Origin of the sequence: Gaetbulibacter sp. NE (assembly GCF_025548475.1) — a bacterium.
GTDB lineage: Bacteria > Bacteroidota > Bacteroidia > Flavobacteriales > Flavobacteriaceae > Gaetbulibacter_B > Gaetbulibacter_B jejuensis.
Window position 1 is genome coordinate 1 of sequence record NZ_JAOQHY010000015.1, and the last position, 57,671, is coordinate 57,671.

At 31.6% G+C, this 57,671-nt stretch carries 49 protein-coding genes and 3 tRNA genes (1 of these 52 running past the window's edge); 34 read left to right on the top strand and 18 right to left on the bottom strand.

All coding sequences use genetic code 11. The annotated features are described in order from the left end of the window. Positions 1 to 209 precede the first annotated feature (209 nt). From OD803_RS13575 to OD803_RS13590, 4 genes are all read right to left on the bottom strand, one after another. Complete coding sequence (locus OD803_RS13575; RefSeq protein WP_134198896.1) at positions 210 to 632, bottom strand: hypothetical protein; 423 nt, start codon at positions 630 to 632, stop codon at positions 210 to 212. A gap of 3 nt (positions 633 to 635) precedes the next feature. Further along, positions 636 to 1,067, bottom strand: a complete 432-nt coding sequence (locus tag OD803_RS13580; protein ID WP_134198895.1) for a helix-turn-helix domain-containing protein — start codon at positions 1,065 to 1,067, stop codon at positions 636 to 638. Further along, positions 1,060 to 1,452 (bottom strand): hypothetical protein, encoded by a 393-nt coding sequence (locus tag OD803_RS13585; RefSeq protein ID WP_208325357.1) that lies wholly within the window; start codon positions 1,450 to 1,452, stop codon positions 1,060 to 1,062. Before OD803_RS13585 ends, OD803_RS13580 begins: the two co-directional genes overlap by 8 nt. A 378-nt stretch (positions 1,453 to 1,830) precedes the next feature. Then, on the bottom strand, positions 1,831 to 2,163 hold the full coding sequence (locus OD803_RS13590; protein ID WP_262733887.1) for a hypothetical protein: 333 nt from the start codon (positions 2,161 to 2,163) through the stop codon (positions 1,831 to 1,833). 150 nt (positions 2,164 to 2,313) lie between these two features. Between OD803_RS13590 and guaC the strand changes: the two genes are divergently transcribed. Then, a complete protein-coding gene (gene guaC, locus OD803_RS13595) occupies positions 2,314 to 3,354 on the top strand; it encodes a GMP reductase (RefSeq protein ID WP_134198892.1) in 1,041 nt (346 codons plus the stop codon). A 31-nt stretch (positions 3,355 to 3,385) separates the two neighbouring features. On the opposite strand, the gene OD803_RS13600 is transcribed toward guaC, so the two are convergent. The 5 genes from OD803_RS13600 to OD803_RS13620 all read right to left on the bottom strand — a co-directional run bounded on the left by OD803_RS13600 (position 3,386) and on the right by OD803_RS13620 (position 11,244). Further along, the gene (locus OD803_RS13600) at positions 3,386 to 3,748 is read right to left on the bottom strand and encodes a methylglyoxal synthase (RefSeq protein WP_131506624.1); all 363 of its coding nucleotides are present in this window, start codon (positions 3,746 to 3,748) and stop codon (positions 3,386 to 3,388) included. A gap of 12 nt (positions 3,749 to 3,760) precedes the next feature. Next, on the bottom strand, positions 3,761 to 4,621 hold the full coding sequence (locus OD803_RS13605) for an N-acetylglucosamine kinase (protein ID WP_262733890.1): 861 nt from the start codon (positions 4,619 to 4,621) through the stop codon (positions 3,761 to 3,763). Between the two features lie 59 nt (positions 4,622 to 4,680). Further along, on the bottom strand, positions 4,681 to 5,682 hold the full coding sequence (gap, locus tag OD803_RS13610; protein ID WP_134198891.1) for a type I glyceraldehyde-3-phosphate dehydrogenase: 1,002 nt from the start codon (positions 5,680 to 5,682) through the stop codon (positions 4,681 to 4,683). 16 nt (positions 5,683 to 5,698) lie between these two features. Then, positions 5,699 to 6,685: a 6-phosphofructokinase gene (pfkA, locus tag OD803_RS13615; protein ID WP_131506622.1), complete on the bottom strand. Its 987-nt coding sequence runs from the start codon at positions 6,683 to 6,685 to the stop codon at positions 5,699 to 5,701. A 140-nt stretch (positions 6,686 to 6,825) separates the two neighbouring features. Beyond that, positions 6,826 to 11,244: a translocation/assembly module TamB domain-containing protein gene (locus tag OD803_RS13620; protein WP_262733891.1), complete on the bottom strand. Its 4,419-nt coding sequence runs from the start codon at positions 11,242 to 11,244 to the stop codon at positions 6,826 to 6,828. Positions 11,245 to 11,337: 93 nt separating this feature from the next. Between OD803_RS13620 and tsaD the strand changes: the two genes are divergently transcribed. The 8 genes from tsaD to OD803_RS13660 all read left to right on the top strand — a co-directional run bounded on the left by tsaD (position 11,338) and on the right by OD803_RS13660 (position 17,870). After that, positions 11,338 to 12,360 carry a tRNA (adenosine(37)-N6)-threonylcarbamoyltransferase complex transferase subunit TsaD gene (gene tsaD / locus OD803_RS13625; protein WP_262733893.1) on the top strand — a complete coding sequence of 341 codons (1,023 nt, stop codon included), beginning with the start codon at positions 11,338 to 11,340 and terminating at the stop codon, positions 12,358 to 12,360. A gap of 174 nt (positions 12,361 to 12,534) precedes the next feature. Continuing rightward, on the top strand, positions 12,535 to 13,173 hold the full coding sequence (locus OD803_RS13630; RefSeq protein ID WP_262733894.1) for a peptidylprolyl isomerase: 639 nt from the start codon (positions 12,535 to 12,537) through the stop codon (positions 13,171 to 13,173). 2 nt (positions 13,174 to 13,175) lie between these two features. Then, the gene (locus OD803_RS13635) at positions 13,176 to 13,880 is read left to right on the top strand and encodes a 16S rRNA (uracil(1498)-N(3))-methyltransferase (protein ID WP_262733896.1); all 705 of its coding nucleotides are present in this window, start codon (positions 13,176 to 13,178) and stop codon (positions 13,878 to 13,880) included. Between the two features lies 1 nt (position 13,881). After that, entirely contained in the window at positions 13,882 to 14,523 is a 642-nt protein-coding gene (locus tag OD803_RS13640) for a DUF4159 domain-containing protein (RefSeq protein WP_262733897.1), read from the top strand. A gap of 12 nt (positions 14,524 to 14,535) precedes the next feature. Next, the gene (locus tag OD803_RS13645) at positions 14,536 to 15,021 is read left to right on the top strand and encodes a hypothetical protein (protein WP_262733898.1); all 486 of its coding nucleotides are present in this window, start codon (positions 14,536 to 14,538) and stop codon (positions 15,019 to 15,021) included. Between the two features lie 49 nt (positions 15,022 to 15,070). Continuing rightward, on the top strand, positions 15,071 to 15,571 hold the full coding sequence (locus OD803_RS13650; protein WP_262733900.1) for a TrmH family RNA methyltransferase: 501 nt from the start codon (positions 15,071 to 15,073) through the stop codon (positions 15,569 to 15,571). Between the two features lie 21 nt (positions 15,572 to 15,592). After that, positions 15,593 to 16,681: an AI-2E family transporter gene (locus tag OD803_RS13655; RefSeq protein WP_131506616.1), complete on the top strand. Its 1,089-nt coding sequence runs from the start codon at positions 15,593 to 15,595 to the stop codon at positions 16,679 to 16,681. A 7-nt stretch (positions 16,682 to 16,688) separates the two neighbouring features. Then, complete coding sequence (locus OD803_RS13660) at positions 16,689 to 17,870, top strand: THUMP-like domain-containing protein (RefSeq protein WP_262733902.1); 1,182 nt, start codon at positions 16,689 to 16,691, stop codon at positions 17,868 to 17,870. Here OD803_RS13660 and OD803_RS13665 read toward each other — a convergent pair. Then, on the bottom strand, positions 17,867 to 18,304 hold the full coding sequence (locus OD803_RS13665) for a hypothetical protein (RefSeq protein WP_134198883.1): 438 nt from the start codon (positions 18,302 to 18,304) through the stop codon (positions 17,867 to 17,869). The two genes, OD803_RS13660 and OD803_RS13665, sit on opposite strands and share 4 nt — an antisense overlap. 268 nt (positions 18,305 to 18,572) lie before the next feature. Between OD803_RS13665 and OD803_RS13670 the strand changes: the two genes are divergently transcribed. The 15 genes from OD803_RS13670 to OD803_RS13740 all read left to right on the top strand — a co-directional run bounded on the left by OD803_RS13670 (position 18,573) and on the right by OD803_RS13740 (position 34,004). Next, positions 18,573 to 19,232, top strand: coding sequence for an HAD family hydrolase (locus OD803_RS13670; RefSeq protein WP_262733904.1), 660 nt, complete (start codon positions 18,573 to 18,575; stop codon positions 19,230 to 19,232). 84 nt (positions 19,233 to 19,316) lie between these two features. Then, positions 19,317 to 19,400 (top strand) — tRNA-Ser (locus tag OD803_RS13675). Between the two features lie 7 nt (positions 19,401 to 19,407). Next, positions 19,408 to 19,482 (top strand) — tRNA-Pro (locus OD803_RS13680). Positions 19,483 to 19,512: 30 nt separating this feature from the next. Then, positions 19,513 to 19,586, top strand: a tRNA-Arg gene (locus OD803_RS13685). A gap of 115 nt (positions 19,587 to 19,701) precedes the next feature. Beyond that, positions 19,702 to 20,589: a hypothetical protein gene (locus OD803_RS13690; RefSeq protein ID WP_262733905.1), complete on the top strand. Its 888-nt coding sequence runs from the start codon at positions 19,702 to 19,704 to the stop codon at positions 20,587 to 20,589. Positions 20,590 to 20,715: 126 nt separating this feature from the next. Next, positions 20,716 to 21,003 (top strand): helix-turn-helix domain-containing protein, encoded by a 288-nt coding sequence (locus tag OD803_RS13695; RefSeq protein ID WP_262733907.1) that lies wholly within the window; start codon positions 20,716 to 20,718, stop codon positions 21,001 to 21,003. After that, positions 20,996 to 22,264 carry a YfjI family protein gene (locus OD803_RS13700; protein WP_262733908.1) on the top strand — a complete coding sequence of 423 codons (1,269 nt, stop codon included), beginning with the start codon at positions 20,996 to 20,998 and terminating at the stop codon, positions 22,262 to 22,264. The genes OD803_RS13695 and OD803_RS13700 overlap by 8 nt, the downstream gene beginning before the upstream one ends. A 66-nt stretch (positions 22,265 to 22,330) precedes the next feature. Then, the gene (locus OD803_RS13705) at positions 22,331 to 23,539 is read left to right on the top strand and encodes a site-specific integrase (RefSeq protein WP_262733909.1); all 1,209 of its coding nucleotides are present in this window, start codon (positions 22,331 to 22,333) and stop codon (positions 23,537 to 23,539) included. Between the two features lie 28 nt (positions 23,540 to 23,567). After that, positions 23,568 to 24,551, top strand: coding sequence for an ATP-binding protein (locus tag OD803_RS13710; RefSeq protein ID WP_262733910.1), 984 nt, complete (start codon positions 23,568 to 23,570; stop codon positions 24,549 to 24,551). Beyond that, positions 24,514 to 25,542 carry a DUF3871 family protein gene (locus OD803_RS13715; protein ID WP_262733912.1) on the top strand — a complete coding sequence of 343 codons (1,029 nt, stop codon included), beginning with the start codon at positions 24,514 to 24,516 and terminating at the stop codon, positions 25,540 to 25,542. Before OD803_RS13710 ends, OD803_RS13715 begins: the two co-directional genes overlap by 38 nt. Positions 25,543 to 25,685: 143 nt before the next feature. Then, a complete protein-coding gene (locus tag OD803_RS13720) occupies positions 25,686 to 27,425 on the top strand; it encodes a type I restriction-modification system subunit M (RefSeq protein ID WP_262733913.1) in 1,740 nt (579 codons plus the stop codon). Position 27,426: 1 nt separating this feature from the next. Beyond that, positions 27,427 to 29,151, top strand: a complete 1,725-nt coding sequence (locus OD803_RS13725; protein WP_262733915.1) for a DUF262 domain-containing protein — start codon at positions 27,427 to 27,429, stop codon at positions 29,149 to 29,151. After that, entirely contained in the window at positions 29,151 to 30,488 is a 1,338-nt protein-coding gene (locus tag OD803_RS13730; RefSeq protein ID WP_262733917.1) for a restriction endonuclease subunit S, read from the top strand. The genes OD803_RS13725 and OD803_RS13730 overlap by 1 nt, the downstream gene beginning before the upstream one ends. Continuing rightward, on the top strand, positions 30,489 to 31,031 hold the full coding sequence (locus OD803_RS13735; RefSeq protein WP_262733919.1) for a hypothetical protein: 543 nt from the start codon (positions 30,489 to 30,491) through the stop codon (positions 31,029 to 31,031). A gap of 6 nt (positions 31,032 to 31,037) precedes the next feature. After that, a complete protein-coding gene (locus OD803_RS13740) occupies positions 31,038 to 34,004 on the top strand; it encodes a type I restriction endonuclease subunit R (protein WP_262733921.1) in 2,967 nt (988 codons plus the stop codon). Here OD803_RS13740 and OD803_RS13745 read toward each other — a convergent pair. Genes OD803_RS13745 through OD803_RS13755 form a run of 3 tightly spaced genes read right to left on the bottom strand, consistent with a single transcriptional unit; the run spans position 33,996 to position 37,754 of the window. Further along, complete coding sequence (locus OD803_RS13745; RefSeq protein WP_262733922.1) at positions 33,996 to 36,020, bottom strand: DUF3732 domain-containing protein; 2,025 nt, start codon at positions 36,018 to 36,020, stop codon at positions 33,996 to 33,998. The genes OD803_RS13740 and OD803_RS13745 overlap by 9 nt on opposite strands. Position 36,021: 1 nt before the next feature. Then, positions 36,022 to 36,534 carry a three component ABC system middle component gene (locus OD803_RS13750; protein ID WP_262733923.1) on the bottom strand — a complete coding sequence of 171 codons (513 nt, stop codon included), beginning with the start codon at positions 36,532 to 36,534 and terminating at the stop codon, positions 36,022 to 36,024. Continuing rightward, positions 36,531 to 37,754 (bottom strand): ABC-three component system protein, encoded by a 1,224-nt coding sequence (locus tag OD803_RS13755; RefSeq protein WP_262733924.1) that lies wholly within the window; start codon positions 37,752 to 37,754, stop codon positions 36,531 to 36,533. The genes OD803_RS13750 and OD803_RS13755 overlap by 4 nt, the downstream gene beginning before the upstream one ends. A gap of 150 nt (positions 37,755 to 37,904) precedes the next feature. Here OD803_RS13755 and OD803_RS13760 point away from each other — a divergent pair, with 150 nt between their 5' ends. From OD803_RS13760 to OD803_RS13770, 3 genes are all read left to right on the top strand, one after another. Next, positions 37,905 to 38,633 (top strand): hypothetical protein, encoded by a 729-nt coding sequence (locus OD803_RS13760; protein WP_262733925.1) that lies wholly within the window; start codon positions 37,905 to 37,907, stop codon positions 38,631 to 38,633. A gap of 225 nt (positions 38,634 to 38,858) precedes the next feature. Continuing rightward, positions 38,859 to 39,251 (top strand): hypothetical protein, encoded by a 393-nt coding sequence (locus OD803_RS13765; RefSeq protein WP_262733926.1) that lies wholly within the window; start codon positions 38,859 to 38,861, stop codon positions 39,249 to 39,251. A gap of 50 nt (positions 39,252 to 39,301) precedes the next feature. Continuing rightward, positions 39,302 to 39,739: a JAB domain-containing protein gene (locus OD803_RS13770; RefSeq protein WP_332006944.1), complete on the top strand. Its 438-nt coding sequence runs from the start codon at positions 39,302 to 39,304 to the stop codon at positions 39,737 to 39,739. 70 nt (positions 39,740 to 39,809) lie between these two features. Here the strand turns inward: OD803_RS13770 and OD803_RS13775 are convergent, their stop codons facing one another. Then, entirely contained in the window at positions 39,810 to 40,043 is a 234-nt protein-coding gene (locus OD803_RS13775; RefSeq protein ID WP_262733928.1) for a helix-turn-helix domain-containing protein, read from the bottom strand. A 104-nt stretch (positions 40,044 to 40,147) separates the two neighbouring features. Between OD803_RS13775 and OD803_RS13780 the strand changes: the two genes are divergently transcribed. The 4 genes from OD803_RS13780 to OD803_RS13795 all read left to right on the top strand — a co-directional run bounded on the left by OD803_RS13780 (position 40,148) and on the right by OD803_RS13795 (position 41,913). Next, positions 40,148 to 40,477 carry a hypothetical protein gene (locus OD803_RS13780; RefSeq protein WP_262733929.1) on the top strand — a complete coding sequence of 110 codons (330 nt, stop codon included), beginning with the start codon at positions 40,148 to 40,150 and terminating at the stop codon, positions 40,475 to 40,477. After that, the gene (locus OD803_RS13785) at positions 40,478 to 40,984 is read left to right on the top strand and encodes a hypothetical protein (protein WP_262733930.1); all 507 of its coding nucleotides are present in this window, start codon (positions 40,478 to 40,480) and stop codon (positions 40,982 to 40,984) included. 18 nt (positions 40,985 to 41,002) lie between these two features. Beyond that, positions 41,003 to 41,494 carry a hypothetical protein gene (locus tag OD803_RS13790; RefSeq protein WP_262733931.1) on the top strand — a complete coding sequence of 164 codons (492 nt, stop codon included), beginning with the start codon at positions 41,003 to 41,005 and terminating at the stop codon, positions 41,492 to 41,494. A 62-nt stretch (positions 41,495 to 41,556) separates the two neighbouring features. Next, complete coding sequence (locus OD803_RS13795) at positions 41,557 to 41,913, top strand: hypothetical protein (protein ID WP_262733933.1); 357 nt, start codon at positions 41,557 to 41,559, stop codon at positions 41,911 to 41,913. Between the two features lie 273 nt (positions 41,914 to 42,186). Here OD803_RS13795 and OD803_RS13800 read toward each other — a convergent pair whose 3' ends face one another. After that, a complete protein-coding gene (locus OD803_RS13800) occupies positions 42,187 to 44,232 on the bottom strand; it encodes an HD family phosphohydrolase (protein WP_262733935.1) in 2,046 nt (681 codons plus the stop codon). 131 nt (positions 44,233 to 44,363) lie between these two features. On the opposite strand from OD803_RS13800, the gene OD803_RS13805 reads away from it, so the two are divergent. Then, positions 44,364 to 45,542, top strand: a complete 1,179-nt coding sequence (locus OD803_RS13805; protein WP_262733937.1) for an acetyl-CoA C-acyltransferase — start codon at positions 44,364 to 44,366, stop codon at positions 45,540 to 45,542. 9 nt (positions 45,543 to 45,551) lie between these two features. After that, positions 45,552 to 46,301 carry a C40 family peptidase gene (locus tag OD803_RS13810; protein ID WP_262733939.1) on the top strand — a complete coding sequence of 250 codons (750 nt, stop codon included), beginning with the start codon at positions 45,552 to 45,554 and terminating at the stop codon, positions 46,299 to 46,301. Positions 46,302 to 46,349: 48 nt separating this feature from the next. Here OD803_RS13810 and OD803_RS13815 read toward each other — a convergent pair whose 3' ends face one another. Both OD803_RS13815 and gyrA read right to left on the bottom strand, forming a co-directional pair. Further along, on the bottom strand, positions 46,350 to 47,627 hold the full coding sequence (locus OD803_RS13815; protein ID WP_262733940.1) for a tetratricopeptide repeat protein: 1,278 nt from the start codon (positions 47,625 to 47,627) through the stop codon (positions 46,350 to 46,352). Positions 47,628 to 47,649: 22 nt separating this feature from the next. Then, a complete protein-coding gene (gyrA, locus tag OD803_RS13820) occupies positions 47,650 to 50,205 on the bottom strand; it encodes a DNA gyrase subunit A (protein WP_129759972.1) in 2,556 nt (851 codons plus the stop codon). A gap of 262 nt (positions 50,206 to 50,467) precedes the next feature. On the opposite strand from gyrA, the gene OD803_RS13825 reads away from it, so the two are divergent. Then, positions 50,468 to 53,020 carry an ATP-dependent Clp protease ATP-binding subunit gene (locus OD803_RS13825; RefSeq protein WP_131506601.1) on the top strand — a complete coding sequence of 851 codons (2,553 nt, stop codon included), beginning with the start codon at positions 50,468 to 50,470 and terminating at the stop codon, positions 53,018 to 53,020. Positions 53,021 to 53,309: 289 nt separating this feature from the next. Here OD803_RS13825 and OD803_RS13830 read toward each other — a convergent pair. Continuing rightward, positions 53,310 to 57,671 carry part of the coding region annotated (locus tag OD803_RS13830; RefSeq protein ID WP_262733942.1) for a T9SS type A sorting domain-containing protein on the bottom strand (this coding region is incomplete at its 5' end). Its footprint extends 864 nt past the window's final position, so 4,362 of the 5,226 annotated nt are shown.

The window sequence follows — 57,671 nt, forward strand, 5'->3', positions numbered from 1 at the left end:
CAAGCACATTTCCAATGGGGCGAGAATTGCGAAGCAATGTAGCAACATTGGTCGGCTTTAGCCGAATGTGCTTGAACGGTCTCGGCTATGAGTAGTTGCGTGGTTTAACACAAAACTTTGCAAGTACGCACCAAACTGAAAATCTGCGAGGATTTTCGTAAGTATGCGATTACTTACAATTACTTATAGCCATTGTTGGCTACCGTTTTTTATTTTTTTATTTGCATATTAGGGTTAACAACAGGTAAAATAGCTCCATTTAAGAATGTTCCCCTAAAAATTCCATACATAACACCTCTAACAGTAGAAATTGAAATAGAATTCAGCATTGTGACAACACCTTGAGGTAAACTTGGTGCGCTTGTTTTCTCGTCAAAATACTGTTTGAAATTCTCAACATAGTATAAGCAACTTGCATTAACGTGACCTAATTTATCCTTAGAATTGTTATCTAACACATCAATATTACAAGTTACTATAACTAATTCTCTTTCTAAATTAAAACTGTGCTGTGCCTGTAAGTCAAATCCAAATACCGTATTACCATCAATTTTATTTTTTGGTCTTATAATACTCGTATCAAGAATTTCGATACCTTTTATTTGAAAATTAAATGGTTTTTCTTCAGACATAATTTAAGCTTGATATTCTGTGCAATTATTATTAAATGAATTTGACAAATTAATTTGATTAGCATTTAAAATATAATCCAGACTGCTGTATGAATCAAATCCACTTGTTTTATTTTTTAATACTGGAAAACTAAATTCTATAGTAATTCCTTGTTCTGCTGGTTCAAAGAAATTAATCCCTAAAACTTCACCAATTTCTACTAAAGTGTCTTGAGTAAAATTATGAGTTCCACTTAGCCATTTAGTTATTATGCTTAGGCTTTTCATATTCAATGCCTCTAATAATTTGGTATTGTTCCAACCTTTGGCATCCATAGCTTTACGGATTTTTTCAGCATTAAGCATACGTTGTTCGATTTTTTTCATTTCTACAGGCGATATTTCTTCCAAAATATCGTCTATAAAGTCAAAATTCTCTTGTGCAGATTTATTCATAATTATAGTTTTCAATTGTTAAGTCACCTTCAAAATCTAAGCCATCTTCGCTAAACCAAATTTCTTTGTCTTGCATTTTTTCAGTAATTAGTTTTGATAAGTCTCTTAGGATAAAATTTTGTTTCTCTAAATTTTCATCTTCTTGGAAAGTTCTAATGGATTTTGGTTTGTGACCTCCACCTCCAAGTATTACAATTTGAGAGCCGTAACGAACACAATACAATCTTAAGTTACTGTCTTCTTTGTCAAACAATGCGCAAACGCCGTCTCCAGGGTTACCTTCGTACAATTTAAAAAAGTCCTCTCTCATACCAGTTTTAAACCCCATAGTTTTTAAACGTCCAACTATATCTTTTATTTCACTTTTAAATGAATTATTCATCATTACGAAATTTTTGAACGCTGTAATTTCTTCATCGTCAATTAATATAGTGTAAACAGAACCCTTTGGTCCACTGAATTGAGGTATTTTAATTAATTGACATTTCGAGAACATACGGCTTGCAAATATATAGTTATTTTACTTATAAGTGAAATATTTATGATTTATTTATATTTTAAAGTATTTTGATTTGCTACAAATGAAATTAATAATCTTCAAAATTTCTTAATGAGTAGAGTGATTTTAAATGGTTGCCAATAATTAGATATGAATTGTTTTAATAATTTATATCGAGAGTTAAACGAAGTTAGTTTTTTTATTTTTAAAATTCAATCTTAAAATTTCATGACATCAAACTTAACATTAATAGCTGTTAATAAATCACTCATAACTCTTTATTTCTTCTTCTAATTCTTTTTTACGCTTTAGTAGTTTACGCATTCTTGTCCTATCTTGAACTTTCCATATGATGTAACTAATAAAACAAATTGAAGCAAATACAATTACAAAAAAGACTACTAAATCATAATACGACACATTTAATTCTGCATAAAGCGGTTTGTCTTTTCCATAATTTGGAGCTACAAAAGAGGCTAAAGTTCCAAAAACAATAAATCTGTTTAAATTTCTTTTAAAAAAATCAGCATCTCGCTTTATGCTATCAATCTTATTTTCGGTTGCCAAAAGTGCTTTTTTCTTATAATGTTTAGTCATGTTAAAAGCTAATCTATTTGTCGATTACAATATTTAACAATGCCTAATATACATTTTATCGGTCTAACTTATTGTATAAATTGTTAATAAGTCAACCAAAAATATACACTTGAGTTTTGTATTTTTGATATTAACCCAATTATATCCATTATGCGCATTGAATATGAAATAAAGCTAGGTTTTAAAGATGTTATGATTCGACCAAAACGCTCTACATTAAAGAGTCGTTCGCAGGTTAATTTAGAAAGAGAATTTACTTTTTTAAACAGTAAAGTCAACTGGAAAGGCATACCTATTATGGCTGCCAATATGGATACAGTTGGTACTTTCGATATGGCTTTGGCCTTATCAAAACATAAACTGTTTACTGCAATACACAAGCACTACTCTATTACCGATTGGAACGTGTTTTCATCTAATGCACCTGAAGGTATTGAAGATTACTTAGCGATTAGCACAGGAACAGGACAACAAGATTCTGAAAAACTAGCTTCAATTTTAAATTTTAATCCGCAGTATAAATTCATTTGCATTGATGTAGCTAATGGTTATTCTGAACATTTTGTTGATTTCGTAAAACGTACCAGAGACCAATATCCTGATAAAGTGATTATTGCTGGTAACGTGGTTACAGGTGAAATGGTTGAAGAACTGTTGCTCTCTGGAGCTGATGTTGTAAAAGTTGGTATTGGACCAGGCAGCGTTTGTACCACAAGAGTAAAAACAGGTGTTGGTTATCCACAGTTATCTGCAATTATTGAATGTGCTGATGCTGCTCATGGTTTAGGTGGACAAATTATTAGTGATGGTGGTTGTACCATTCCTGGTGATATAGCTAAAGCGTTTGGTGCTGCTGCAGATTTTGTGATGCTTGGTGGCATGCTTGCAGGACACAATGAAAGTGGTGGCGAACTTATTGAACGCAATGGTAAACCTTATAAACAGTTTTACGGAATGAGTTCTTCTACTGCTATGGAAAAACATGTTGGTGGTGTTGCCGAATACAGAGCTAGTGAAGGTAAAACTGTTGAAGTCCCTTATAGAGGGAATGTGGAAAACACGCTACAAGATATTTTAGGAGGTTTACGAAGCACATGTACTTATGTTGGTGCTGAACGCTTAAAGGAACTTACTAAACGTACTACATTTATTAGAGTTGCCGAACAGGAAAATCAAGTCTATAATCCTTAATTTCTATACATAAAAAAAGCACTTTATTAATTTAAAGTGCTTTCATTAAAAGTTCTGCTGTTGCTGGATTGGTAGCTAATGGTACATCATGCACATCGCATAAACGCATTAACATAAGCACATCAGGTTCGTGAGGATGTTTTTCAAGAGGATCTCTAAAAAACAATACCATATTACATTGTCCTTCTGCTACTCTAGCAGCAATTTGAGCATCTCCACCTAAAGGACCAGATAGTAGTCTTGTAACTTCAAAACCTGCTTTTTTTACTTTTTTTCCAGTGGTTCCTGTAGAGATTAAATTTATTTTCTTGCTTAATAATATGTCTTTATGCTGATTTAAAAACTGAACCATTTCAGCTTTCTTACCATCATGAGCAATTATTGCTATTTCCATTGTATAACTAAATTATGAAGCGTTTGTGTGGAAGTTAACTAAACCTTCAATAGGTCTTCTTTCAAAGTTTCCTACTTTAAAGTTTAACTCTTCAGCAACTTCTTTAATTTCATCTTGACAGAAAAATGCTATTGAACCTGCAAAATGTACAGGTACAGTTTTCAACTCTTCTTTAAACTGAAGAATCATGTTTTTTGCAAATCTCCTAACACCTTTTTTTATTAATTCTTTTATGTATTCAGAATCTTTATTAAGAATCATAAACTCAGCAAAATTAGCTAAGTATGCATTAGGGTTTGGTTGCTTATATAAATTGTATTTGATATAATCGGCTTCTAAATTATACTTATCTCCAAAAGCCACTTTTATTTGCTCTGGCATATGATTATAATAATAATCTCGTATTAATTCTTTGCCATAATAATTACCAGAAGCATCATCCATTAAGGTGTAACCTAATGATTTAACACGTTGATGTAATTCTTTACCATCGTAATAACTACAATTAGAACCAGTACCCATAATGCAAACAACGGCAGCTTCATCTGGAGTATTAATAGTAGCTCTTACAGCAGCCATGGTATCTTCTTTTACTTCTACATTTGCCTTTAAAAACAAAGAGCGTAACACTTGGGTAAGTAGTAATCTTGGGTTTTCTGTACCACAACCAGCTCCATAAAAATAAATGTCTGTTACTTGATCTTTAACAGTCATTAATTCTTCGCTAGCTTTAATAATCTTAAAAAGCTTTTTTTCTTTTAATATTGCTGGGTTGAGCCCTTTGGTTCTTATCTTTTCTAGTAATTGGTTACCATTGTTATCTACTGCTATCCAATCACATTTGGTAGAACCACTATCAACAATTAATATCATAAATTTTATGTAAAAAAAATTCCGTAAAGCACTATAAACTCTACGGAATTAAATTATTATTATAACGAGTGTACTTTTTGAGCTAAGTCAACAAGTTTGTTGGAATACCCAAATTCGTTATCATACCATGATACAACTTTAAAGAATTTTGAATTTAATTCAATAGCTGCATCAGCATCAAATATACTTGTACGAGCATCACTTACAAAGTCTTGAGATACTACTAATTCATCAGTGTAACCTAACACACCTTTCATGTCTCCTTCAGATGCTTTTTTGAAAACAGCTTTAATTTCTTCTAAAGAGGTTTCTTTTTGAGTACGAACAGTTAAATCTACTACTGAAACATCTGCAGTAGGTACTCTAAATGCCATACCTGTAAGTTTTCCGTTTAGTTTAGGAATTACTTTACCAACAGCTTTAGCTGCTCCAGTAGATGCAGGAATAATGTTTAATAAAGCACTTCTTCCACCTCTATAATCTTTACGTGAAGGCCCATCAACAGTTAATTGAGTTGCTGTTGTTGCATGAACAGTTGTCATTAAAGCTTCTTCAATACCAAAGTTGTCGTCTAATACTTTAGCTAAAGGTGCTAAACAGTTTGTAGTACAAGATGCATTTGAAACAATCTTGTGGTCAGCAGTTAATTCGTTATCATTAACTCCCATTACAAACATTGGAGCGTCTTTACTTGGTGCAGAAATTACTACTTTTTTAGCTCCAGCTTCAATGTGATAGTTAGCTGTTTCTAAAGTTGTGAAAATACCTGTACACTCAGCAACGATATCTACTCCAGCTTCGTCCCATTTTAAGTTTTTAGGGTCTCTTTCAGCAGTAATTCTTACTGTTTTTCCATCTACAACTAAGTTTCCATCTTTAACTTCAATTGTACCATCAAATCTACCATGAACAGAGTCATACTCCAATAAGTACGCTAAGTGTTCTACGTCTAGTAAATCGTTGATTGCTACAACATCTACATCTGGTCTATTAATAGTTGCTCTAAAAACTATTCTTCCTATTCTTCCGAATCCGTTGATTCCTAATTTTAAATTTGACATATTCTTATTTTAAGGTTTAAGTGGTCATGATATCTGACACACGTAGTAATTCTAAATTAATTTTTGATTGTCCTTTTATAGCTTGGTCTAATGGTGTAAGTGCCATTTTATCATTGAGTAATCCAACCATGTAGTTTGATTTTCCTTCTAAAAGGCTTTCTACAGCTTTTACTCCCATTCTACTTGCTAATACTCTGTCAAAGCAAGAAGGCGAACCACCTCTTTGCATATGACCTAAAACAGATACACGCACTTCATATTCGGCTAAGTTTTCGTCAACGTAGTCTTTGAGTTCAAATACGTTTTTACCTATTTTATCACCTTCGGCAACCACAACAATACTCGAAGACTTTCCTGAGCGCTTACTACGACGTAAAGACTCTAGTAAACGTTCTAACCCTAAATCTTCTTCAGGTATTAAAATTTCTTCTGCTCCTGCACCAACTCCAGCGTTTAGCGCTATATGTCCAACATCGCGTCCCATTACTTCAATAAAGAATAAACGGTTGTGTGAACTTGCAGTATCTCTAATTTTATCAATGACATCTACTACAGTGTTTAAAGCAGTGTCATAGCCTAAAGTGTGTGAAGTACCAAAGATATCGTTATCAATAGTTCCTGGAATTCCCATTACTGGAAAATCATATTCACTACTAAAAATCATTGCTCCTGTAAACGTTCCGTCACCTCCAACAGCAACTAGCGCATCAACATTAGCTTCTTTAAGTTTTTCGTAGGCTTTTTTACGACCTTCTACAGTTCTAAATTCGTTTGATCTTGCAGATTTTAATATGGTACCTCCTTTGTTAATAATGCCTTTTACACTACGAGCATCCATTTCTTTAAAATCGCCTTCAATCATACCTTGATATCCTCTATAAATTCCTACACAATTTATATTATGATATGCACAAGTTCTAACTACAGATCGAATTGCTGCATTCATTCCTGGAGAGTCTCCACCTGATGTTAAAACAGCAATTTTTTTTATGTTTTTATTCATTAAATTCGACATTATAAAAAGTAAACTTAACAAAGATATAGCAATAAAAATAAGGTTTCTGCAAATTTTTATCGGTATGTTAAAATTCAAACGATTTCGTTAACAAAAAAATTAAAAATGTGAAAAAGTGAGTTGAAAAATCAGTCGTTATTTTGCGAATCTGACTTCAAATTGATGTAATCTGGGAAGTTGTCGTCTTTCTTTTTTGGGCCATTATCAGATGTCTTTTTTGCATTCTTTTTCTTTTTATTCTTTCCAGAAAAAATAATGTTGATTAACTCTTTAAATGTATCAAATTCGACATTGTATGATAAACCTGCTCCTTGTGTGTATCCAATTTCTTCTCCGAAGTTTCTAATGCTATTTTCTCTATTAAAAAACGTTGCAGATAATGTACCATCATCATTTAATAGCACTTCAATCTCAGCATCACCAGCAATTACTGTTTGGTTAACACCACCTATTGGCACACCAACCTTACCATTAAAGAATACTTTATCATTAATTTTAGTGCTTAATGTAAAGCCTAATCTATCATCTGTTTGATAATCTGGAGTTTGCTCTCCAGGTTGAAGATTGACACCTATTTGTAATTTGCCATCTTCATCTTCAAATAAACTATTGAATAAACTGTTTACTCTATCTGCAATGGTACCATAGGCTTGTTGACCTAAACTGATTTCACTAGCAAATGCACCAAAAGACAATAAGTTTAATGCTTGAAATTCTCTACTTTCTCTTGTTTCTAATCGATATTCTAACTCTGATTTAATTGTAGAGTCTACATTAGGGAAACTAAATGCAAAATTAGGTTCAGGTTGTTCCAATTGTCCTGTTAGGCTTATTTCGACATTTACATCAATACTTCTGTTAATTGGGTTATCTAATAATACTGAAGGATTAGCAGATGTACTATAAATTGCTTTTAGGTCTATTTGTGCTTTCATTGGGTCGCCTTCCCAACGAATACTTCCGTTTGGTTCAACAACAAGTTCTTTTTGTATTAAACCACCATAAGCAAAATTGTAAACCCCTTTGTTTACCACAAAGTCTCCCCACATATTAAACTTACCATTGGTGTTTATTTCAAAAAGTAAGTTTCCGTTTCCTGAACCTTGAATGGTACTACCAGAATTACGGTCTATAACAATTTCAATATCAGCATCAGGAGTTACAAAAAGGTCAAAGTTAAGTTCCAGTCCTTTTATTTCGGTTTCAACATACTCCTCTCCTTTTCTGCGTGCTTCCTTTTCTTCAGGACTTAAAAAGTGAATGTATGAGTTGTCTCCATAAGTTTCTAGGTCGTTAAGTGGTACTTTAAAGACGGTTCCTTTTTCGGTACTTCCGTCAAAGTCAATAACCAACTGGTCTGTTGGCCCAGAAATGCTTGCAACACCTCTTGCAAATGCTGTTCCATAGTAAAGTGCTTCTTCGTCATCATCAGTATTTAAAACTAAGAAACGATTGGTTTCTAAATCTAACCCTAGAGTCCAATCAGAAAAACTATTATGACCAATAAATCCATTAAGTGTTGCTTTAGAGAAATATTCAGAATCAGTTAAAACCACATCATTGAATATAAATTTTTGCTCTTTGAGCTCTACTTCAGAATCAAAATCAAAACTGTAATCTACATTTAAATAAGGAATACTCAATCCTGCATTATCTAATAACAATCGACCATTTATATCAGGATTTTTGAGATTACCAGTTACAGTTGCTTGTCCTGTTGCTAAACCGCGAATATTAGTAATAACACCTTCTCCAAAAGGATCTAGCGGATTAAGTAAAAACTCATCAAAACTTAAGTTTAAATCTATATATGATGAGTCGCCAACATCAATATTACCATTAGCCACAAAGGATTTTACATTATCATTAATAAGTTTAACATCAACCTTATAATTGGTTAGAGATTGATTTCCTGTAATGTTAGCACTTAAAGACCCTAAATCATAATCATTTGCCTTAAGGTTAGTGATATCGAGGTTTGATGTTGGTAAGTACACACCATCTTCTTGTAGAATATTTACCTTTCCATTTACTAAACCTTCAAGGTTTAAACTATCAATTCTTGGTGTTATTTTTAAAAGGTCAACATCAGTAAATCCTAGATTAATATTTTTATATGTTGAGTCTCTAACCACACCTGACAGCTCAATTTGCTCATTGTAATTATTCATTACTAGCTTTTCAATATCAAACTCTTTAAAATCTCTATCAAAAACTATTTTATGCAGGTTGTCTTTTTCGTCATTAATATTCCAAGTGTTGCCTTTAAAAACGACATCTGATTTTCTAAATCCTATAACCGATTTGTTATTCTCATCAACAGTGTAATACATATTAAGGTCAAACTCATCTGTATTGTCCTTACCTCCTTTAAATTCAGATTTTACAAAAAGCGTATCGCGTTGTGTAACGTTAATTAAACTGAATTTAGACACATTATAATACTTTGTGTTGAGCGAATCGATTTCTACATAAGTATTAAATAAAGGGTTACTGTTATCGATACTTAACGAAATGTCGTTAGCAAAATAATCAAACAAACGTATTTGAGGCGACTTGAATGTTAGCTTAAAGCCTTTTTCATCACTCTCTACTCTACCTTTTACAAAAGTGTTCTTACCAAGTTCTAAATCGTGATAAAAGGCTTCAACTACTTTATTGTAGATTTTAAAATTAAAGTCCATGTACTGGTTACCTTCAATTTTATTAGGAACGTAGTTGGTATAAATACTTCCCACTGAATTTTCAACTAGCTTACCAATATCCTTAAACTTGAAATCGCCACTGATAGTACCTTCAATAATATCAGGAGAATTTATAGCTATTGTTCGTTTTTTATTTTGAAATGTAGATGAGATGTCAAAATCTTCAAAATAGTATTCGTCATTTTGATTGATGTAGGTGGTGTTTTTAAAATTTAAACTACCATAAGCATCATCAATCCCTGAACCTTTCATTGACATTTCAACATTTCCTTTAAATACTGAAATACTGTCGGACTTAATAAAGTTTAATGCATTAAGGTTTGCATACTCAACATTAGCTTTAAAATATAAAGCTTTAATCTCATTAGATAAATCTGCTAAACCATCAAACGTGAACTTGAAATTTTTGTCAGTTGACTTTAAAAGACCATTATAAATATTATTCCCTAACTCTCCTGAAACGGTTATGTGTTGGTAATTGTAGTCGTTAAAATCCAATTCATAAATCTGACCTTCAATGTTGGTGTAAAGGTTTTTTAACGTAAATCCTTTTCCGTCCACATCAAGGTTAAATGAGGTGGTTTTTATTTCAGGATTATCTAGCAATTTTCCTAAATCAAAATCATTAAACACCACATTACCTTTATAACTCGCGTTGTCAATATCATTAACACGAGTCATTTCTAGATTGGAACTTATTTCACCCAAATCTGTATAAATATCTAAATCGGCATCAATAGTTGTAGATGTTATGTGAGATGTACCATTGATATTAAAATCTCCAAGTTTAGAAAATATTGAAGGAATAGACTCTCCTAATATATTTGGTAATAATGCTCTTAAATCGTAGTAATTTGATGAAAGGTTATCAAACTTTCCGTCCATTGAAAAGTTATCATCTTCGCTATTAAACAAGTTTTTAAAATTGATGTTTCCGTAAATTCTAGTACGCGAACTTGTATTAAGCTTTAGCTCTTCAGCATAAAGATCATTAAGTGTTCCTGACAAATCAACGGTAAAGTTTGCTTTTTGAGAAACACCAAACTCGTTATAAAATGTATTAAGGTCGTTTAAAAATAGCTCTGAATCTTCAAAATTTGCAGTAACATTAACCTTATCGGTAAACTCCTTAAAATCTTCACGCTTATAATCAAATCGCACATTTCCTTTAAGATTTGAGTTTTCAGTTTTTATACTCAAATCGCTAAACGACATATGGTCTAATGTGTACTCAAAATTTGTAACCATATTTTGAACTGACAACCCTCTACTGTCTCTAAACGACAAAGTATTGATTCGAGCACTTACATCACTTGCATCAATTAAAAAATCAGTTGCATTAATGTTAAGGTTATCAAATTCAAGTATTTTTTGGTTTTCCTTGTTTTCATCTAGCATTCTAAACGTACTATTGTAAATAGACACGTCACTGGATGAAAGTAAAAATCCACTTTTTTCATTACTAGGATTTTCTTCATCAAACCTTGCAACAAACACATCTAAATTGGTTTGGTCTTCGCCTTTGTAAGTTTTTATATTAAAGGTAAGGTCAATAATATCAATATCTCCAAAGGCAAGTTTACCATTGTAAAGATTTCTAAAATTAATGATTGATGTATTTAATTCGGCAATATTAATGAGCGTATCTTTTTTGTAGTCTTCAACATAAATATGCTTTAACTCTACATCTCCATTAAACTGTAATCCTACTTTACCAATATTAATATTTGTACCAAACTCTTCGTTAACCAGTTTTGTTGCATGTTTACCTAAACGCGTTTGTACAGCAGGAATAGAAAGTATCAACACCAAAATGATGAACAATAGCAAAAGAATTGCCAAGAGCTTTGATACTATTTTTAAAAATTTTTTGATACGTTTTAAAGTTATAACTTTGAAGCCAAAATTAACAATTATTGTGCCTAATTTATATTAATGGCTTCACAAAATATTTACATACTAGCAATTGAGTCATCTTGTGATGATACAGCAGCTTCGGTTATGCTTAACGGAAGGATTTTAAGCAATGTTGTTGCAAACCAAAAAATTCATGAAGAATATGGAGGTGTTGTACCAGAATTAGCCTCGAGAGCACATCAACAAAATATAGTTCCTGTTGTACAACAAGCACTAAAAAAAGCAGGTGTTGAAAAATCTCAACTTAATGCCATTGCTTTTACTCGTGGTCCTGGTTTAATGGGTTCGTTACTTGTAGGAACCTCTTTTGCAAAGTCATTGGCTTATGGTTTAAACATCCCTTTAATTGATGTTAACCACATGCAAGCACATATTTTAGCTCATTTTATTGATGAAGAAGATTTTAATAAACCTGAATTTCCGTTTTTAGCAATGACCATTTCTGGTGGACATACACAAATTGTAAAAGTGTCTGACTACTTTGACATGGAAGTTATTGGAGAAACTATTGACGACGCTGTTGGTGAAGCTTATGATAAAAGTGGAAAAATATTAGGCTTGGGCTATCCTGCTGGTCCTGAAATTGACAAAAGAGCACAACAAGGAAACCCAAAAGCCTTTAAGTTTACCAAACCTAAAGTTGACGGATTAAACTTTAGTTTTTCTGGACTTAAAACTGCAATTCTTTATTTTATTCAAAAAGAAGCCAAAGCAAACCCAAATTTTATTGAAGAAAATCTCAATGATATTTGTGCGTCTATACAATATACAATTATTGGTATTTTAATTGATAAATTGAAATTAGCCAGTAAAGAAACTGGTATCAAACACATTGCTATTGGTGGTGGTGTGTCTGCAAATTCTGGCATACGAAAAGCACTAAAAGATGGTGAGAAGAAATTTGGTTGGACCACTTATATTCCAAAATTTGAATACACCACAGATAACGCTGCAATGATTGCTATTGTTGGGCATTTAAAGTTTTTAGAGGGTGAATTTTCACAAAACAATGTTGTTGCCTCTGCTCGATTAAAACTATAAATCATGCAAGCTACTTTCAGGATTTTTGAACTTTTTAGTTTTGATTCGTTTAAAAATAAAAAGTGACTCAAAATCAAGTTATAAACAATCAATTCTTAAAAACTTAAAACCTAAGACCTTTTATGTTTCAACAATAGGTTTAATTTTGAAATGAAACCTTAACAATCCTACATTATGACAAAAAACTTACTGTGTATTGCATTTGGCTTTTTTACAATGATTGCTGTTTCTCAAAATAGCATTGAAAAGAAATTAGATTCTATTGAAGATGAAACGCTTGCTACCAAATTTATTGAAAGCAATAAAGCGCTTAAAGGAAAAATTATAACCTTCAATAAAGAAAAACATAATACCAGATTAGCCAAAGATCTTTTTAAACTAAAAAAAGGAGGAAAAAAAGTCTATAAAAACGAAATGGATAAAACCCATTATAAGGTTATTGAAAAACAAGAAATTCCGTATTATAGAGTGAGTTATATTTTTCTTGATGGCAATAAAAAATCGATGGAAGATATTGATGATTTGAGAGCTGATATTATCTCAAAATACAATGAAGGCTACCGTTTTAAAGACCTTGCAAAACACTACTCAATGGATGATAGTGCAAAACGTGGAGGTGATTTAGGGTGGTTTACACAAGGTGATATGTTTCCAGAATTTGAAGATCAAGTTATTAATGGAAAGCATAGTGTAAATGATATTTTTTCAGTTGATGTGCCAACTCAAAACGCTTATTACGTAGTCGTAAAAACGCATGACACTAAGCTTATTGAAGAAATTAAAGTGCTTAAAATTACCGAACCAACATACTAATAATGCAGTTATTTTATAATCCTGAATTAACTGAAGACGCTGTTCAAATTACATTTCCAAAAGATGAAAGTCGCCATATTATAAAGGTATTGCGAAAATCGGTTGGAGATGAACTGCATATTACCAACGGAAACGGTTATATATTCACTGCCAAAATACAGGTTGCAGATATTAAAAACTGTATGGCAGAAATTACATCTAAAACCCTACAGCAAAAGCACAACTACAATTTGCATTTAGCGGTTGCTCCAACAAAAATGAATGATAGGTACGAGTGGTTTTTAGAAAAAGCTACCGAAATAGGAATAGACAGCATCACTCCTATTATTTGCGACCATAGCGAACGTAAAGTCATAAAATCAGAGCGTTTTGAAAAGATTATTCAATCTGCCACAAAACAGTCGTTAAGTGCTTTTATGCCAAAATTAAATGACGCTATATCGTTTAAAAACTTCATTTCTCAAGAGTTTAACGGACAAAAATTTATTGCACATTGTGAGGAGCTTGATAAAAAATCTTTAAAAGACCTTTTAAAACCAACTCAAGACATCATTATACTTATTGGACCAGAAGGAGACTTTAGTGTTAAAGAAATTGAAATGGCGCTTCAAAATAATTTTATTCCTGTAACTTTGGGAGACACAAGATTGCGTACAGAAACCGCTGCAATTGTAGCTTGCCATTCTGTAGCTTTTGTAAATCAATAATATGAAGCATCTAATTTTAATCATCGCTTTTCTATACTCTACTTTGGGTTTATCTCAGGAATTAGCTGTTTTAAAATATAAAGGTGGTGGCGATTGGTATAGTAACCCAACAGCATTACCTAATCTTATTAACTTTTGTAATAACAACATTAATACGAGAATAAATCCAAATCCACAAACTGTTGAAGTCGGTAGCATTGATATTTTTCAATATCCATTACTGCACATGACAGGACATGGAAATGTGTTTTTTAGTGATGACGATGCCGAAAACCTTAGAAACTATCTTATTTCTGGAGGTTTTTTACATATTGATGATAACTACGGAATGCGACCTTATGTTACTGAAGAACTTAAAAAGGTGTTTCCTAATGCAGAATTGATTGAATTGCCAAAAACGCACGATATATTCAATATTGCCTATAAATTCCCTGACGGTTTACCAAAAATTCATGAACACGATGGTAAACGTCCGCAAGCCTTTGGTATTTTTTATGAAAGCAGATTGGTTTTACTGTTTACTTTTGAAAGCGATTTAGGCGATGGTTGGGAAGACCCAGAAGTTCATAACGACCCACCAGAGGTAAGAGAAAAATCTTTAAAAATGGGAGCAAACATTGTAAAGTATGCTTTTGAGAATTAAAAGGATTATTTTATGAAAAACCTTTTTCACATTATAATGCTTTCACTCCTTTATCTTTCCTGTCATCAAGACAAGAACATAAATGATATAAATAAATATATTATTAATGTTGAAAATTCTGAAGAATATCAAGAAATAGAACAAAATTATTCATCTGACCATATTGATGGAGATTCTAATGGAGGTGATTTTAATATTTTAACCTTAATAGACGATAAAGAGAATATTATAAGAATGAAAGTTAATATAATGCTGTATGATAAATCTTCATATAAATATCTTTTTTATTATTACAATAATAATTTGGTTTACTCCAAAATATTCAAACTTACTCCTAATGTTTCTTCCAACAACCTTGACACTATTGTTAATAGCACTTATTTTTGGAAGGATTCAGAGTTAATACATCAAGTGAATATGACAAATGAGTGGGAAGAGCATTTAATAATTAAGGATTTACAAGAGTCTTATTATGAGATAGCTTTTGGGTTAGAATAATTTTATGCTTCTATTTTTATATGCTACAACATAAATTAAAATAAACTACTTGCAACTCAACCATTACAATACCAATTTTAAACCACAACAATTCCCAATAACAATTGTTTGCGATAACATTAACAACGCACCAAATATTGGCAGCTTGTTTAGAACAGCTGATGCTTTTGGAATAGAAAATATCGTGTTTTGTGGAGAAGGCATTACCATTGGTAGAAAAGTCACTAAAACTTCACGCTCAACCGAAAAGTTTGTAAACTACGAGTTTGCAAAAAACACGCTTGAGGTAATAACTTCCCTAAAAGACAAAGGTTGTCAAATAATTGCTTTAGAAATTACATCTAGCAGTAAACCAATACATAATCATCAATTTGTGCAAAATCAACCTATCGCTCTAATCATTGGAGATGAAAACTTTGGTGTTTCAGAGTCACTTTTAAAACAATGTGACCACGTATTGCATATTAATATGTTTGGACAAAACAGCAGTATGAATGTGGTACAAGCAACAACAATTGCTTTATATGAAATCACCAAGCAATTAATGTAGCAGATTTTATATCTTTACTTTATGAATTCAAAAACTATTTCCAACGGAATTTTACGCGCATTAGCTATTGTTTTAGGCATAGCGCTAACATTGTTTTTTTTGTATAAAATTCAAGCCGTAATAGTTTACATTGCTATTGCAGCTGTTATTTCATTAATCGGTAGACCTATAGTTTTATTTTTAAGAAAGAAGTTAAAATTCAATAATACTGTAGCTGTTATTACTACAATGGCTATTTTTTTAGGACTTTTAATTGGGCTCATAGGATTGTTTATTCCTTTAATTACTAAGCAAAGTCATAATTTGTCATTATTAGATATTGATCAGTTACAGAGTAACATTCAAGATTTATACCATCAGGCACTCACCTATTTTGAAATTAATAATATTGATGTTGAAAAGTCTATAAAAGAATCTAATCTTTTAAATAAGATTGATTACGCACTAATTCCTAATTTTTTAAACTCGCTAGCTAGCGGATTAGGTAGTTTTGGCATTGGACTGTTTTCGGTTTTATTCATTTCATTTTTCTTCTTAAAGGATAGTCGTCTTTTTGAAAACGGAATTATGACCTTTATTCCAGACGATAAGGAAACCAGATGGAGCAATTCTTCAACCAAAATTAAAGATCTACTCTCGCGTTATTTTGTTGGACTTATATTTCAAATTTTAATTCTGTTTATAATTTATACTATTGGATTATTAATAATTGGTGTTGAAAACGCTGTAGTTATTGCATTTTTATGTGCATTACTTAACCTTATCCCTTATGTTGGTCCTTTAGTTGGAGCTGCTTTAATGGTTACGCTAACAATGACAAGTAATCTTGGAGCAAGCTTTAGTGAAGTGATTATGCCAAAAACGTTTTGGGTACTTCTAGTTTTTATTATAGGACAACTGATTGATAACTTTGGAAGTCAGCCAATAATTTTCTCAAAAAGTGTAAAATCCCATCCATTGGAAATTTTCTTGGTTATTCTAATAGCTGGAATCCTTTTTGGTGTTGTAGGTCTTATCATTGCAGTACCTGCTTACACTGCTATAAAAGTGATTTTAAAAGAGTTTCTTTCAGAAAATAAAGTCGTAAAAAAACTCACTAAAGACTTATAGTTTTACTTTGGATAAAAATATTTTAAATACTATAAATCAGGAATTTATAAATGAAAATATAAATTCTAACACTACCGATTTATTATTAAAAAAGAATCATCACTCAGATGTTGACATAAAACTACTAGTAGAGCAAATAGAAGCAAAACAACGTTGTAAAACAAAACTCCCAACATGGTTTAATACCGAAAAAATATACTATCCAAACAAGCTGAATATTGAGCAAACTTCTTCTGAAGTGACTGCTAAATATAAATCGAGTTTAATAACTGGTAATTCTATCATAGACCTTACAGGAGGTTTTGGAATTGACTGTTATTATTTTTCAAAAAAATTCAAAGAAGTTACTCACTGCGAAATTAACAGTGAGCTTTCTGAAATTGTCTCGCATAACTATAAAGAACTAGGAGTTAATACTATTGAAACCATAACTAATGATGGAGTTTCTCAATTATTAAACAATAATAAACAATACGACTGGGTTTATATTGATCCGTCCAGAAGACACGACACAAAAGGTAAAGTGATTTTTTTAAAAGATTGCCTACCTGATGTACCAAAACATCTTAACACTATTTTCAATCATACTAATAATGTAATGATAAAAACCTCTCCATTATTAGATATATCAGTTGGAATTAGCGAACTCAATTACGTGAAAACCATACATGTTATTGCTGTTAACAACGAGGTTAAAGAGCTACTTTGGATTTTAGAAAAAGGGTTTGAAGCAGAAACCACTATTAAAACAGTAAACATTAATAAAACCGTTGAAGAAACATTTGATTTTAAATTAAATGAAGAACAAGCAATAACAACCAACTTTAGTGAGCCACTAACCTATTTGTACGAGCCCAATGCAGCAGTATTAAAATCTGGTGGTTTCAAATCTGTTTCAAAACAATTAAATGTTTTAAAGCTTCATCAGCATACTCATTTATACACTTCACAAGAGTTGGTTGAATTTCCAGGAAGATGCTTTAAAATTGAACGTGTATTACCATATAACAAGCAGCTCCTAAAAAAGGAGCTGCATGAAAAAGCTAATATCAGTACTCGAAACTTTCCTGAAGCGGTTCAGCAAATTCGAAAAAAATTCAAAATTAAAGATGGAGGCGACACTTATGTCTTTTTTACAACAAATCTTCACAATGAAAAAATTGTGATTATTTGTAAAAAAGTATCTTAAAGTGATTCAGGCGTTGCTGTTGTTAGCAAGTTATCTGGTCCAATCTCCATATCAAATTCCATACAAGCGCTCATGTTATAAGCAACTTTTAAATCGTTTATGTTTGGGTCTTCATTGGTAATTGAAAAAATAATATCTCCTTGATCAAAAGTTTTCCATGAAGAACTTTCTCCTGGAGCTAAACTATACTCACTGTCCAATAATGTTCCATCAATTGTAAGTATTTCAAAATCAACAATAACAGTTCCATTATTTGTTATTCTAGCTGTTGGATTAGAACCACTACATGTAGTAGATTCTGTTACAGTTTGAATCTCTTCTTGAACTATCAATGATTCTGATTGTGAATTGTCTATAGATTCTATAGAACAATTAAAAAATGTAGTACATACTATTGCAAAAGCAATAGCTTTGTTGGTTAAGTTAGGTTTCATTCGATTTGGGGTTTAAATGAAAATATTTGCAGCAAATATATGTTAAAAAAATTTTCACTTGATCAAAATATTCGATAAAGTGTTTAATTTATTCGATAAATAACCATTTTTTAAGCATTTGATTACCATTTTTTAACATAAATAAGTAGTTTAGCGTTCTCTTTTTCAATTAATTATAAGTCATAATTAATTGAAAAACTTAGATTAAATGAGTTTGATTGATGACTAAAGCTATAATCATCATTATATTCGCACAAAAATTGACAACATGCTAAAAGCTGTATTATTTGATATGGATGGTGTAATTGTAGACACCGAACCTTTACACCATAAAGCTTACCATTCTATGTTTTCAGACTTTGGTTTAAATGTTACCACTGAACACTACGAATCTTTTACAGGACAATCCACAAAAAATGTATGCAAAGCTTTATGTACTCATTTTGGTTTAGATAAAGATCCTGTTGACTTAGAACTTACAAAACGTCAACATTTTAACACTCTATTTGACACTGATGATAGCTTGCAGTTGTTAGATGGTGTACATGAACTTATTGAGGATTTTCATAAAAATGGTGTCGCTTTGGTTTTAGCGTCATCAGCATCTAGAAGCACAATAGATAAAGTGTTTGATAAATTTGACCTTGATAAATATTTTAAAGCAAAAATTAGTGGTGCAGAATTAAAAGCTTCAAAACCACATCCTGAAATATTTTTGAGAGCTGCAGAACTTTCTGGTCATGATAAAAAGAACTGTATTGTTATTGAAGATTCGACAAACGGTATTTTAGCAGCTAATGCAGCTGATATTTTTTGTGTTGGATACGATAGTAAACATTCAAAAAATCAGGACTACTCTAAAGCTAATAAAGTGATTAGCAGTTTTAATGAGATAAACTATGAGGTTTCGAAATATTTTTTTGAATAAAAAGTTTAAAAAATAGTTGCGTTCTTTATAATGAAAAGTTACATTTGCATCCGCATTTAAGGAACGTTCTTTATTTAATGCATTGGAGAGGTGCCAGAGTGGTAATGGAGCAGATTGCTAATCTGTCAACGCGTAAGTGTTGCCGGGGTTCGAATCCCCGTCTCTCCGCAATTTTCGGGGTGTAGCGTAGCCCGGTTATCGCGCCGCGTTTGGGACGCGGAGGTCGCAGGTTCGAATCCTGCCACCCCGACTTTATTCAGAGTCGATTAGATTCTTGAAGGGTCGCGTAGCTCAGCTGGATAGAGCATCTGCCTTCTAAGCAGACGGTCACAGGTTCGAATCCTGTCGCGATCACATTAAGCCATATCAGTAATGATGTGGCTTTTCTGTTTTTAATACTTTCTTCATTTTTTCTCTGGGTTCAATATGGGTTCAATTTTTTAAAAATACTATTTTAGTGGTTAAATTTATGAAAGCAGATAATCCAATATATTTTTTTGAACACATACTTACTAAAGATGGAATTAATTCCATGATTAAAAAGTTCCGAAAAAAATATCTATCAGGAGAATATACCATTTCAAGCATTAATGAAGAGTCACTCAACTTTACCATTTTTGATACTGATTCAGAGGGTAAAGAACATTTTTATAATGTTTCATTTCAAGACTTTTTAAAACCTTTGATGAAGAAAGAATTTTATAATTCCTTATCACTTATAAAACAATACTATCAAAGAGAGGATATATCTAATTCTGGGTATCAAAAATATTTAAACTCTATTTTCAATGAAATACAATATTTAATAAATAATAACTTAAAAATATTAAGAAATCATCCATATATTTTAGCTCCTTTAGAAGAATTAATAATAAGAATAAATGAAGGCTATTTCTATGGTTTAAAAAATGACTTTAGAATTGATACAAGAGATTTAAAAATTCAACAAAAGGACTATATGACAAACCCAGAAATTGTTGATGCCATTTTTGGCTACTTGTCAGGTTATAATGAGAAGAAAGAAAAAATCATGGATGATAGTCAATTTGATTTGATGATTTCTTATATCAATTATTTTGTTGATAATCTTGATATGCCTCAATTGAAAGGAACAATCAAGCATATCAATATTACTAAAGAGCTATTGAGATTTTCATTTTATGTCCTTCATAAAGAACTATACGGCACAAACAAACGCAAGCGGGAGTTATATGATTTCATGTATTTAGTTTTTGACGATTTTGATAAAAATACTTTATCAGAAAATTCATTGCATAGCAAATTTTCTGTCTGTAAAGACATTCAAAATGAAGGATTTATTTCACCAATAATTAGGGATTATTTAGATAAACGCTAATATCTACAAAAAAAGCGTCATATCTACAAAACTTAAATTCATCTACAATATATCAATTTTCAATTTTGCCAAAGTTTAATTTGAAACTCTGCCCGGGGATTAGAGGAGTTTCACAAATAATTCAATATGGCAAAAGATATATTATATGAAATAAAGAATATCCTCGAAAAGCAAAGCATAACAAATAAGGATATTTTAAACTTTGAGGAAGCATTAAGTTATCTCAAGGTAAGCAAGTCGTTTTTATACAAAATGACTTCAAAAGGTGAAATCACCTATTATAAGCCGAGTGGCAAACTCATTTTTTTTAAACGTTCTCATTTAGATGATTGGATGCTAAAGAATAAAGTATCTGGTTGCGATGAGTTGGAGGATGAAATTGATAACTATTTAAAGAAGGGAAATAATGAGTAATACAAAGTTTATACATGAACAGGTATATGAAAACTTACCTGAACCCTTAAAAGGGTTAACAGATCTATTTGAAGGTAGAGAAAGAGACATTGTACTTCTTTCCTGCTTGGGAGTTTTAAGTGGTTGTTTGCCAAAAGTATATGGGATATACCGCCGAAATAAAGTTTTTGCTAATCTCTATATAATGATAATAGCACCACCCGCATCAGGTAAAGGAGCTATGAATTATGGCAAGAGTTTGTTAAATAAAATTCAAGAAAAAGCATTTGGAGAAAAGCAAACTATAAAAGAAAATGATTCTAAAAGAAAGAAAAAGGTTGAAACCTATATTCAAACAAAACTGATTCCTGTAAATATCAGTACGTCTGAAGTTTATGCCTTATTGAAAAATTCACATTACGGTGGAATTATGTTTGATTCTGAAGCAGATACATTATCAACAATGTTTAAAAACGATTGGGGAAATTTCAGTGATGTCTTGAGAAAAGCATTCCATCACGAAAGTCTTTCCATCAGTAGAAAAATAGAAGAGTTATTTGTACAAATTGATGACCCAAAACTTTCATTAATACTATCTGGTACTCCAAACCAATTACAGCCATTAGTACAATCAAAAGAGAATGGTTTGTTTAGTCGATTCTTGTATTACAGTTTTAATGAAGTAGCTTCATGGGAAAATCCCTTTGCTTCTAAAGAAGATGTTTCTGTAAATTTTAAAAACGTTGGAGATAATATTATTGCAAATATGTATGAGTTACTTTTTAAAAGGACTAACGAACTGGAGTTTGCTTTTAATGATGAACAAACTGAAGTTTTCAACACTGAACTTAAAAGAATTTCTGAAATAATATTAGAACATCATCCAGATGGATTTATGTCTAATGTCAAGCGTCATGGACTAATACTATTTAGGATCGCAATGGTAATAAGTGTATTGAGAAAGTATTCAATTTCACAGGAATTTCCTGAACGAACATTAGTTTGTCAAAATGAAGATTTCACAATAGCTGCTTCAATAACCAGCGATTTGTTATATCATGCCCTTAATACATTTAATGATATTTCAGGTTCTGAATTAAGCGAGCAGGAAGAAAATGTTCTTTTTTCATTAAAAGAGACCTTTACACGAAAAGAAGCTATTGAAAAAGGATTGAAGTTTGGTGTTCCAGAGCGTACTATGGACGAACATCTAAAGCAATGGCGAAAGAAAAAAGCTATTCGTAAAATCAAACATGGTAAGTATAAAAGAATTTTAGGATAAGGTTGCAGTTTCTGCAATTTCAACAAAACAGCCTCAACTTTGGGGCTGTTTATTAAATATAGAATTATGGCAAGTATTAAGATTTTACAAAAATCAAAGTCCTTGTCCAATGGAGAATACCCTATTTACCTTCAAATCATAAAGTATGGAAAGGTAAAACGAATAAGTTTGAATTTAAGCTGTCCTAAAGATGAATGGGATGGCAATGAGTTTAAAAGAAATCACCCTAATTATATAAAACGTAATCGTTTACTAAATAAGTTCAAGGAACGAGCTTATGCAGTTATTGATGAATTTGCTGTAAATGGTATTGACTTCACTCTATCTGAATTTGAATACAAATTTAGAAATAAGAAAAAAGGAAATGTTACAACTGTAATGGAGTTTTGGGAAGAAAAAATAGATGACCTCAAGAAATCCCACAAAACAGGAAATGCGCGTGCATATAAAGATGTAAAAAACTCATTCTTTAAGTTTAACAAAAACAAGAATATTCTATTTAGGGATATTACCCCTAAACTATTGGACAAGTATGAAGTTTATTTAAGAAGTAAAAATAACACAGATGGTGGTATATCAATTAAAATGAGAACTATTCGTGCATTGTATAATTATGCTATAAAGATGGGAGAAGCAAATATTCAGAATTACCCTTTTAGAGTGTACAAAATCTCAAAACTCAAGGGTAAAAATGTGAAACGAGCATTAACTGTCTCCGAGTTTAAAAAGTTTGAAGCTCTTGATTTAGACAAGCACCCTCATCTAACTGACACCAAATATATGTTCATGTTCAGTTTTTATTTGCGTGGTATTAATTATATAGATATGATGAAACTGGAATGGAAGAACATTGAAGATGGTAAAGTTTATTACAAACGTTCTAAAACAGGCAAGATTTTCATCATTAAAATTCTTGAACCAGTTCAGAAAATTTTGGACTATTATAAAGCTCAAAATAGAGACACACCATATGTGTTTCCTATACTTACAAAAGTTGGATTAGATCCAATGCAAATTGAGTATAGAAAAGATAAGATGCTTAAAGTATTCAATAATGAATTGAAAGAGATTGCTTCTATTCAAGGTATAGATAAAAACATTACCAGTTACGTTGCGCGTCATTCTTATGCAACAATCATGAAATATATAGGAGTTTCTACTGATGTTATTTCAGAATCTATGGGACATGCAAATTTAGATGTTACTAATAGCTACCTAAAGGAGTTTGAAAATGACATTATTGATGATGCCAACGAAAAGCTACTAGACCTTTAGTTAAGAAACTTCTTAAAGTATTTAAAGGATGAATATTAAAAATGTTCATCCTTTTTTCATGGAATTTATTCAGGTAAAACTGAACAATCATAAACAACAATTATTAATCATTTTAAATACACAAATTATGGAATTGAAGAAAAGTCAGAGAGAACGCGTAAAGCTACGAATTGGAATTTCAGGAGCATCAGGATTTGGTAAAACTCATTCTGCATTGCTATTAGCCTATGGCATGACAAACGATTGGAGCAAAATAGCTGTGGTAGATACGGAAAACTCATCAGCTTCACTTTACAGTCATTTGGGAAATTATAACACTTTGGATTTATCAGCACCATTCAGCCCTGAACGCTATGCGAAAGCTATCAAGGTCTGTGAGGATGCAGGTATGGAGGTTATTATTCTCGATTCCGTTAGCCAGGAATGGTCAGGGACAGGTGGTTGTTTACAAATACATGAACAACTCGGAGGTCGTTTTCAGGACTGGATGCCTGTAAAAAAAAGACATCAAGCCTTTATTGATAGTATTCTACAATCAAAATGCCATATCATTACAACTACACGACGAAAAATTGATTACTCATTAGATATTGGTAGTAATGGGAAGTCTAAAGTTGTTAAGCATGGGACAAAAGAAATTACGTCTGATGGCTATGAATATGAGCTGACGTTAAACTTTGAACTAATAAATTACAATCACCTTGTTCGAGCTTCAAAAGACCGCACAGGATTATTTATGAACAAAAGCGAATTTATTATTACCTCAAAAATAGGTCAGTTGCTTTTGGATTGGTGTAATCAAGGAAGTATAAGCAAACATGAAGTGAATGCGAGAATAAATGAATGTTTGTCAGTTGGAGAGCTAATGAAACTCTACAAAGAATTTCCACAATTTCAACAGCCTTTGAATGCTCAATTTCAGAGTAAGAAACAACAATTAGAAAAATTATCAAATATTGAAAACTTTAGTCAAAATGGAATTAGTAAAAGTACACCACAGTCAGGAGAATAATATATCTCCTTCTGCTGATGGTATAAAACAATCTCCCTCAAATTTGGGAGTACCATCAGCAAAAGAAACAATGGAACAAAATCCTTTTATTGAAGCGAATACAACACAAGTGACAATGGAACACTTAAAGAAAGATTGCATCGTGCCAGTATTTAAGGATAATGAGGTTGCGATTAGCCATACTGAATTTGTAGAAACTGCAATTAATGCAGTATCTGCAATATTGGGCAATGTAGAAATTACAAAACCACAATTAAGGGTTTCTCATATGGTAAAAGGAAGAACGCCTGATGCTTTGCACATTCCAACAAAGGATTTGCAAGACCATCAAAAAACCATCTACTATGAGCGTGTTGCGTGGGTTTCTAAAATACCATCACAAACCAAAATCATCAATGGAAATGAAATTTCTTTGTGTGTTGGTGGTGTGAAATCCTATTCAACAGATAACCTACACGGTAAGCATTCTGTGCAACGCTTTAAAATGTTTATTGGTTACGTTAATAGAATCTGCACCAATCTGTGTATTTCAACAGATGGATATAAAGATGAAATTAAGGTTATGAGTACCAATGAACTTGGTGAAAAAGTAGAACAATTGGTTTCCAATTATGATGCAGATTATCATCTAAATACTATGGAGCGATTATCACAATTTACTTTAAGTGAAAAGCAATTTGGTCAGCTTATAGGTAAAGCAAAACTTTATAACTATCTACCGAAAAGTGAAAAACAAGAGTTACCTAATTTAATGTTGACAGATAATCAGTTCAGCAGCATTGCAAGGGATTATTATAACGATGTAAACTTTTGTAGAAATAAAGATGGTAGCATAGACTTATGGAGACTTTACAACTTATGTACAGGAGCTGCAAAGTCAAGTTATATTGACACATTTTTAAATCGCAACCTAAATGCATTTCAATTTGTAAATGGTTTAGCCGATACTGTTAATGGAGATTCAAATTCCTATGATTGGTTTTTGAGTTGATTAAATTCCCAGTTTCTTTAAGTAGAGACTGGGATTCTACCTCTAAAAAATAGTGTTTTTTTAAGTCCTCTATTTAAACTACATTAGCAGTTTAAGACTAGAAAACTTAAAAACTAACTAACAACACAGAGCTTCAGATATTTATGACTATAAGTAGTTTTGCCGAAAAGGCAAATTTCATTTGGGATATTGCAGATACATTAAGAGGAGATTACAAACAAGCAGAGTATGGTAAAGTTATCTTACCTTTTACAGTTTTAAGACGATTAGATTGTGTTCTAAATAATAGCAAGAATGATGTCCTAAAAATGTATTCAAAACTTGAAGGAAAAAGTGATGAATTAATAGACCGAACACTTAATGGTATTTCTGGGTATAAATATTTTCATAATCACAGTAAATATGACTTTGAAAGTTTATTAGCAGAACCAGATAAAATTAGTGCCAACTTACAAAACTACATAGCTGGATTTTCTAAAAGTGTAAGGGAAATATTTGAAAGTTTTAGATTTAACAATCAAATTGCTCGTTTAGATAAAGCGAATCTTCTATACCAAGTTGTAAAAGAGTTTAATGCTATTGACCTTATCAATATTGATGGTTTGGAAATGGGATACATTTTTGAACACCTTATTTACAGATTTGCTGAAGCATCAAATGAAACTGCTGGTGAGCATTTTACACCTCGTGAAATCATTGAACTGATGGTTCACATCTTATTCCAAAATGATAAAAAGTTTCACAAGGCAGGAACTATTCTTAATATCTATGACCCTGCATGTGGAACTGGGGGCATGTTAACAATTGCAGAAGATTACTTTAAAGCTCATAATGAAGACCCACAATCAAGTGTGTTAAATTTATTTGGACAAGATGTTAATGAAGAAATTTATGCAGTGTGTAAATCAGATTTAATGATTAAGGGGCAGAATCCTGAAAATATACGTTTTGGTAATAGCTTCACCAAAGATTTGTTTCCTTATGATTCTTTCGATTATATGTTATGTAATCCTCCGTTTGGCGTAAATTGGGGAAAAAAAGCTGATGTAAAGAAGTTCATAAAAGACGAGCATGAAGATAGAGGTTTTGGTGGTCGTTTTGGGGCAGGTTTGCCACCTGTTAGTGATGGCTCTCTACTTTTTTTACAACACCTCATTAGTAAAATGAAAGACCCAAATACTACTGACGGTAGTAGAATTGCAATAGTATTTAGTGGCTCACCCCTGTTCAATGGTTCTGCTGGTAGTGGACCATCAGACATCAGAAAATGGATTATTGAAAATGATATGTTAGAAGGTGTTATAGCTTTGCCAACGCAGCTATTTTACAATACTGGTATAGGAACATATATTTGGATTGTTACCAATAAAAAAGAACCGCACCGTAAAGGCAAAATACAACTCATAAATGCTGTGGATATTTATGAGAAAATGAAAAAAAGTCTTAATAATAAACGAAACTATATATCACAGTCAAATATTGAGGAAATTGCCAAAATCTACGGTGAATTTGAAAACAATGGAGTTTCAAAAATTTATGATAATCAAGACTTTGGCTATTATAAAATCACCGTTGATAGACCTTTAATTAAAAATGAGAAAGTAGTTAAAGACAAAAAGGGAAAACCGAAGGCGGACACAAAACTGCGTGATTATGAAAATATTCCTTTAAAAGAAGATATTACTAAATATTTTAAAAGAGAGGTTCTGCCTCATGTTCCAGATGCATGGATTGATAAGTCTAAAACCAAAGTGGGTTATGAAATCAATTTCAATAGTGAATTCTATGAATATAAACCATTGCGGTCGTTGAAAGAAATCCGTAAGGATATTCTGGAATTAGAAAACAAAACACATAAATCAATAACCAATATTATAGATTAAAATGCAAAGTGCTAATAAAGAAATTTTACTGTCTTTTTTTCAGAATAATTATCAATATGAAATCCCTTTTTTTCAGCGAAGTTATGTCTGGGATGAAGAAAACTGGGAGCTTCTTTTAGAACATCTTCAAGATGAAGTTGAAGCTCACACCAATAATAAAAACAGTGAACACTTTATTGGGACTATTATTACCAAACCCTTAAAGCATAATAATTTTAACGTACAAGCATTGCAATTAATTGATGGGCAACAAAGACTAACAACAATTGCAATTATGCTTAAAGCTCTTGCTGATACTGCTAAAGGAGAATACGAAAACTTAAAGAAAAACCTATTATCATATATACAATTTACTGACAACAGAGATGAGAAATATCTTCGTATTGAGCATAGTAAAACAGATGCTCCTTATTTTCAAGAAGTAATGAAAATTCTTGCCGATGGTGAAAAAGTACCTTTACATGATAATTCTATAAATCAGGCATACCACTACTTTTTTGATGCTTTTAATGATTTAACTGATGCCGAAAGAGACACATACTCACAAGTATTATTAAGAAAATTGCCTGTGATTGCTATGTTCTTAAATGAAGAAGATGACGAGCAAGAAATATTCGACACCATTAATTCTTTAGGTGTTAGGCTTACTATTTCGGAGTTGTTGAAGAACTTCATTTTTAGAGATAAAGATTTACAGCCGCACTATGAGGATTTATGGTATAGTATTTTTGAAGAAGAAGAAGAAGATATTGAATTCTGGAATGATAAAAAGACTTCTGGTAGAATTCCTCGTACTAACTTGGAGTTACTACTCTATTGTTTTCTAATTGTAGAAACAGGAAACGAAGTGCGATTAGATAAGCTGTTCAATGAGTATAAAAACTATCTTAAAAATAAAACATCAAAAGAAAAGCTCGAATTTCTTAAACGTTTAAAACTCACAGCTACCACTTACAGAAATTTTCCAACCAGTAAAACTATTAATGAAATTGCATTTAAGGAAACAGAAAAAAGAGTTTTCCATGTCATTGAATTTTTGGAAATAACTACGGTTTATCCTCTTCTGCTTTTTATTTATGCTAATGTAGATGATGGTGATGAGCGTTTAGACATATTGGAAGTATTAGAGAGTTATTTGGTACGTAGGTTAGTTTGTAAATTAACAACCAAAAACTACAATAGATTCTTTATTCAATTTGTAAACGATTTAAAGAAAGAAAAGACTTTAGATTCTGAAGTGTTTGAAGAAAAATTAGTCGAATTCACTGAAGACAGCAACCGTTTCCCTAATGATGCTGATTTTAAAGATGCTTTTTATAATAATTATCTCTACAACAAATTTGCCAGAGAAATACTGTTTATAATAGCATTATACAAATTGGATAACGCATATAGCTCTGTAACTAAATTAAGTTTAGAAAGCTATTCAGTTGAACATATGATGCCTAAAAAATGGGAAGCAAACTGGCGAGTATCTGGAATGAATGATGATGACAAAGCTAAAAGAAACCGTAAGTTAAAAACTATGGGGAATCTTACACTTGTAACCCAACAACTTAATAGCAAAATGCGTAATGCTTCATGGGCTAAAAAAAGAAAGCTATTGGATAAATACGGTATGCTAACTATTACTACCGATTACTTAAAGTTAGATGCTTGGGATGAAGCTGCCATAGATGATAGAGCAACAGATTTAGCCGATACTGCTTTAAAAATTTGGGAATAATGATTAAACCTTATCCTAAATATAAAGATACAAACGTATCTTGGTTATCAAATTTGCCAGAGCATTGGGAAACAAGAAAGTTAAGCAGAAGTATTAAACTTATAGGTAGTGGTACTACACCGAAATCTGGTAAAGATGAATATTATAAAAATGGTACTATAAATTGGCTTTTAACGGGAGATTTGAATGATAGTTATATTTATAATACTTCCAAAAAAATTACCCCAAAAGCCATAGAGGATTATTCTACACTAAAAAACTATCCTAAAGGTTCGATAGTAATGGCAATGTATGGTGCAACTATTGGAAAACTTGGTATTTTGAAAATTGATTCAACTACCAATCAAGCTTGTTGTGTATTATCGGATAACGAACTATTTTTAAATAAATTCATTTATTATCACCTTTTAGCAATCAGAAAGGATATTATAAATTTAAGTTTTGGAGGCGGACAGCCTAACATAAGCCAAGATATTATCAAATCTTTAAAATTATCATGCCCTCCAATTGAAGAACAAGATAAAATTGTTGACTTCCTTGACAAAAAAACTCAAGAAATAGACCAATCTATTTCCGATAAAAAACAATTAGTACAACTCTACGAAGAAGAAAAACAAGCGATCATTAACAATGCCGTCACCAAAGGTCTTGATAGTGATACAGAGCTTAAAGAAACAGGTGTTGAATGGTTAGGTTATATTCCCAAACATTGGAAACTAACCAAAATTAAATATTCAAGCTATTTAAAAGCACGTGTAGGTTGGAAAGGTTTAAAGTCTGATGAGTTTTTGGATGATGGCTATGCTTATTTGGTAACAGGTACAGATTTTAAAAATGGAAAAATAGATTGGTCTGATTGCCATTTTATTGACAAAGACAGATATGAAGAAGATAAATTTATTCAATTACAAAATAATGACTTACTTATTACTAAAGATGGTACAATAGGAAAGTTAGCAATTGTTGAAAATTTAGACGGTTATGCCTGTCTTAATAGCGGTGTCTTTGTAATGAGACCATTAAACTCAATGTACCAAGTTAAATTTTTGTATTATATTTTATCCTCAAAAATATTTGAATCATTCATAGATTACACGTCAACAGGTGCTACTATTTTACACCTGTATCAAAATGTATTTAATGAATTTCAATATCCCTTACCTACTGTTAAAGAACAAAATGAAATCATTGGTTTTATTGAAAAATCTTTGACTAAAGTAATTGATAAACAATTAGCAATTGAGAAAGAAATAGAACTATTAAAAGAGTACAAACAAGCATTGATTTATGAAGCCGTTACAGGCAAAATTGATGTTAGAGATAAAATCACTGATTAAATGAATGAAATAGAATTATATAATCAATATTTAGCTTTAGAAAATAGAATTCGAGACCTTAAAATATACGTCCAAATATGGTCGAATGATAAGGAGCGTCAGGATTTTGAAGCAGAATTGGAAACTGCTTTAGTTGAATTGGAAAACCTTTCAGCCCAACTTACAGAAATTGAAGATAAGAGACACAGTACAGAAGTTAAGTCAAGAATGGTTGACCAATTAGCTATTTATATTAGAGAAATGAATGGCAAACCAAGACAATTTCTTTTGGACACAGGAAATGATTTAAATATACCAAATGAGTTATACGCTATGTTGGTTAGAGATTTAAACTATATCCTTTTAGAGGGATACAGAGGTGGACATGTACCTTATTTTAAATTAACTACAAGCGAAGATTTTGGTGTAGAGTTAGGTCAATATTATGATTTCTTAATAAATGAAAGACGTATTCTATTACAACTTGATGAAGTTAACTTTATAGTTTTAAAAGAATACGTTGAAGAATTGATAGAAAGATTAAGAGACCAATTCCTAAACTAATCAATAATGAAAAAACCCATTCATACAGAATTGGCATTTGAAGATGCAATTGAAGAAGTATTATTAAAGCATGGATATATAAAAGGTAGTCCGTTAGATTTTAATAAAGACATTGCCATTGATACCAACAAACTATTTACATTTTTAAAGAAAAGTCAAGCTGAAAAATGGGATAAGTTAGAAAGTATTCATAGAGCTGACACAGAAACAAAACTATTATTACGTTTAAATAAAGAGCTTGAACAAAAAAGTGCATTAACTGTTATAAGAAAAGGATTTACTGATATGGGAGTTCATTTTGAACTTGCATATTTTAAACCAGAAACTTCTTTAAATCCAGACACAGAGAAATTATATAACACAAATATCTTATCTACTACAAGGCAAGTAAAATACAGCCATAAGAATGAAAATTCAATCGATATGGTTTTGTTTTTAAATGGACTACCTGTTGTAACTGTTGAGTTAAAGAATCAATTCACCAAGCAGAATACTGATAATGCAAAAAAGCAATTTATTGAAGATAGAGACCCAAGGGAAACCATCTTTAAATTTAAGCGCGGTGCATTAGTTCATTTTGCAGTAGATACTGATGAAGTATATTTAACCACAGAACTTAAAAAAGAAAAGACATTTTTCCTGCCGTTTAACAAAGGGTTCAATAATGGTGCAGGAAATCCGCCAAATTCCAATGGTTATAAGACAGCCTACCTTTGGGAAGAGATTTGGCAAAAAGATAGTTTAATTGACATTATTGGAAAATTCATTCACTTACAAAAAGAAGAGTTTGTACAAAAAGGTAAAAAGTATTCAAAGGAAAAAATCATTTTCCCTCGTTATCACCAATTAGACGTTGTTAGAAAATTAGCTTTAGTTTCTAAATTAAATGGTTCTGGACAAAATTATTTAGTACAACACTCTGCTGGTTCTGGAAAGTCAAATTCAATTGCTTGGTTGGCTTACCGCTTGTTTAGTTTACACAATTCATCAGATAAAAAGGTATTTGATTCCATTATTGTAATAACCGACCGTAGGGTTTTAGACAAGCAATTACAAGATACAATTTATCAGTTTGAACATAAACAAGGTGTTGTTCAAAGAATAGATAAATCAAGTACTCAACTTGCCGAAACTATTCAAAGTGGCTCAAGTATAATTATCACAACATTACAGAAATTTCCATTTGCTGCTGTTTTAGATGAAGTTAAAAATCTACCAGACAGGAACTATGCTATTATAGTAGATGAAGCTCATAGCTCTCAAGGTGGTGAAGCCAGTAAAAAACTAAAGGAAGTTCTTGCTACGGCTGAACCATCAAAAGAAGATACTACTGAAGATATTATTCGAAAATCTATGGAAGCAAGAGGCAAACAATCAAATTTGAGTTTCTTTGCTTTCACAGCTACTCCAAAACCAAAAACAATAGAAGTATTTGGCACACCTGACAAAACAGGTATTCCAAAACCTTTCCATTTATACTCAATGCGACAAGCTATACAGGAAGGGTTTATTATGGATGTGTTAAAAAAGTATATGACATATAAAACTTTTTTTAAGGTTTCAAAAAATATTGAAGATAACCCAAAGGTTAACAAGAAAAAAGCATCGAGAGCGATAGCAAGATTTTTATCGTTGCATCCATATAATTTAGCTCAAAAGACTGAAGTAATAATCGAGCATTTCAGACAAGTAGTTTCTAAAAAGATAGGTGGTAAAGCAAAAGCTATGGTAGTTACAAGCTCACGCCTACATGCTGTAAGATACTTTTTTGAATTCAATAGATATATTAAAGATAACAACTATACAGATATAAGAGCATTAGTTGCATTTTCAGGTAAAGTAAAAGACCCTGAAAGACTTGATGAAGAGCTTACTGAAGCCAAATTAAATGGTTTTGCAGAAAAAGAACTGCCAGATAAATTTAATTCTGATGAATATCAAATACTATTAGTAGCCGAGAAGTATCAAACAGGATTTGACCAACCATTATTACATACAATGTATGTAGATAAAAAACTATCAGGGGTTAAGGCTGTACAAACTTTATCAAGGTTAAATAGAATGCATCCTGGAAAAGAAGATACGTTTGTTCTTGATTTTGCAAATGAGGAAGAAGAAATAATTGATTCTTTCCAGCCTTTTTATGAGCTTACTACGGTTAGTCAAGTTTCAGACCCTAATAGGCTATACGATTTAAAAAACAAGCTCGATGAAGCTCAAATAATTTGGGATACAGAAGTTGATAATTTCGTGTCTGCTTATTATGAACAGTCAAATTTACATAACAAAAAAACACATGCTCTTTTAAATGCTTACATTGACCCTGCCGTTGACAGATATAAAGCATTAGATACAGAAGAACTACAAGATGACTTCAAGCATACATTAGATAGTTTTATTAAAGCGTATGCTTTTTTAAGCCAAATAATGCCTTTTTCTGATGAGAACCTTGAAAAGCTATTTGCATACGGCAAACTCTTATTAAATAAACTGCCTAAACAAACATTTGAAGAGCGTTTTAAACTATCAGATGAAGTAGCTTTAGATTATTATCGTTTGCAGAAAATAGGTGAAAATAATTTGGCATTAGAGCATCAAGAAGAATACGGACTACAACCTGCTTCAGAAGCTGGATTAAGAAAGGCAAAAGAGGAAGAAGCGACCTTAATGGAAATTATTGAAAAAATTAACGATAGACTTGGTACAGAATTTACAGAAGCAGACAAATTATTTTTTGACCAAATAGGTTTAGACTTGGCATCCAACGAAACTATTATCAAACAGGCAAAGAATAACACATTTGAAAACTTTTTGCAAGGAAGTTTAAGAGATTTGTCTATACAGCAATTCATAGACAGAATGGATTCCAATAATGATACAACTGAAAAAATGCTAACTAATGAAAAGTTAGCAGATGCCGTTATTTTTAAATACTTGGCAAAAGTTGTATATGATAAAATAAATTTAAAATAACCAATCCTTAGGAATCAAAGCATTATAATCATCTGAAAAAGTTCCGTCGATTTCTTTCCCTCTCCATTCCTCAACTAAATTAATGTTTTTGACTCCTTTCCATGTTTCTTTTGAGGCGTGTTCCAAAATTATTATTTGAACTTTATTCTTAGTTCTTTCTATAAACTTTGAACATACTTCAAATATTTTTTTTGTATTAATTAAATCTTCTGACTCTTCTTCAGTAAGCTTCAATTTACCTTCTTTTCTTTCAGGATAATATACTTGACTGGGTTGGTCGAGAATTAAAAATGATGGGACATAATTTATTTTATTTACTTCATTTAACTTGTGAAAATATTCATGTAACCCAAGCATTGTAGCCAAGTGATAACACATGTAATTTGAACCACTTCCTATTTTGTTTAAAAATGTTGAAGTTTTATTTTTCTTATCTTCTACTTTAATTCCCAAATACTTATCTGGGTCAAGTAGAACATTACAGAATTTTCTGTTTTCAATTGGTAATAAATCAACGTATGTTTTGATTGATTTCGTCACTTTTGATAAAGTGAAATCTTTATCAAATTGTTTTTTAAGTTTATTAAGTTTTTTTCTTTTTGTCGATAATTCAATTTGAATTTTTGCAAGCCCTTGATTATACTTATTGTCTACTGTTGGAAGGTTAGTAATAAAATTTGAAACTTTACCAACATACTCATAGACTTTCTGATAAGACTTTTGATGAGAAACTTTTTTATCAACCAATAAGCTAATGTTTTTATCAAACTCTACAATTTTTCTCTCTTGAATTCTAATTGACCTTTTCAATTCAGACTTTTCTTTTTCAAACGACAAGCTATCGGATTCCTTACCTCTTATTAATAGTCTATTATTATCTCTGGCTTCTCTTAATAACTGTAAGTTATGCAATGCCGTATCCGATTTAGAGTCACAAAAAGGGCATATGTTTTCACCTTTTTTGCTTAAAAACCAATCTATTGGTTTTAATCGATTCTCTACTTCATTCGTAACAGTTTCAAAGTATTCAGTTTTTGTTGATTCAAACTTTAAAATTTTATTAAGATCTGTTTTAAGTTCTCCTAATTTTCTAATCATAACAGCCCTTTCAGATTCAAGTTCATTTAATTTTTCTGAATATCTTAAACCAGAACCTTCAATATATAGTTTTTCATTACGCGCATTAAAAATTACTTGCTCAATCTCTTTTTTAATTAAATCAACATTTGAACTATTTATATTAATATCATTTTTTGTTAAACCCAAGCTTATTGCTTCACTGTAATATTCATATAATTCAGATTGCCAGTTTTCATATCTACTTTGTAAATCTTCAATTTTAGATTGTATTTTTCTTTCTTCATTTTCTAAAAAATCAATTTGTTCTTTTAAAATAATTAATTCATAAGATTTATAGCCTAAAGCTAAAGGAAAGAAAGTTTTTAATCTATCTATGTTATAGAATGAATCAGTTTTATAAAAAATGGTGTTCCCATTGGCTATAATATTTTGAGGTTGAAATAGAAAGGAACTGGTGCTTCTAAAACTCACAGTAATTTTTTTGTCTGAATAAACAGATTCTTCAATGTTTTGAAATTTACCTTCAGAGTTTAAAATAGAAACAAGAGATTCTCTATTAATTCGAAACTTATCTGAATCTTTCATCCAATGGTTTGTGTTAAGCTCCGAATATTCTCCTTTTTTTAGAATTTCAACAAAGTAAAAAACGTCTGAACTCCTACCTGAATCTCCAGGGCTTTCTCTTCCAATAAAATAGTCAGTCGCATTTATATTAACTTTAATCGCAAATACCTTAACTAAATTTCTTATCAATCCAATTGGTATATTTGGCTCACTATTTCCCAAACAATAATCAATTATCTCTATAATTGAAGATTTTCCTCTTTTACTATAACCAGTAATTACATTTACTTCACTTTCAGAAAAAGGAATTATTCGTGGTTTTTTATCTTCATCAACTGGATATAGAATAATATTTTTAATAGTTAAGTTCATTTCAAAATCTTATATTAAGTTTTAATTGTAGCATTTTGGTGTCTTTTTTTGCAAAAATATTACCAAGTCTGTATGATGCTTTATAAACATCGTTATAAAATGAATTACTAAACTTCATTGATTTTAGAATACTTGAGTTGTTATAATTTTTATCCAAACCAATCGTATATTCTTCAATATTAAGAGTGAATAATTTTTTACTAAAACCAAGATTCAAAGAGTCCAGAGTTTGCTTCTTCATTTTTTCAGCTCTCTCTTGTAAACCAAGACTTAAACTTTTGTCTTTGGTAATAGCGGTATAGAGTTCGTATGAAGATTTAAAGGAGTTTAAAGAAGATTCTCCATAAACAATAGGTAATACATAAAACAAAAAGTCAATTGAAGGCTCTACGATTTTATCTTTCTTTCCTATTTTAACTCTCGTATATCCTAAAATGAAACTATGTAAAGCAACAGCTCCCAACGCATTATTTTGAAGGATATCAAATAGGTTTAGATCGCTGTCTGAATTCATTTATAAATATTTTTCCAATTAGGATTCCAACCGATTTTCGGTTTATTTGATAAGTTCAAAAACGTGCCATTTTGAATGTACTTGTTTGTATCATCAAATTGAAGGAGTTCTTGAAAATTTAGTTTAACTTCGGTTAGAATTTCATCACATATTTTTATGGACAATTCATTTAATTCATCATCATTGTAGTCATTAACATTTTTAATAATATGTTTTCTCCTAACTTCTTTCCATTTTTGGAAACATCTTTCCTCAAAATCTTCAAAATCATTTTTTGTTAAATACTTGTTATGTACGATGTGATGAGTAATTTCAATGTCGCACAGGATGAAATCAAGAATGGCTTCTTTTATTATTTCTTCCTTAATTTCATCATTCCTATTTATATCTATTAATTGTCTAATATATAAATCGTCTCTTTTATTATCAACATTAATTTTTTGTGTGTCTTCAAGTCTCTTTTTACTTCTAAAAATTGCATTAATTAGCTTATGGTTTTTTAGAATCATTTGAAGCTTTCTTTCAAAATCTTCTTTTGAGAATAATGCTTCACGGTCATTACACCACTGTTCTTTTGACTTTTGAATAATCCAACCGTAAAATCGATGATATATTTCTTCTTTCTCATCGTTATTAGCTAAAAAGCTTAAATGAATTTCATTATAAAAATCATCTTCGATTTTAAAATTTTCTTGATATTCAAAATTTTCAAGAACAATTTTTAAATAGTCCTTTTTTTCTAAAACCTTTTCTATTAAATCAATTGTTTTAATTATTGATTTAGCCTTTTTTCCGTCATTTAATTTATTGTCTCTTTTAGTTTTTTGAGTTTCTAATAATTTTTCAATTAATTGGATGTTTTTTTCAAAATTATTATTACTAAAATCCTTTACTATCGAATTATTTGGAATATTTACATTTGTGATTGCTCTAAATATGTTTCTTTCATTTAGTATTCCTTTTTCAACTTTATAAACCCAAATATTTAGAGTTTTCCATAAATCAAGAGAAGTATTCCCAAAAGTTTTATTTGTTGAAGTAATACTATGTTTTGCTTGAACCGTAAGGGTATAAGTTCCATTTTCATCTTCTTTTCCAACATCGTCAATTTTTTCAATTGTAATTGACTCATTAGGCTTCAACTTTGAAAGCTCAAGAAGAGCTATTTCAAATTGAAATATATATCCAGAACCTGGACCTTTAGCACTATCTTCCTTCATTAGAGATTGTAATTAGATTAATGAAATCTTATAACTTATTAATTAATAACATATAGGGAGAGTATAAATCTAATGATTATAAAAACTTAAAAAAAATATCACATGATTTTTTGATTAAAGTAGCTTGACTATTTTTAAATAAATATAGTTATGCGTACTTATTATCATCCACTTGTTCAAAAAACCAAAATAGAATTAGAAAGATTGGATAAATTAAAACATGTTAGCTGGGATGAATGGAGAAAATTTAATGGTGAATTTTTGCCAATTCATACCGAACCAAAATTAAGACGTAGAGCATTGAAATTCATGGATACTTTGGTTAAAAAACTTGAGGAGAACAATCACAGTATTAAGTTTGAGTACCAAAGATGCAATATTGAAATGTATGGTGTTTTAACCCAGATTAATTTAAGACAAAAGTATTTTAGAAAACGAATTAAAGACTCTTCAGGATATGGCACAGACACTTATGAAAAAAGTAACAAACTTGAATTTCAAGCTGGCTCTGCTTATTTTAAAAATTGGATTGATAGAAAAACAAAAACTTTAGAAGATTATCTTCAATCTATTTATGATTATATCGAAAAAGATAGTAAACATACAGCAGAGTGTTGGGAAAGAAATAGAATAAGAAAGGAGCAAGAAGAAATTCAGCGTAAGATTGAAGAAGAAAAAGCAAGGTTAGAGGCTATTGAAAATGAAAAACTTAATAAGCTCATTACAGATGCCAATAATCACAATATAGCAAATATTATTCGTACTTATCTTAAAGTATATAAAGCAAAATTTACAACTTCTGGATTTTTAAACCTCGAACAAGAGGAATATTTAAAATGGGCTAATAAAAAAGCTGATGAAATTGACCCATTAGTTTAAAACTAAATTTTTTTTAAAATTTTTTTCTCATTTCAATAGTTCAAGCTCAAACTACCCTGGCTAAACACCCCCACTAGCATCAGCGAAAGGGATACCTCCCCCTTTGTGTGTATTCCAAAATTTTTGTTGTCAGCAAGAATTATAACAAGGTGATAGCTGTTATTCTTTTGCTGATGGTACTTGTCTTGGGATACAAATCAATGTTCAACTCAAAATTTTAAAATCATGGTACGAATTGTAAACTATCAACAAAGAGAATCTGATGATGGCAATGTATTCTTTGCTTTAATCATTCAAGGCGGTGTAGAATTAGTGCAAAGTAGAGAAACTAATAACTTCTATGCCACTGCAAGAAAAGCATCCATTTCATCAACTTTTGATGAAGAAACCTGCAAGTCATTATTGGGAACAGAAATTTCTGGTGAAATAGCCAAAATTGAATGTGAACCTTATGATTACACCATTAAGGAAACAGGTGAGATTATTCAATTGTCACACAGGTATCAATATGTTCCAGATGCACCATCAGCAAGGGAAGATATGAGTGAATCTACTATTGATGATTTTGTAAACAGTGAAGCTGTAAAAGAAGAAAATCATCCTTTAATAGCAGGTTAGATTAATCAACGCCCAAGATGTCAAGTTTTGGGCTTTTTAATTTTTTAATGATGAATACAATTAAAGAAATCAAGGTTTCCTATACATCAGGAAATACTAATAAAGTTAAAATCAGGCATAGTAAAGATTCTTATGAATTGCTTAAATCTTGTTGGAATATGAACACCATAGAGCTTCAGGAAGAGTTCAAGGTATTACTATTAAATAGAAACCATCAGGTACTCGGTATTTATCCTTTGTCAAAAGGTGGAATTTCAGGAACTGTTGTAGATGCTAAATTGGTTTTTAGCGTAGCTTTAAAATGTAATGCTTCAAGTATTGTGATGGCACATAATCATCCATCAGGAAATTTAAAACCAAGTGAAACTGATTTAAGATTAACTAAAAAACTAAAGGATGCTGGTAAGCATTTAGACATTCAGGTACTTGACCATATTATACTTTCAAAAGATGATTATTACAGTTTTGCAGATAATGCACAAATGTGATTGAAGTCAAAACACCCTATTTTCAGCTACTTTTTAGAATAGATTGAAGAATCTAGATTATTATAAATAGCTATTTTTTGTTCTTTTTAAAATCAAGGAGTTCAGAAAGAGAGATAGATAATCTGTCAGCAATTTTACTCAAAGTGTAGATCGTTGGATTAGTGTTACCAGCTTCAATGCGACTAAAGTTTGACTTTTCTATGTTACAAGCTGCCGCAATATCTTGTTGCTGAATCTTCTGTTTTTCTCTTAACTCTTTAATACGCTTACCAACAGCTAATTGTAATTTCTTTTTGTCCGTCATTTCTATGATTAGTTGACAAACAAAGTTGTTGTTTATGACAACTATTTGGTTATCATAAATGATAAATGAATATATTTGAACTTTAAATTAGATATTATTAAGTGATGAAAAACAAAATATTCTATTACCTAATTGCAGGTATAATTTCGATGTCAACAGGTATATATTTTGGCTTTAAACATAAAAAAATTGATGATTTTTATGTTTTAAAGAAGATAGCAAAATCAGGAAATGAGGGACAAAGAGAGATGATGGTTGACGCTTATCGAGCGGAAACGAGTTTTTTTAGTTTAAAATCATACAGAACAAGGTTCAAGTTCAATTGGGAATGGTTTATCATTTCATTCATTGCATTAATGCTATTGGCAATAATTATCGACAGAAGAAATCTTTATACTCAATTAGTAAATTTTAAAAAGGAAGATATAAGTTAATTGGGATTTGTTCATATCTACATACAAGAACTGAATTCTCTCGTTAATGGTACTACATACAATATATCTAAAATTGAATGGTGGTTACTAAAACACCAAGATGAGTATAACAGAATAAAGGAAGAAGAATCAAAACGTTTTATGCACTTCATAGATGGTAAGTGGATTAGATTACCTGATTACTATGATATAAGAACTCCAAATGAAAAGTTTTTGAAAATCTATAACACACTAAATGAGATTACAGATTTGCATAAACATGAAAACTACTTCAAACAAGAAATGGCTATTTATAAAGGCATTAAAAATCAATCTGAAAAAGTAAAGGAATGGTTAGCCAAGAATGAGCATTTAGGAGCAAAGAAATACTTCATGTTTTCACTTGATAATGATTATGGAATAAGTATAGATAGAAACGATTTCAGATACACTATTGAATTTACTAATATTTTCAATAATCTCTATTGGGTATTATTGGAAGAACTTAATTTAAAACAACTTAATTAACCTTTAAATCTAACTATTATGAAAAAATCAATTTATGTTATTACTATGTTACTCATTACATTTTTAAGTTGCTCAAGTGATGATGACTCAAATGAAGAGCAGCAAGTAACATATAACGTTGAGATTAGTGGCAAGTATGTTGCCCAATGGTGTATTGACCCTATTACCTCAAAAGTAACAATTGAGTTTCTCGAAAATGGAAATGTCAATTCTACTATAAATGCAGAAGGCTCTAATGATGAAACCGAAACCTTTTTAAAAGATTTATCAGGAAATAATATAGGGGTAAGATTAATACTTACTGACTATAATCCTAACAATTTACAAGAAGGAGAAGGAGATGCTTTTAATGACTTACATTTCAAGGTAACAAACAATCAAACACAAGAAGTTCTTGTCAATGAAGATATTCCAACATGGCTGGTACATTGTGGAGATATTTATTATGAGGTTACAATTTTGTTTAATGCATCTACATCGGAATTAGAACATGAAACACTTGTGAATTAATATTAATCTTTTTTAAAATTAAAACCGTCAAGGAATTGGCGGTTTTTTTATACCCAGTTGTTATGAAAAAGAAAAGACTACCATTTACAATTGGTGAACAGTACGAACTTAATGAATTTAGTGTATGCTCTATAAACGAAGTTATAATTGGGAAGTATAGCTATGATGTTTACGAGTATATTGATAAAGACATAAAGTATATTTTTGGATTTAAAGTAAAATATATTCAGTTACTTTACAATGCTGATATTTTATCAAAAGTTAAAATCCAGTTTTACGGGAATGTACTAATTGAGTTATTGAACCATATTGCACCATCAGAAAATGATGCAATTTTTGATAATCAGGTTAAATCTGAAATTTTCTATTCACCAATTTTGGACGTAACCCAATTTGAATATTTTGATAGTTACGTTTAATACAAACTTGCAAATTTTGCAATAATTGCAGCTTTGCATATTGAGTTAAAATTACCTCATTTTGGGTTCAATATAGGTTCAATTTTTGGTCAAAAAAGTACATTTATAAGAAATCAAAAGAAAATATAAATTTTATAAACACCTGCTAATCAATTATATGAAGCTATACACCAAACAAAGGAAATGATATTTTAGGGACTTCTAAGCAGACGGTCACAGGTTCGAATCCTGTCGCGATCACAAAAAAGCCATATCAAACGATATGGCTTTTTTTTATTCAGGATATTCTATTCTTAAATGATAAATGTTAGCGAGTTTACTTTTTAGAATTTTTTTGATAGATTGAATTTCCTTGAAAGTAATGTTAGCATTTAAAAACTGACCACTTTCCATTTGCTTACTTATAATGTTTTCAACAAACTTGTCAATTTTAGTAGATGTAGGTTCTTTTAAGCTCTTTGAAGCAGCTTCAACACTATCGCACATCATAAGTATAGCTGTTTCTTTACTGAATGGTTTTGGTCCAGGGTATCTAAAATCATCTTTTTCTAAATCTTCATTTAATTCTCTTTCTTTTAAATAAAAATAGTACACCAAGCTTGAACCATGGTGTGTTCTAATAAAATCAATAACTCTATCAGGAAGATTATTTTTTTTAGCAATTTCTATTCCATCAATTACATGGTCAATGATAATTTTAGCACTTTCTTTAGGCGATAATTCGTCATGAGGGTTAATTCCTGTTGATTGGTTTTCTGTAAAGTAAGTAGGATTTTTCATTTTCCCTATATCGTGATATAATGCTCCTACTCTTACCAACATTGCGTTGGCTCCTATCTCATTTGCACATGCTTCGGCTAGATTTGCAACGTTTAAGGAGTGATGAAACGTTCCTGGTGCTTTATTTGAAAGCTCTTTCAGTAATTTTGTATTTGTATCAGATAATTCCAACAGTGACACGTCAGATACTAAACCAAATACTTTTTCATAAATATATATTAACGGTTGCACAAACAAGGTTGCTAGTCCGCATAAAATGAATAAACCAAATGTTTCTGGTTGAATATTGGTTATACTTCCTTCATGAATTACAAAAAACGCAAAATATGCAATAATATATATGAGTGTAATTTGACCAACAGATATGAATAGATTTGCTCTTTTATACAATTCAGAAACTGTAAGTATAGTTACAATTCCTGCAATAATTTGCAAAAACATATATTCATAACTATTAGGGACTATAAAACCTAATAATAAAACTGTTAGTACATGAGCAAATAAACCTAAACGTGCATCAAAAAATGCTTTTAAAACCAGTGGTAAAACACATAACGGAACTACATAAACATATTTAGCATTGTAATTAATTATCAATGTTGTGAGCAATACCATTAAAATAATATTGAAGAAAATAAATGTCACCTTAGTGTTATCTAAAAACACCTTCATTCTATATTTTCTTAAAAACAGTAACAGCATCAATAACGCTAAAGCAACTAGTAAAGCATAGGCAAAAACTACCCAATTATAGTTAGACTCACTCCAAACTTGAGATTCATATTCGGACTCTAAAGATTTTAAAACATCGTATTTTTTACCTTCAACAAGTTCTCCTTTTGATATTAACAGTGTTCCTTTTTCAACACTTCCTCTTGTTGGTGATATTCTATTTAGTTCTTCTTGAAGCGCATTATCAGTTATAGAACTATTTAAAGTTAAATTTGGCTTTACGATATCAAAAAACAGAGATACAAAATTTGTTGTATAACTTGCATTATTAGAGTTTTGTAAAGCCTTTTCTAATATAGACCTAAATGCATCAGTTTTTGTGAGTTCAGAATAAAAAGTGGTAGCAACTTGTTTTTGATTATTAAGTAAAACTACTTTTTTATTAGAGTCATAATTATATTCTTCATCTAAAACACCAAATGAGTAAATTTGATTTAAAACAGACTCTCCAATTGAGTATAATGAAGTATTTGCCCTAGAAATACTGTCGGAAAAAACCTTGTCAAACTCTTCATTATAAGCTTTATAAACATCTTTTTTAGTAGTTTCATTTATATTAAAATAAACAGTACTATTACTTTCAATTGTAGCTTTTTCTTCATTTAACTCTTCTGCAGTCTTTTTAATTGCAAAATTGAAAGGCGCATATAAATTTTCTGACTGCCAAGGTTTTCCCTTATCAAAATTGTATTTAAATTTTCCACTTTTAGGAAACAAATACACTATTAAAAATGTAGTACTTAAAAATAAAAGCACCTTATAGATAAGTGCGTGATTTCTATACCATTTGTTTATCAATTCCTTCATAAAGCCTTTTTACTATGCTACCAAATGTAATAAAATTTGAAAGTAATATTAGTTTTATAATAGTGTTTTCATTCTTAACTCTACAAAAAAATGATTAATTTTACACCTATAAAAAACAAACGTATATTATAATGAGTAAAGAGGTAGTAATTGTATCTGCAGCAAGAACTCCAATAGGTAGTTTCTTAGGTAGTTTATCTACAATACCAGCTCCAAAACTAGGAGCTGTAGCAATAAAAGGCGCACTAGATAAAATAAATTTAAAACCTGAATTAGTTGATGAAGTTTTAATGGGAAATGTTGTTCAGGCAGGAACTGGTCAAGCACCAGCAAGACAAGCCGCAATTTTTGCTGGAATTCCTGATTCTGTTCCATGTACTACTGTAAACAAAGTTTGTGCTTCAGGTATGAAAGCTGTTATGCAAGCTGCTCAATCTATAGCTCTAGGTGATGCTGATATTGTTGTTGCTGGTGGAATGGAGAACATGAGCTTAATACCTCACTATTTACATGCAAGAACTGGTACTAAATTTGGACCTACCTCATTAGTAGATGGTATGCAAAAAGATGGTTTAGTAGATGCATACGACCAAAATGCAATGGGAGTTTGTGCTGATGCATGTGCTACTGAATACGGTTTCTCACGTGAAGACCAAGATGCTTATGCAATTCAATCTTACACACGTTCTGCTGCTGCTTGGGAAGCAGGAAAATTTGATAATGAAGTTGTTCCTGTTGAAGTGCCTCAACGTCGTGGAGATGCAATAGTTATTAGTAAAGATGAAGAATTTACTAATGTAAAAATGGAAAAAATACCTGCATTACGTCCTGCTTTTTCAAAAGATGGAACTGTAACAGCTGCTAACGCATCAACCATTAATGATGGTGCTGGAGCAATGGTATTAATGAGTAAAGAAAAAGCTGATGCTTTAGGTTTAAAACCTTTAGCGACTATTAAGGGTTACGCTGATGCTGCACAAGAACCAAAATGGTTTACTACAGCTCCTGCAAAAGCTTTACCAAAAGCTTTAGATAAAGCTGGTATTGCTATTGACGATGTTGACTTTTTTGAATTTAATGAAGCATTTTCGGTTGTTGGTTTAGCTAACATTAAACTTCTTGGGTTGAATGATAGTAATGTAAATGTAAATGGAGGTGCTGTATCTTTAGGTCATCCATTAGGATGCTCTGGTGTTAGAATTATAATTACACTTTTAAACGTATTAGAACAAAACAATGCAAAAATTGGTGCTGCAGCTATATGTAATGGTGGTGGTGGTGCATCGGCAATTGTTATTGAACGCAACTAAATACATTTAATGCAATACGGAATTTGTAATTTAAGCATTATCCCTCTTAGACTTGAGCCATCAGATAGAAGTGAGTTGGTCTCTCAAGTGTTGTATGGAGAATTCTTTAAAGTTTTAGAACAACGTAAGTTTTGGAGTAGAATTCGTCTAGCTCATGATAAATATGAAGGATGGATTGACAATAAACAATATGTTGAGATTGATAATGAATCTTACTCAACATTAGAAAGTCAAACCCCTATCCTTTCTTCTGATTTAGTTGAATTCGTAGAAGATGATGCTAAAAACCTTTTTACTATTCCTATAGGTTCTTGCTTAAACGGACTATCCATTCTTAATCATTCACATGACGGAAATGTTATTGACAAAGTAATTTCTAAGGAAAATTTAATTTCAACAGCATTTACATATTTAAACTCTCCTTATTTATGGGGAGGAAAAACACCCTTTGGTATTGATTGTTCTGGATTTACTCAAATGGTTTATAAGTTAAATGGTTATAAACTATTAAGAGATGCTTCTCAACAGGCAACACAGGGTCAAGCTTTAAGCTTCATTGAAGAAAGTGAACCAGGAGATTTAGCTTTTTTTGATAATGATGAAGGCAACATTGTACACGTAGGTATTATTATGGAAAACAACTACATTATCCATGCTCATGGAAAAGTAAGAATTGATAGGTTAGACCATAGTGGTATTTATAATACTGATAGACGCATTCACACACATAAACTAAGAGTTATTAAAAAGATTATATAAAAAAAGCCGCTAATTAATTAGCGGCTTTTTTATGTTTATTACTGATGTTTAGTTTCCACTTTCAAGTTTCTCAACTAAAGCTTTCATTTCTTTAAACTTCACAGTATTATCAATTGCGCTGTAAATTTGCATTAATGTTTTAGCAGCATCAATATTTTTTGGTTTAAGCTTTAAAGTAGCCTCTAAATAAGGAACAGCTTCTTTGTAAATGCTTAAACGTGCTTCTTTAAGCTCATCATATCTTTTATTATCAGCAGCAGAACTACCTAAAGAGTTCATCTCTTCAATAATTGATTGCTCCTCACCTAATATTGCTACAGCCATGTTATTATTAGCGTCAACATAACCAGGGTTTAATGCAAGAGCTTTAGAGTAATATTTTTTAGCAGCATCTATATCTCCAGCATCAGCAGCGATAACACCTAAATTATACTGTAACTCAGCATTATCAGGATCTTTTAAAGTTGCTTCTTCTATCAGTTTTTTAAATTCTTCCTTGTTTCCCATTTTTAACTGAACGTTTGCTGCAGTTAACAAAAGACTTAAATCATCTGGGTTTTCTTTTCTTGCATCTTTTATTGCAGTAGCAGCTTTTTCATTATCACCATTGTTTACATAAATTAATGCTATGTTTTTAATGATCTCAGCAGATTTTGATTCAGTTTTTTTAACTCCAGGCTTAACATGAGAACCTGCTCTTACAGAAATATCTCTTAACGTAGCTGTGTCAAAAGTTTCTTCTTCATTGGTCTCTTTGTTAACTGCAACATATCTTGTTTCAACACCAGAATACCCTAAATCTCTTAGCTCTTCATAATACTTTAAAGATGTTTCATAATCGTTTGCAGTTACAGCTGTAGATGCAGCGTAATACAAATAAAGCGTGTCTTTTGGAGACATTTTGTATGCTTTTTCAAAACCTTTAGATGAGCTGATATAATCTTTCTTTTCTAAGGCACTGTTAGCTGCACTTAAAAATTTCGATAACATAGATTGCTTGATTTCATCTACATCGCCTGAGTATTTAGATTTTCCAGATTGTTCTTCAATGGTTTTAACCATATCAAAACTCTCAATTGCAGCATCCATATCAGCATCTGAACTATTACCATTAGCATACAATGCTTGACCTTTTATAAAGTAAAATTTAGCCTTGGTCTTATCATCTGCATTTGCTATTAAAGCTTCTGCAGAGTTAATAGCCGATTTAGCATCAGCATAATTACCAGATTTAATTGCCTTTTCAGCTGCTTTTATTTCATCCTTTTGTGCATATGTAAAAGAACCTAGTAAAAGTGCTAAAGCAACTACTATTTGTTTTTTCATTTTTAGTTAATGTTTAGTGTTATTAATTGTTTTCGTCTTGTGAATTATCAAGAGTTGTGCCATCTTCAGTTTGAGCTTCTGAATTCTCAACTTCAGAGTCAATTTCTTCTTCGTTTTCATCTTTCATTACTTTGGCAACAGCAGCAATAGAATCGTTTCCTTTTAAGTTAATTAACCTAACACCTTGAGTTGCTCTACCCATAGTTCTTAAGTTAGAAACACTTAACCTAATTGCTATTCCTGACTTGTTGATAATCATTAAGTCATCATCGTCAGTAACTGTTTTAATTGCTACTAAATGACCTGTCTTTTCAGTAATAGAAATTGTTTTAACTCCTTTACCTCCTCTATTGGTGATTCGGTAAACTGCTTCTCCGTCTTCAGGATCATCAATGTATGTACGTTTTCCGTAACCGTTTTCAGAAACAACAAGAACTGTCTCTTCCATAGGGTTTTCAATAGCAACCATACCTATTACTTCATCTTTATCGTTAGCCAAAGTAATACCTCTAACTCCAGATGCATTTCTACCCATTGGTCTTGTTTTAGCTTCTTCAAAACGAATTGCTTTACCAGACTTTAAGGCTAGCATAACTTGACTGTTTCCTGTAGTTAATTTTGCTTCTAGCAATTCATCATCCTCTTTAATAGTAATGGCATTGATACCATTAGTACGAGGTCTAGAATATTGTTCTAAAGCTGTCTTTTTAACCTGACCATTTTTAGTCGCCATTATTACATAGTGACTATTAATGTAATCTTCATCTTTTAAATCTTGAGTACAAATGAAAGCCATTACTTTATCATCTTGCTCAATATTTATTAGGTTTTGAATTGCTCTACCTTTAGATGTTTTACTACCTTCTGGAATTTCGTAAACGCGCATCCAGAAACATTTTCCTTTTTGGGTAAAGAACAACATGTATTGGTGATTAGTACCAACAAAAAGGTGTTCTAAGAAATCTTCATTACGAGTGGTTGAAGCTTTTTGACCAACTCCTCCTCTATTTTGAGTTTTGTATTCAGTAAGCGATGTGCGCTTAATGTAACCAGCATGAGAAATAGTTATTACTACTTGCTCATCAGGAATCATATCTTCGATACTTAGATCTCCTCCTGCATATTCAATTATTGAACGACGTTCATCACCATACTTTTCTTTAACAACAAGAAGCTCTTCTTTAATGATATCCATACGACGCTCTTTTTTGTCAAGAATATCTTTTAAATCTTCAATGGTTTTCATCAATTCATCATACTCAGAGCGTAACTTGTCTTGCTCCAGTCCTGTTAATTGACGTAAACGCATTTCTACGATTGCTTTAGCTTGTATTTCAGAAAGCTTAAAGCGTTCAATTAACTTTTCACGAGCTTCATCAGCATTTGAAGATGCACGAATTAATGCAATAACTTCATCAATATTATCAGAAGCGATAATTAATCCTTCTAAGATATGAGCACGTTCTTCTGCTTTACGCAATTCATAAGTAGTACGACGTACAACTACATCGTGTCTGTGCTCTACAAAATGATGGATTAACTCTTTTAAGTTTAATAATTGCGGTCTACCATTTACTAGTGCAATGTTGTTTACACTGAAAGAAGATTGTAACGCAGTGTATTTATAAAGCTTATTTAAAACAATGTTAGGAATAGCATCACGCTTAAGTACATAAACGATACGCATACCATTTCTGTCGGACTCATCACGAATGGTTGAAATACCATCAAGCTTTTTATCATTTACAAGATCAGCAGTTTTTTTAATCATATCTGCTTTATTCACTTGATAAGGAATTTCAGATACAATGATACATTCTCTACCTTGAACTTCTTCAATATTGGCTTTACCACGCATTACGATACGCCCACGACCAGTTTTAAAAGCTTCACGAACACCATCATAACCATAAATAGTTCCTCCTGTAGGGAAATCTGGTGCTTTAATATGAGTAATTAGTTCATCAATTTCTATATCATTATTATCTATATAAGCTACAGTACCATCTACAACTTCACTTAAGTTATGTGGAGGCATGTTTGTAGCCATACCAACTGCAATACCAGATGCTCCATTAACTAAAAGTCCTGGTATTCTTGTTGGAAGAACCGTTGGTTCTTGTAGAGTATCATCAAAATTTAATTTATGATCTACGGTTTCTTTGTCAATATCTGCCAACATGTCCTCAGATATTTTACGCATACGTGCTTCAGTATAACGCATTGCTGCAGGACTATCTCCATCTATAGAACCAAAGTTTCCTTGACCATCAACAAGCATATAACGCAAACTCCATTCTTGAGCCATACGTACCATAGTGTCATAAACAGAGGTATCACCATGAGGATGGTACTTACCTAAAACTTCACCAACTATTCTTGCCGATTTTTTATGTGCGGTATTAGATCTAACACCTAGTTCATGCATTCCATATAAAACACGTCTGTGTACAGGCTTTAAACCATCTCTTACATCAGGTAATGCACGTGACACAATGACTGACATTGAATAATCAATGTAAGCCGACTTCATTTCATCTTCAATATTAATTGGAATGAGTTTTTCTCCTTCTGCCATATATAAAAATTATTAGAATTTTGTAGGTTTTCAAATCGTGCTAATATAAGTATTTTGATAGTGTTTGAGCCACCTTTAAGCACCTTTTTTGACATTTTTTATTAACAATATTACCTACTATTTTAGTTAATAAGTATGCTGTTAAATGTTTTGAACTTTTGAAGTTTTTTCACTCTATTAGCTACTATAAAAACATTTAAGGTATAGTTTTTGACATTATCTATTTGTTTTTATTATTTTTAATGCAGAAAGGATTTTAAACATGGATGATAATTTTTCCCCAAGAGTCAAAGATGTAATTGCTTACAGTAAAGAAGAAGCATTACGCCTTGGCCATGATTTTATAGGTACCGAACATTTAATGTTGGGGCTACTTCGTGATGGTAATGGAAAAGCGATAGATATACTTGGAGCTTTAGAAATTGATTTAAATCATCTAAGGCGCAAGGTAGAAATATTAAGCCCTGCAAATTCAAATATATCATCTGCTTCTAACGAAAAGAAAAACCTACACTTAACTAGGCAAGCTGAACGTGCCTTAAAGACTACTTTTTTAGAAGCTAAATTATTTCAAAGTACATCAATTAATACTGCACATTTATTATTGTGCATTTTAAGAAATGAGAATGACCCTACTACTAAGCTTTTAAACAAGCTTAAAGTAGATTATGATAACGTAAAAGAACAATTTAAATTTATGATTACAAACGAGGATGATTTTATAGAATCGCCAAAAGCTGAGTCTTTTTCAGACGATGATATTAACGACGAGGATGATTCTAAACAAAACCCTTTTGGACAATCTTCATCAAAAACAACAAAAAAATCTAAAACACCTGTTTTAGATAATTTTGGAAGAGACCTTACTGAACTTGCTGAAGATGGTAAACTCGACCCAGTTGTTGGAAGAGAAAAAGAAATACAACGTGTATCTCAAATATTAAGCAGACGTAAAAAGAACAACCCGCTTTTAATAGGAGAACCAGGAGTTGGTAAATCTGCAATTGCTGAAGGGTTAGCTTTACGTATTGTAAAACGTAAAGTGTCTCGCATACTTTTTAACAAACGTGTTGTAACGCTTGACTTAGCTAGCTTAGTTGCTGGCACAAAATACCGTGGGCAATTTGAAGAGCGTATGAAAGCTGTGATGAATGAGTTAGAAAAAAACGACGACATCATACTTTTTATTGACGAGATTCATACCATAGTTGGAGCTGGAGGAGCTACTGGTAGCTTAGATGCTTCAAATATGTTTAAACCCGCTTTAGCAAGAGGTGAAATTCAATGTATTGGTGCTACAACACTAGATGAGTATAGACAATACATCGAGAAAGATGGTGCTTTAGAGCGTCGTTTTCAAAAAGTAATTGTTGAGCCTACTAGCGTTGAAGAAACTATTGAAATTTTAAACAATATTAAAGAAAAATACGAAGACCATCATAATGTTGATTATACACCAGAAGCCATTGAAGCTTGTGTGAAATTAACGAATAGGTATATGACTGAACGCTTCCTTCCAGATAAAGCTATAGATGCTTTAGATGAAGCTGGCTCTAGAGTTCATATAACAAATATTGATGTACCTAAGCAAATTCTTGAATTAGAAAAGAAGCTTGAAGAAGTTAAGGCTACAAAAAATTCTGTGGTTAAAAAGCAGAAATATGAAGAAGCTGCAAAACTTAGAGATGACGAGAAGCGTTTAGAAAAAGACCTTGCCATTGCACAAGAAAAATGGGAAGAAGAAACCAAACAGCATAGAGAAATTGTAACTGAAGATAACGTTGCAGATGTAATATCTATGATGACTGGAATTCCTGTTAATAGAATTGCTCAAACTGAAAGTAACAAATTAGCTAAACTGCCTGAACTTATTAAAGGTAAGGTTATTGGTCAGGATGAAGCTGTTTCAAAAGTTGTTAAAGCTATTCAGCGTAATCGTGCTGGACTTAAAGATCCTAACAAGCCTATTGGGTCGTTTATATTTTTAGGTCAAACAGGTGTGGGAAAAACGCAGTTAGCTAAAGTATTGGCTAGAGAGTTATTTGATAGCGAAGAAGCACTTGTAAGAATTGACATGAGTGAGTACATGGAAAAATTCGCAATTTCTAGATTAATTGGAGCACCTCCTGGTTATGTTGGATACGAAGAAGGTGGACAACTAACTGAAAAAGTAAGACGCAAACCTTATGCTGTAGTGCTTCTTGATGAAATTGAAAAAGCGCATCCAGATGTATTTAATATGTTGCTACAAGTATTGGATGATGGTTACTTAACCGATAGTCTTGGAAGAAAAATCGATTTTAGAAATACCATTATTATAATGACTTCTAACATTGGTGCTCGTAAACTTAAAGACTTTGGTCAAGGTGTAGGTTTTGGTACATCAGCTAAGGAATCTCAAGCTAAAGATAACTCTAGAAGTATTATAGAAAATGCACTTAAAAAAGCTTTTGCTCCTGAATTCTTAAATAGGATTGATGATGTAATGGTATTTAATGTTCTTGAAAAAGAAGATATAGATAAGATTATTGATATTGAACTAGTAAAACTAATAGCTAGAATTAAAGATCTTGGTTATGATCTTAAATTAAGTAATAAAGCTAAAGACTATATTGCTGAAAAAGGTTTTGATAAAGATTATGGTGCAAGACCATTAAAGCGTGCCATTCAAAAATACATTGAAGATGCATTAGCTGAAGAAATTATCAATTCTCAATTACATGAAGGCGACACAATTTTAATGGATTTAGACTCTAAAACAAATGAACTAACCATAACTATTGAAAAGTCCGAACAACACTCTGAGGAATCTTAATTCTTTAATATATAAAACTAAAAGCTCATTATAATAAATGAGCTTTTTTTATGTCTTATAGTGAAACTATCTTAAAGCAATAAACCTTAAATAGGTTTATGTACAGACATCTATTAGTACATACTTTAATAATCATTAATACACTATTGCTTTGAAAGGGCATTTAAATAAAGTGTAACTACCAATACAGCTACCATACAGTTTAATATATTGAATATACACAAATAAAAAAGGCAGCTATTTCTAGCTGCCTTTTTCTATCAACATTTATTTGGCTATTGCCAAATAATTAGTGTCTCTTAACTGATGAAGATACAATCTTCTTAGTTACTGAACCTTGACTAGTTGTTAACTTAACATAGAACATTTGGTTAGACGTTCTAGATAAATCAAATCTAGTATTTCCTTTTGAACCAGCAACGTATCTGTTATTAGTATCACTTAAGATTAGTAATCCTTTAGTGTCAAATAACTCAATAGTTACATTAGTTTCAAAGTCAAATGTGTATGAAATATTAACTTCTTTGTCAAATGGTACTGGATAAGCTGTAAAGTCTAGAGCTTCGCTTACTCTTTCTTCTGATACTTCACCTGCATAGATTTGTGCACCATTAGATGTAGTAGAGTAAGTTGTCTCATTACTTTGTCTGTTTTCAGCTTCTGTACCTTCAACCCAAGTATAGGTTACTGAACATTCTCCTTCATTTCCACATGAATCCGTTTGAGTGAAAGTTCTAGTTAATGTATACTCTGTATAGTCAAGATAGTAGTAACCGCAATCAACATAAATTCCGTCACATACACTACCATCAATATCCCAGTCTGATGGATTACATGAAGGAGCAGTATCTTCAGTAACATTATACCAAACTAGACCTAAAAGATAACCATTATCATATTCATATACTTCCCATCTATTAGTTGAATGATTGTAGTATAAATCATAAGTATATTGTGGATAATCTTCTCTATAACCATCAGCATATATTGCATAACCATCTTCAGCATATCCAGTTCTTTCGAAATGAACAAGCGCAAACAGTGAACCATTTTGTATACATGAGATATCAAAATTAGTAGACTCTCCATAGTACTCTTCAGATGATAATTCATCAGTATATGTAGTAGTTACTCCATCTTCATCCATGTTATCAGTATAGTTAGCTGTTGTAGCTACACCATAAGGAACACCATTATTATCTAAATCTGGATTCTCACCAAAGTTAGCGTCGTCTGGACACTCAATAACAGGAGCTTCTTCATCACAACCTACTTCAATAGTCCATGTGTAAGTTACACTACACTCATCTTCGTTACCACAATCATCTGCAGCAGTAAATGTACGAGTAAATGTGTAAGTTACAGAACTTGAATATACTGGGCACTCTAAAGTAAATGCTTTGTTATGTCCAGTGTTAGATGTAAATGTCCAAGCTGCCGCATCACATCCGTCAAATGCATCAGCATCTGCAGTTCCAGCTGGTTGAATATCATTTTGTCCAAAGTCTTGAAGAATGTCATACTCACCACTATTTGGATTGTACACTACTAAAATAGTTCCATAGTTAGGTAACACATCTCCACTTGGGCTTGTAATAATACCTGTATAATGTGGATATCCATTAGAAGTTCCTGTAGGAGCATTACCTAAATTTAATAAGTAACCTTCTTCAAAAGTGAAGATATATTCACCTTCTACTGAAGAACTATTAACTGTTTCAGTTATTTCACTATCAGTATAATCATGAGTTGCGCCATCAGCTATACAGTTATCTGTATAAAATGCTTTATCAGCAAATCCTGTTGGAGTTTCAGTTACTACACCAAAATCAACATCTTCAGGACACTCTAATACTGGAGCAGTAACATCATTCACTGTAATAACATGAGTAGTTACAGAAACATTTCCACATCCATCATCATATGTCCATGTACGAGTGATTGTTTCAGGACAAGTTTGCCCATCACTAGTTTCACTAAACACACCTTCTATTTCACCTTGACAAGCATCGATAGCTTTTAAGTCAATAGCTTCTGGCACATCATCTGTACACTCATAAGTAAATTCTTCATCTGCAGGTGCTTCAGGAGCTTCATCATCAATTACTTTGTAAGTACAAGTAAATGGCTCAGAAATTTTACCACAAGCATCCTCAGCTTCAAATGAAATTGATAACATATTGATACAATTGTCATCTGTAGAAGTTTTACCGATAACACGTATAATGATATCTCCAAGATCAGTACAGTTATCACTTACACAGCTTCCAATAGGTAGTATTTCAACACCACCAACAGTCCATGATGTGAATGCATCTATTTCATCTCCAACGTTAAGAGATATTCCAGCTTCAGCAGGACAATCAGCTCCATTAGATGTAAATATTTCGAAACTTTCTAATTGACATTCTAAGTCAAATACTGGAGGTGACTGATCACCACCTTGATAGTTAACTTTGATGATATCAGACTCATTTCCGCACTCATCCATAGCTATGTACTCAAATACTCTAATCCACTCACAGTCTGTACCGTAAACTTTTTCTATTTTGTTTACAGTGATTACCTCTGAACAGTTATCAGAATATAACGCAGCGATATCTTCCTCAGAAGGCTCTCCTAAATCAGAATCTATACATAAGTCTAATGAATTTTGACCCATTGGAACATCTCCTTCAAGTACTGGTGGTGTAGTATCACCTCCTTGGTAGTAAATTACAATGTTCTCAGCTTTGTTTCCACAAGCATCTTCTACTGTGTAAGTATAAGTTGCTGTCCAGTAGCAATTATCTCCAGTAATAACTGGCTCTAATTCAGTTACGATAACTTCACTACAGTTTTCAGTATATAACTCAGCTAAGTTGCTTGATTTTGGTGCTTCTGGAATTTCATCAAAACATAATTCCATTCCTGTTTCACCAGTTGGTAACGTTCCTGTTAACTCAGGAGCAGTTTTGTCTCCTCCGTTATAGTAAACTTTAACTGGAGCTGCAAAATTACCACAATCATCTTGAACTTCGTATCTGAACATAACTGCCCAATCACAATCATCACCAAGACTTACAACTGTTTTAGTAACATTTACATTACCACAATTGTCTTCAAATAATGCAGCAATCTCTTCTTCAGTTGGTTCAGTTGGATGATCAGCATAACATGCATCAATATTAGAAATACCTTCAGGTAATTCACCTACTAATACTGGAGCTGTTTCATCGATAACTGTTACAGTACGATTAGCTGTAATCGTTCTTCCACATTCATCAGTGAATGACCAATTAACTTCAAACATTCCACAGCTTCCATCAAAAGGCTCTGCAACACCTTGAACTTCACCACTAATTTCACAAGAAACAGTACCTCCATTTGAGTATGCTAAATAAGCTGGCTCATATGTTGCTAAATCTTCACAAGCAATAGTTATGTCATCTACTTGATCAAACTCAGCTACTGGAGCTGGTAATACAGTTACTGTTTTGCTAGTTGTGATTTCACGCTCACAATCATCTTTATAGAACCATGTTACTGTTAATGTTCCTCCACATTCATTGTATTCACCAGAGATTTCTCCTAAAACTTCACCTTCAATTAAACAAGCTTCTGTTCCAGCATCATTAGTGTAAGATAAATATGTAGCTTCGTATACATTAGCTTCTTCACATGTAATCTCTTCATCCTCTACTGGTGCAAACTCTGCAGCTGGTGCTGGTAATACAGTTACTGTTTTGGTAGCTGTAATCTCTCTTTGACAATCATCCATAAATGTCCAAGTTACCAATAACTCTCCTCCACACTCTGTGTAAGTTCCTGTTAATTCACCTTCAACTTCTCCCGCTATTAAACAAGCGTCAGTCTCAGCATTGTTACTATATGATAAGTAACCTGCAACATAAGATGCAGCTTCATCACATGTAATCTCTTCATCTTCTACTGGTGCAAACTCTGCAGCTGGTGCTGGTAATACAGTTACTGTTTTGGTAGCTGTAATTTCACGCTCACAATCATCTTTGTAGAACCATGTTACTGTTAATGTTCCTCCACACTCAGAGTAAGTTCCTGTAATTTCTCCTTCAACTTCTCCTGCTATTAAACAAGCGTCAGTCTCAGCATCATTACTATATGATAAGTAACCTGCAACATAAGATGCAGCTTCATCACATGTAATTTCTTCATCCTCTACTGGTGCAAATTCTGCTGCTGGTGCTGGTAATACAGTTACTATTTTTGTAGCTGTAATCTCTCTTTGACAATCATCCATAAATGTCCAAGTTACCATTAACTCTCCACCACACTCTGTGTAAGTTCCACTTAATTCTCCTTCAACCTCTCCTGCTATTAAACAAGCATCAGTCTCAGCATCATTACTATATGATAAGTATCCTGCAACATAAGATGCTGCTTCATCACATGTAATCTCTTCATCTTCTACTGGTGCAAATTCTGCAGCTGGTGCTGGTAATACAGTTACTGTTTTTGTAGCTGTTATTTCACGCTCACAATCATCTTTGTAGAACCAAGTTACTGTTAATGTTCCTCCACACTCAGAGTAAGTTCCTGTAATTTCTCCTTCAACTTCTCCTGCTATTAAACAAGCGTCAGTCTCAGCATCATTACTATATGATAAGTAACCTGCAACATAAGATGCAGCTTC

Excerpts from the sequence above, each read along its gene's own strand:
- OD803_RS13635 (WP_262733896.1), top strand. The coding sequence starts at position 13,176 with ATGCAGTTATTTTATAATCCTGAATTAACTGAAGACGCTGTTCAAATT.
- OD803_RS13790 (WP_262733931.1), top strand. The coding sequence starts at position 41,003 with ATGAAAAAATCAATTTATGTTATTACTATGTTACTCATTACATTTTTA.
- OD803_RS13725 (WP_262733915.1), top strand. The coding sequence starts at position 27,427 with ATGCAAAGTGCTAATAAAGAAATTTTACTGTCTTTTTTTCAGAATAAT.
- OD803_RS13655 (WP_131506616.1), top strand. The coding sequence starts at position 15,593 with ATGAATTCAAAAACTATTTCCAACGGAATTTTACGCGCATTAGCTATT.
- OD803_RS13715 (WP_262733912.1), top strand. The coding sequence starts at position 24,514 with ATGGAATTAGTAAAAGTACACCACAGTCAGGAGAATAATATATCTCCT.
- OD803_RS13775 (WP_262733928.1), bottom strand. The coding sequence starts at position 40,043 with ATGACGGACAAAAAGAAATTACAATTAGCTGTTGGTAAGCGTATTAAA.
- gap (WP_134198891.1), bottom strand. The coding sequence starts at position 5,682 with ATGTCAAATTTAAAATTAGGAATCAACGGATTCGGAAGAATAGGAAGA.
- OD803_RS13750 (WP_262733923.1), bottom strand. The coding sequence starts at position 36,534 with ATGAATTCAGACAGCGATCTAAACCTATTTGATATCCTTCAAAATAAT.
- guaC (WP_134198892.1), top strand. The coding sequence starts at position 2,314 with ATGCGCATTGAATATGAAATAAAGCTAGGTTTTAAAGATGTTATGATT.
- tsaD (WP_262733893.1), top strand. The coding sequence starts at position 11,338 with ATGGCTTCACAAAATATTTACATACTAGCAATTGAGTCATCTTGTGAT.
- OD803_RS13590 (WP_262733887.1), bottom strand. The coding sequence starts at position 2,163 with ATGACTAAACATTATAAGAAAAAAGCACTTTTGGCAACCGAAAATAAG.
- OD803_RS13705 (WP_262733909.1), top strand. The coding sequence starts at position 22,331 with ATGGCAAGTATTAAGATTTTACAAAAATCAAAGTCCTTGTCCAATGGA.
- OD803_RS13630 (WP_262733894.1), top strand. The coding sequence starts at position 12,535 with ATGACAAAAAACTTACTGTGTATTGCATTTGGCTTTTTTACAATGATT.
- gyrA (WP_129759972.1), bottom strand. The coding sequence starts at position 50,205 with ATGGCAGAAGGAGAAAAACTCATTCCAATTAATATTGAAGATGAAATG.
- OD803_RS13575 (WP_134198896.1), bottom strand. The coding sequence starts at position 632 with ATGTCTGAAGAAAAACCATTTAATTTTCAAATAAAAGGTATCGAAATT.
- OD803_RS13670 (WP_262733904.1), top strand. The coding sequence starts at position 18,573 with ATGCTAAAAGCTGTATTATTTGATATGGATGGTGTAATTGTAGACACC.
- OD803_RS13720 (WP_262733913.1), top strand. The coding sequence starts at position 25,686 with ATGACTATAAGTAGTTTTGCCGAAAAGGCAAATTTCATTTGGGATATT.
- OD803_RS13800 (WP_262733935.1), bottom strand. The coding sequence starts at position 44,232 with ATGAAGGAATTGATAAACAAATGGTATAGAAATCACGCACTTATCTAT.
- OD803_RS13810 (WP_262733939.1), top strand. The coding sequence starts at position 45,552 with ATGCAATACGGAATTTGTAATTTAAGCATTATCCCTCTTAGACTTGAG.
- OD803_RS13700 (WP_262733908.1), top strand. The coding sequence starts at position 20,996 with ATGAGTAATACAAAGTTTATACATGAACAGGTATATGAAAACTTACCT.
- OD803_RS13695 (WP_262733907.1), top strand. The coding sequence starts at position 20,716 with ATGGCAAAAGATATATTATATGAAATAAAGAATATCCTCGAAAAGCAA.
- OD803_RS13770 (WP_332006944.1), top strand. The coding sequence starts at position 39,302 with ATGAATACAATTAAAGAAATCAAGGTTTCCTATACATCAGGAAATACT.
- OD803_RS13710 (WP_262733910.1), top strand. The coding sequence starts at position 23,568 with ATGAATATTAAAAATGTTCATCCTTTTTTCATGGAATTTATTCAGGTA.
- OD803_RS13665 (WP_134198883.1), bottom strand. The coding sequence starts at position 18,304 with ATGAAACCTAACTTAACCAACAAAGCTATTGCTTTTGCAATAGTATGT.
- OD803_RS13740 (WP_262733921.1), top strand. The coding sequence starts at position 31,038 with ATGAAAAAACCCATTCATACAGAATTGGCATTTGAAGATGCAATTGAA.
- OD803_RS13585 (WP_208325357.1), bottom strand. The coding sequence starts at position 1,452 with ATGATGAATAATTCATTTAAAAGTGAAATAAAAGATATAGTTGGACGT.
- OD803_RS13825 (WP_131506601.1), top strand. The coding sequence starts at position 50,468 with ATGGATGATAATTTTTCCCCAAGAGTCAAAGATGTAATTGCTTACAGT.
- OD803_RS13780 (WP_262733929.1), top strand. The coding sequence starts at position 40,148 with ATGAAAAACAAAATATTCTATTACCTAATTGCAGGTATAATTTCGATG.
- OD803_RS13735 (WP_262733919.1), top strand. The coding sequence starts at position 30,489 with ATGAATGAAATAGAATTATATAATCAATATTTAGCTTTAGAAAATAGA.
- OD803_RS13760 (WP_262733925.1), top strand. The coding sequence starts at position 37,905 with ATGCGTACTTATTATCATCCACTTGTTCAAAAAACCAAAATAGAATTA.
- OD803_RS13600 (WP_131506624.1), bottom strand. The coding sequence starts at position 3,748 with ATGGAAATAGCAATAATTGCTCATGATGGTAAGAAAGCTGAAATGGTT.
- OD803_RS13645 (WP_262733898.1), top strand. The coding sequence starts at position 14,536 with ATGAAAAACCTTTTTCACATTATAATGCTTTCACTCCTTTATCTTTCC.
- OD803_RS13640 (WP_262733897.1), top strand. The coding sequence starts at position 13,882 with ATGAAGCATCTAATTTTAATCATCGCTTTTCTATACTCTACTTTGGGT.
- OD803_RS13580 (WP_134198895.1), bottom strand. The coding sequence starts at position 1,067 with ATGAATAAATCTGCACAAGAGAATTTTGACTTTATAGACGATATTTTG.
- OD803_RS13765 (WP_262733926.1), top strand. The coding sequence starts at position 38,859 with ATGGTACGAATTGTAAACTATCAACAAAGAGAATCTGATGATGGCAAT.
- OD803_RS13795 (WP_262733933.1), top strand. The coding sequence starts at position 41,557 with ATGAAAAAGAAAAGACTACCATTTACAATTGGTGAACAGTACGAACTT.
- OD803_RS13805 (WP_262733937.1), top strand. The coding sequence starts at position 44,364 with ATGAGTAAAGAGGTAGTAATTGTATCTGCAGCAAGAACTCCAATAGGT.
- OD803_RS13690 (WP_262733905.1), top strand. The coding sequence starts at position 19,702 with ATGAAAGCAGATAATCCAATATATTTTTTTGAACACATACTTACTAAA.
- OD803_RS13605 (WP_262733890.1), bottom strand. The coding sequence starts at position 4,621 with ATGATATTAATTGTTGATAGTGGTTCTACCAAATGTGATTGGATAGCA.
- pfkA (WP_131506622.1), bottom strand. The coding sequence starts at position 6,685 with ATGAATAAAAACATAAAAAAAATTGCTGTTTTAACATCAGGTGGAGAC.
- OD803_RS13730 (WP_262733917.1), top strand. The coding sequence starts at position 29,151 with ATGATTAAACCTTATCCTAAATATAAAGATACAAACGTATCTTGGTTA.
- OD803_RS13815 (WP_262733940.1), bottom strand. The coding sequence starts at position 47,627 with ATGAAAAAACAAATAGTAGTTGCTTTAGCACTTTTACTAGGTTCTTTT.
- OD803_RS13755 (WP_262733924.1), bottom strand. The coding sequence starts at position 37,754 with ATGAAGGAAGATAGTGCTAAAGGTCCAGGTTCTGGATATATATTTCAA.
- OD803_RS13745 (WP_262733922.1), bottom strand. The coding sequence starts at position 36,020 with ATGAACTTAACTATTAAAAATATTATTCTATATCCAGTTGATGAAGAT.